Raw genomic sequence first — 57,671 nt, forward strand, 5'->3', positions numbered from 1 at the left:
TTTCGTTGGGAACCTATATAAAACTAGCGAAAACGTTATCATTTAAAAAGTGAGAGAAACTTGTTGACAATTTTCTGATAATTCGGTATATTCTTAACATGTAATTTAAATTGAACCTTAAAAGGAGATAAACATGAAGAAAAAATTTGCATTGTCACTTGTAGCTCTTGCAAGTACAGCTCTTTTAGCAGCTTGTGGGGAAGTGAAGTCAGGAGCTTCAAACACAACAGGTAATCCAATTGATGAAAAAGTTGTAAAAATTGGTTTCAACTTCGAAGAAACTGGTGCTGCAGCATCTTACGGTACATCTGAGCAAAAGGGTGCTCAACTTGCAGTTGATCAAATCAATGCTGCAGGTGGTATCGATGGAAAACAAATCGAAGTAGTGGACAAAGATAACAAATCTGAAACTGCTGAAGCTGCTTCTATTTCAACAAACCTTGTTACTCAATCTAAAGTAGCTGCTATCGTAGGACCTGCGACTTCAGGTGCAACTGCAGCAGCAGTAGCAAATGCTACACAAGCTGGGGTTCCATTGATTTCTCCAAGTGCCACTCAAGATGGTTTGACTAAAGGTCAAGATTTCCTTTTCATCGGAACATTCCAAGATAGTTTCCAAGGAAAAATCATCTCAAACTACGTTTCAAACAAATTGAACGCTAAGAAAGTGGTCTTGTATACAGATAACTCAAGCGACTACGCTAAAGGTATTGCAAAATCATTCCGTGATTCATTCTCAGGCGAAATCGTAGCAGATGAAACGTTCGTAGCAGGTGATACAGACTTCCAAGCAGCTTTGACAAAAATCAAAGATAAAGACTTTGATGCAATCGTATTGCCAGGTTACTACACAGAAGCCGGTAAAATTGTAAACCAAGCTCGTGGTATGGGAATTGATAAACCAATCGTTGGTGCTGATGGGCTTAATGGTGCAGAGTTTGTTCAACAAGCAACTGCTGAAAGAGCAACAAACATCTACTTCATCTCAGGATTCTCAACTACTGTTGATGTTTCAGATAAAGCAAAAGCCTTCCTTGAAGCTTATCGTGCAAAATACAACGAAGATCCTTCAACATTTGCGGCTCTTGCTTATGATTCAGTTTACCTTGTAGCTAACGCAGCAAAAGGTGCAAAAACTTCAGTTGATATCAAGAACAATCTTGCTAAAACACAAAACTTCGAAGGTGTTACAGGTCAAACAAGCTTTGATGCAGATCACAACACTGTGAAAACAGCCTACATGATGACCATGAATAATGGTAAAGTAGAAGCGGCAGAAGTCGCTAAACCATAATTATAGATATTGGAAATGGGGAATGAGCTTTTACTCACTCCCTGTTTCGGTGTTTATAAAGGGATTATTTTTTTATAAAATCCTAAAAATAAAACTTAGAAAGAGTGAACCATATGCTTCAACAACTTGTCAATGGTTTAATCTTGGGTAGTGTCTATGCTTTGCTAGCCCTGGGTTATACTATGGTTTATGGAATTATCAAGCTTATTAACTTTGCCCATGGCGATATCTATATGATGGGTGCTTTCATGGGTTATTTCTTGATTAATGCCCTCCATTTAAATTTCTTTTTAGCCTTAATTTTGTCCATGATTGGTTCAGCTATTCTCGGTGTTATCATCGAGTTTCTAGCCTACCGTCCACTCCGACATTCAACTCGTATCTCTGTATTGATTACTGCTATCGGGGTATCCTTCTTGCTTGAGTATGGAATGGTCTATCTAGTAGGTGCCAATACACGTGCCTTCCCTCAAGCAATCCAAACAGTTCGTTATGACTTGGGTCCAATCAGTCTAACAAATATTCAATTATTGATTTTGACAGTTTCGATTGTTTTGATGATTCTTTTGCAACTCATTGTGCAAAAAACAAAAATGGGGAAAGCCATGCGTGCCGTATCTGTAGATAGTGATGCAGCTCAGTTAATGGGGATCAACGTAAACCGTACAATCAGTTTCACCTTTGCCTTAGGTTCAGCTCTGGCTGGTGCAGCAGGTGTCTTGATTGCCCTTTACTACAACTCTCTTGAACCATTGATGGGAATGACTCCGGGTATTAAATCATTCGTGGCTGCCGTTTTAGGTGGAATCGGTATTATTCCTGGTGCAGCTCTTGGAGGTTTTGTAATCGGACTATTGGAAACTTTTGCAACAGCCTTCGGAATGTCAGATTTCCGTGATGCTATCGTGTACGGAATCTTGCTCTTGATCTTGATTGTTCGTCCAGCTGGTATCCTTGGTAAGAATGTGAAAGAGAAGGTGTAAACAATGAAAGAAAATTTAAAAGTTAATATTCTCTGGTTGCTCCTTTTGTTGCTTGGATATGGTGTGATTAGCTTATTAGTTTCGTTTGGTATTTTAAACCTTTTCCATATTCAGATTCTAGAACAAATCGGTATCAATATTATTCTTGCAGTAGGACTTAACCTTATCGTTGGTTTTTCTGGTCAATTTTCTCTTGGACATGCTGGGTTCATGGCTATCGGTGCCTATGCAGCAGCTATTATTGGATCAAAATCTCCAACTTATGCTGCCTTTTTTGGAGCTATGTTGCTCGGTGCTATCATTGCTGGTTTGGTTGCCTTGGTCGTTGGAATTCCTACCCTTCGTTTGAAGGGGGACTACCTTGCAGTTGCGACACTTGGGGTTGCTGAAATTATCCGTATCCTAATCGTCAATGGTGGTGATTTAACAAACGGAGCTGCTGGTATCCTTGGTATTCCAAACTTTACTAATTGGCAAATGGTATACATTTTTGCCGTAATTACGACAATTGCAACGCTTAATTTCCTTCGTAGTCCAATCGGTCGTTTAACCTTGTCTGTTCGTGAAGATGAAATTGCAGCTGAATCTGTCGGGGTCAATACAACAAAAATCAAAATTATCGCATTTGTCTTTGGAGCTATGACTGCAAGTATTGCAGGTTCCCTTCAAGCAGGATTTATCGGTTCTGTTGTGCCTAAGGATTATAGCTTTATCAATTCTATCAACGTTTTAATTATCGTTGTATTTGGTGGCTTGGGATCAATTACAGGAGCAATTGTCGCTGCGATTGTTCTTGGTATTTTGAATATGTTCCTTCAAGACGTAGCTAGCGTTCGTATGATTATCTATGCTTTGGCCTTGGTACTTGTTATGATCTTCAGACCAGGAGGCCTTCTAGGAACATGGGAATTGAGCCTATCAAGACTCTTTAAAAAAGGTAAGAAGGAGGGACAAAACTAATGGCATTACTTGAAGTAAAACAGTTAACCAAGCATTTTGGTGGTCTGACTGCTGTTGGAGATGTAACTCTAGAATTGAACGAAGGTGAACTTGTTGGCTTGATTGGACCGAATGGTGCTGGGAAAACAACTCTTTTCAACTTGCTGACAGGAGTTTATGAACCAAGCGAAGGAACAGTAACCTTGGATGGTCACTTGTTAAATGGCAAGCAACCCTATAAAATTGCTGCTCTTGGTTTAGGGCGTACCTTCCAAAACATCCGCCTCTTTAAAGACTTGACAGTTTTGGATAACGTTCTTATTGCATTTAGTAACCATCATAAACAACATGTTTTTGCAAGTTTCTTGCGCTTACCAGCTTTTTATAAGAATGAAAAAGAATTAAAAGCCAAAGCCTTAGAATTACTAAAAATCTTTGATTTAGATGGTGATGCTGAAACCTTAGCTAAAAACTTAGCCTATGGCCAACAACGTCGTTTGGAAATTGTTCGTGCCCTTGCTACAGAACCTAAAATCCTCTTCTTGGATGAGCCTGCAGCAGGTATGAACCCACAAGAAACTGCAGAATTGACTGAGTTGATCCGTCGCATCAAGGATGAATTCAAGATTACCATCATGCTGATTGAACATGATATGAACTTGGTCATGGAAGTCACTGAACGTATCTACGTACTTGAGTACGGTCGTTTGATTGCTCATGGGACACCAGATGAAATCAAGAACAATAAACGTGTTATCGAAGCTTATCTTGGGGGTGAAGCCTAATGTCTATGTTAAAAGTTGAAAACCTCTCAGTTCACTACGGTATGATTCAAGCTGTACGTGATGTGAGCTTTGAAGTTAATGAAGGAGAAGTTGTTTCACTTATCGGTGCTAACGGTGCTGGTAAAACAACTATCCTTCGTACCCTATCAGGTCTTGTGCGCCCAAGTTCTGGTCGAATTGAATTTTTGGGACAAGAAATCCAAAAGATGCCTGCACAAAAAATTGTGGCATCAGGTCTTTCACAAGTTCCAGAAGGACGTCATGTTTTCTCTGGTTTGACTGTTATGGAAAACTTGGAGATGGGAGCCTTTCTTAAGAAAAATCGTGAAGAGAATCAAGCAAATTTGAAGAAAGTCTTCGCTCGTTTCCCTCGTTTGGAAGAACGTAAAAATCAAGATGCGGCTACTCTATCTGGTGGTGAACAGCAGATGCTTGCCATGGGACGTGCCCTCATGTCAACGCCTAAACTTCTTTTATTAGATGAACCATCAATGGGGCTTGCGCCAATCTTTATCCAAGAAATTTTTGATATCATCCAAGATATTCAAAAACAAGGAACAACCGTTCTCTTAATTGAGCAAAATGCCAATAAAGCACTTGCCATCGCTGACCGAGGATATGTTCTTGAAACAGGAAAGGTTGTCCTATCAGGAACAGGAAAAGAACTAGCAGCATCAGACGAAGTCAGAAAAGCATATCTAGGTGGCTAAAAAGGTCCGGGGGACCTTTTTAGTCGGCGGATAAAAATTGCGGCAGCAATTAACATCTAGTCTGGGGGATTGTTTTAATCTGCGGATAAAGATTGTAAAGCAATCATACAATCTACATAAGTATAAGATTAAGGGCTCTAAGTTGAGCTCTTTTTCGTAAAGTCCTTCAGATTTTTCTGAATCTTGAAAAAGAAATGAAAGCGTTTGATAGCTTTCCGTAAAAAGTGTATAATAAAACTATAAACATAAAGGAGATTTCCTATGGCAGTTAAAGATTTTATGACACGCAAGGTCGTTTATATCAGTCCTGATACAACTGTTGCACACGCAGCAGATTTGATGCGCGAACAAGGCTTGCACCGTCTCCCTGTTATTGAGAATGATAAATTAGTAGGCTTGGTAACAGAAGGAACAATCGCTGAAGCTAGTCCTTCAAAAGCGACTAGTCTTTCAATCTTCGAGATGAATTATCTGCTTAATAAGACAAAAGTAAAAGACGTCATGATTCGAGATGTTGTAACTGTCTCAGGCTATGCAAGTTTAGAAGATGCAACTTATCTCATGCTTAAAAATAAGATTGGTATTTTGCCAGTTGTTGACAATGGACAATTGTATGGAGTCATTACAGATCGTGATGTATTCAGTGCCTTTCTTGAAATCGCTGGTTATGGTGAAGAGGGTGTTCGTGTTCGTTTTATCACAGAAAATGAAGTTGGGGTCTTAGGTAAGATTATTTCTTTAATTGTTGAAGAAAATCTTAATATCTCTCACACTGTTAACATTCCACGTAAAGATGGTAAAATTGTTATTGAAGTTCAAATTGAGGGAAGCATTGATCTTTCATCATTGAAAAAGAAATTCGAGGATGAAAATATTCTCGTAGATGAAATTACAAAAACTTCTGCAAAAAAACTCTAAAAAGAAAAATATAACTTACTTTAAGCTTGCGAAAAAAACTTTTTTCTAGTATAATAGTTTATTGTGAGCAAACCTCACTTACCCCTTGCAAGGGCTTGGGGTCATTAGACCAAAAGGAGGAACATATCAATGGCTAAATACGAAATTCTTTATATCATTCGTCCAAACATTGAAGAAGAAGCGAAAAACGCTTTGGTAGCACGTTTTGACTCTATCTTGACTGACAACGGTGCAACTGTTGTTGAATCAAAAGATTGGGAAAAACGTCGTCTTGCATACGAAATCCAAGATTTCCGTGAAGGACTTTACCACATCGTTAACGTTGAAGCAAACGATGACGCAGCTCTTAAAGAGTTTGACCGTCTTTCAAAAATCAACGCTGACATTCTTCGTCACATGATCGTCAAACTTGACGCGTAAGAAGGTAGATTATGATTAACAATGTTGTACTTGTAGGGCGTATGACACGTGACGCTGAGTTACGTTATACCCCATCAAATGTAGCAGTTGCGACTTTTACTCTTGCAGTAAACCGTACATTCAAGAGTCAAAATGGCGAACGTGAGGCTGATTTTATCAATGTCGTTATGTGGCGCCAACAGGCTGAAAATCTTGCTAACTGGGCTAAAAAAGGCTCTCTTGTCGGGATTACAGGTCGTATTCAGACTCGTAGTTACGATAACCAGCAAGGACAACGTGTCTACGTGACAGAAGTCGTAGCTGAGAATTTCCAAATGTTGGAAAGCCGTAGTGCTCGTGAAGGACAAAGTGGTGGAGCTTATTCTGCACCAACTGCCAGTCATGCAGCACCTACAAATTCAGTACCTGACTTTTCACGTGATGAAAATCCATTTGGATCAACCAATCCTTTGGATATTTCAGATGATGATTTACCATTCTAATGGACAATTAATACTATAAAGGAGAAAAAACATGGCTCAACAACGTCGTGGCGGATTCAAACGCCGTAAAAAAGTTGATTACATCGCAGCAAACAAAATTGAATATGTTGATTACAAAGATACTGAGCTTCTTAGCCGTTTCGTTTCAGAACGTGGGAAAATCCTTCCACGTCGTGTAACTGGAACTTCAGCTAAAAACCAACGTAAAGTAACAACAGCTATCAAACGCGCTCGCGTAATGGCTTTGATGCCTTTCGTAAACGAAGATTAAAGAAAAGACCCTTACGGGTCTTTTTTTCACGAGCATTGAAATGTGAGAGCGAGTTGGGGTCCGGGTGACCTCTTTTTCATGAGCATTGAAATGTGAGAGCGAGTTGAGGTCCAGTGGACCTCTTTTTCATGAGATAGTTTTTTTTGACCTTGGCGTGCTATAATGGTAATAGAAAGAGTAAAGGTGGGTAAGTCAAAGATGAATTGTACGATTGGAAATGAATGCAACTAGCCAAAATAATGATGATTTGGTTTTGTATCTAGTAAAGGAATTCGGATAAGAGACAAGGATTTTATTGGGGATGTGGGATTTCTCTACTTTATGGTATAATGGAAGGAGTGAATTGAAGGAGGTATTATAATGGATGTCAAGTTAAGATACAAGGCTAAGAAGATTAAGATTATCTTTTTTGATATAGATGATACTTTACGAAATTCAAAGACTGGCTTTATTCCAAGCACTATTCCAACAGCCTTTAAACAATTACGTGATAAAGGAATTTTGACAGGAATTGCGACTGGTCGAGGTATTTTTGGTGTCGTCCCAGAGATTAAAGCCCTCAAACCTGATTTCTTTGTAACCTTGAATGGTGCTTATATTGAGGACAAAAAGGGCAATGTCATTTATAGTAACAAAATTGCTAAAGATAAGGTTGAAGAGTATATTACTTGGACCAAAGAAGTTGGGATTGATTATGGTTTGGTGGGAAGTCATGCTACTAAACTATCAAGGCGAACAGAGATGATTAGCCAGGCGATTGACCCGATTTATCCTGATTTAGAGGTGGACCCTGATTTTTACCAAAAAGAAGATATTTATCAGATGTGGACATTTGAAGACCAGGGAGATGATCTGAAATTGCCTGATACTTTGGCATCGACCTTACGTATGGTTCGTTGGCATCGTAACTCATCTGATGTAGTACCTTTAAATGGTTCTAAGGCAGCTGGGGTAGCAAAAGTTGTAGAACATTTAGGTCTTAAACCTGAGAACGTCATGGTTTTTGGGGATGGACTTAACGATTTGGAGCTCTTTGATTATGCAGGCATTAGTGTTGCTATGGGCATTTCTCATGACAAAATCAAAGAAAAAGCAGATTATATTACAAAAACACTAGAAGAGGATGGCATTTTTAATGCCTTAGAAGGATTCGGTATGGTAGAAAAAGAATTACATTTTCCACAAGTTAACATTGAAACAGTAGAAGGTCCAATTGTGACTATTAAGACAAATCATGGGGATATGCGTATCAAACTTTTCCCTGATCACGCACCAAAAACAGTAGCCAACTTTATTGCTCTGTCAAAAGATGGATACTATGACGGTGTGATTTTCCACCGTATTATTAAAGATTTTATGATTCAAGGTGGAGACCCAACTGGAACCGGTATGGGTGGTGAATCTATCTATGGTGAGTCATTTGAGGATGAGTTTTCAGAAGAACTTTACAATGTCCGTGGAGCCCTTTCTATGGCCAATGCTGGACCAAATACAAATGGTAGCCAGTTCTTTATCGTGCAGAATCAACACTTGCCATATTCTAAGAAAGAAATTGCTCGTGGTGGTTGGCCAGAGCCAATTGCGGAGATTTATGCAGAACAAGGTGGAACTCCTCACCTAGACCGTCGTCATACTGTATTCGGTCAACTTGCGGATGAAGCTTCTTATGAAGTTCTGGATGCAATTGCAGGTGTCGAAACAGGTGCAATGGACAAGCCAGTTGAAGATGTCGTAATTGAAACTATTGAAATTGAGGACTAAAATGAAAATCGGTGATAAGCTAAATGGCCGTATTACTGGGATTCAGCCCTATGGAGCTTTTGTTGAGTTAGAAACAGGAGTGACAGGACTGATTCATATTTCGGAGATTCGGACAGGATTTATCGAAAATATTTACGAGGTTTTAAAAATCGGTGATGAAGTCCAGGTACAAGTAGTAGATTTTGACGAATATACAGGGAAGGCTAGTCTTTCCATTCGTACCTTGGAAGAAGAAAAACATCAACTTCCTAGACGGAGACGTTTTTCGAATGATCGCATCAAACATGGATTCGCGCCGCTTGGTCGCATGATGCCTGTTTGGACACGAGAAGCCTTGGAACATTTAAAGAAAAACAGTAATTGATATCCTCTCAAATTATTGTGATGTTATTATATTTTGTTATAATAGAAGTATGAACGAAGAACAATTATTAAAATCAGGAGAGCGCATTAACCAACTCTTCTCTACAGATATCAAGATTATTCAAAATAGAGAGGTTTTCAGCTATTCGGTGGATAGTGTACTTTTGTCACGCTTTCCTCGTTTCCCTAAAAATGGGTTAATTGTGGATTTTTGTGCGGGCAATGGAGCTGTTGGACTGTTTGCCAGTAGCCGGACCAAGGCTAAAATTCTATCTGTTGAAATCCAAGAACGCTTGGCAGATATGGCTGAACGCTCAGTGCGTTTAAATGGGCTGGACGGACAGATGCAGGTCATCTGTGATGATTTGAAGAATATGCCTAGTCACATTCAGGGGAGCAAGGTTGATTTGATTTTATGCAATCCGCCTTATTTTAAAGTGGATCCAAATTCTAATCTGAACGAAAGTGAGCATTACCTTTTAGCTCGGCATGAAATTACAACCAATCTTAAGGAAATCTGTCGTAGTGCCCAGAGTATTCTCAAATCAAATGGGCGTTTGGCAATGGTTCATCGACCTGATCGATTATTAGATATCTTAGATACGCTCCAACAGCATAATCTGGCTCCAAAACGTCTGCAATTTGTTTATCCTAAACGGGAGAAGGAAGCTAATATACTTTTGATTGAGGCTATTAAAGACGGCTCCACTAGTGGTTTTAAGGTTTTACCACCACTCATTGTTCATAATAGTGATGGTACTTATACACCAGAAATTCAAGAGATTTACTATGGATCATAAGGCTTATATGTATGTGGTAGAGTGTCGTGATGGTTCCTACTATACAGGCTATACAACAGATGTGAAGAAACGGATTGCCGTTCACAATAGCGGTAAAGGTGCAAAATATACACGCGCTCGATTGCCGGTAAAACTCATCTTTGCAGAAGGTTTTGACAGCAAGGAAGAAGCCATGTCTGCTGAAGCTCTTTTCAAGCGCAAGACTCGCATGCAAAAAGAACATTATCTCAAAGAGTGTCAAAATAAGAATTTAGTAGATACTTTTGAAATGTAATGAGGAGTCCTTTGGCTCCTCTTATTTTTGTCAAAAATTGAAAAAAATGCTACAATAAAGAGAATAAAGAAACGAGGTATTATCATGTCTAAGATTCTAGTATTTGGTCACCAAAATCCAGACTCAGATGCTATTGGTTCATCTGTAGCTTTTGCTTATCTTGCAAAAGAAGCATACGGTTTGGACACAGAAGCGGTGGCTCTTGGAACTCCAAATGAAGAAACAGCTTTCGTCTTGAACTATTTTGGTGTAGACGCACCGCGCGTGATCACATCTGCTAAAGCAGAAGGTGCAGAACAAGTCATCTTAACAGACCACAATGAATTCCAACAATCTGTTTCAGATATCGCTGAAGTAGAAGTTTACGGTGTGGTGGACCACCACCGTGTGGCTAACTTTGAAACTGCAAGCCCACTTTACATGCGTTTGGAACCAGTTGGATCAGCATCATCTATCGTTTACCGCATGTTCAAAGAGCATGGCGTAGCTGTTCCAAAAGAAATCGCAGGTTTGATGCTATCAGGTTTGATTTCAGATACTCTTCTTTTGAAATCTCCAACAACCCACCCATCTGATAAGGTGATTGCGCCTGAATTGGCTGAATTGGCTGGTGTGAACTTGGAAGAATACGGTCTTGCCATGCTCAAGGCTGGTACAAACTTGGCAAGCAAATCTGCTGAAGAATTGATTGATATCGATGCTAAGACATTTGAACTTAATGGAAACAATGTCCGTGTGGCTCAGGTCAATACAGTTGATATTGCTGAAGTCTTGGAACGCCAAGCTGAAATCGAAGCAGCCATCCAAGCCGCAAATGCAGCTAACGGCTACTCTGACTTTGTCTTGATGATTACAGACATCGTCAACTCAAACTCAGAAATTTTGGCTCTTGGTGCTAATATGGACAAGGTAGAAGCAGCTTTCAACTTCAAACTTGAAAACAACCACGCTTTCCTTCCAGGTGCTGTTTCACGTAAGAAACAAGTGGTACCACAATTGACTGAAAGCTTTAATGCATAATCATAGATGGGAAAGCCCATTGTTAAAAAGGAGTTTCGGCTCCTTTTTTGCTAGGAGAGAAGTATGTTAGAAAATGGCGATTTGATTTTTGTGAAAGATGATTCGAATATAGGACAGGCCATCCAGGAATCTACTGGTCACTATAGCCATGTGGCCATCTTTTTGGACGGACAGGTCTATCATGCCACGGTAGAAGGTGGTGTCCTTGCTCAGTCTCCTGAGGAATTCTTTGAAGCTGGAAAAGTCTATGACCTTTATCACTATGAGCAGATTGATGGTGCAGAGGTCAAAAAGCGAGCAGAGAGTCTCTTAGGGGCTCCCTACAATGCGTCCTTTTACCCAGATGGAGATGGTTTCTATTGTTCCCAGTTTGTAGCAGAAATTCTTCCTATTTTTGAGACCATTCCCATGAAGTTTGGAGATGATACACAGGAAATCAGTGATTTCTGGAGAGAATATTATCGAGAGCTGGGGCTTCCTGTACCACTGAATCAGCCGGGGACAAATCCAAGTCAATTAGCAGTATCTCCTCTTTTAGTTTGTAAAGAAAGGAATCTTTATGATTCATATTTTTAATCCATCTCGCTTAACGCGACAGCCATTCTTTAAGGATTTAATTGATTTTCTAGACCAGCATGACGATGTTATCCTCCGTGAAATCAAGGCTCAGTTTCCAGAGATACCAGTTGATAAGTTTTTGGAGGAATACATTAAAGCGGGTTTGATTTTGAGAGAAAACAAACGCTATTATCTCAATCTTCCCTTTCTAGAATCTACAGAATCTCTTGTACTAGACCAGGAAGTCTTTGTGAGAGATAATAGTCCTGTTTATCAAGAAATCCTGGAGAAAGATTTTCAGACAGAATTGCGCAATCAAACAAATGCAGCTATCCTAGAAGAGCACACCGATTTTGCAAGGGAAAAGATGACCTTGTCCAATTACTTCTACAGGGTCAAGTTCCAGTATCCACTGACGGAAGAGCAGCAGAGACTGTATGAAATTTTAGGGGATGTCAATCCTGAGTATGCTCTCAAGTATATGACTACTTTTTTGCTCAAGTTTCTTAAAAAAAATCAACTGATACAGAAACGACGTGATATCTTTGTTGATAGTCTAGTCTTATTAGGCTACATCGTTCAAAACGAAGATGGGAAATATGAGTTGGCTGTAGAATTTGATAAAGAACGATTCGTCTTTAGAAAAAAATAGAAGAAGGCTAGGAATTTTCCTAGCCTTTCTATTGTTTGATTAAAGATAACGTTCAGCGATGGCGGCATCACCTGGATATTCTTCTTTTACACCATTGACGATTTGGTAGCAGTCAGCTCCTTTTCCAGCGATAATAACAGCATCCAGTTCTTGACTTGTAACAGACATCGCAGTCTTGATGGCTTGCTCACGGTCAGCAATCTTTTCAACAGGACGACGGATGTAGCTACTAATTTCATCAGCAATGGCCATTGGATCTTCATAGTTTGGATCGTCAGCCGTTAGAAATACTTGAATTTCAGGATGTTGATCGAGGAGAAGTCCAAAGTCCTTACGACGGCTTTCTCCCTTATTTCCAGTAGAACCAAGAACTAGAGCAATTTTTCCAGTCTGATGTGTTTCAACGACTGAGATTAGTTTTTTAAGACTGTCACCATTGTGGGCGTAGTCGATGAAAACTTTAGCGCCATTTTTCTGAGTGAGAACCTCCATGCGGCCAGGAACGCGTGTTGCAGCAATCCCTTTTTTAATGTCTTCAAGACTAGCACCTAAACGAAGGCAAGCAAGTCCAGCAGCGACAGCATTTTCTTGGTTAAAATATCCAATCAACTGGATATCATAATCTCCAGCTAATTTACCAGTAGCTGAGAAGCTAAAGGCTTTGGAGTTTTCGATTTGGTTATCAGATTGGCTACCGTAGAAGTCATGCTCTTGGTTCTCAACTTGTTCTTTTAGAATAGAGAAGTGGTCCATATCGCTATTAATGACAACTGCTCGGCTATTTTTCATCAAGAGACGCTTGTGGTAGAAGTAGTCTTCAAAGGTTGGATGCTCAATAGGACCAATATGGTCAGGACTGATATTTAGGAACACTCCTACATCAAAAGTGAGGCCGTAGACTCGCTTCACCAAGTAGGCTTGACTAGAAACTTCCATAACAAGGTGGCTTCTTCCATTATCAACTGCCTGCGCCATCATATCAAAGAGGTCGATGCTTTCAGGTGTTGTCAGAGCAGACTTGAAGAAAGTTTTTCCGTCCAAAGTCGTATTCATAGTTGATAACATAGCAGGACGATGTTGCTGATTTAAGATATTGTAGGCGAAGTATGCCGCTGTTGTTTTTCCTTTGGTACCAGTGAAAGCGAGAAGTTTTAGTTTTTCCTGCGGATTGCCATAAAATTCCATGGCAATCAAACTCATAGCCTTCTTAATATCGCTAACAACGATGACAGGAATGCCTACTTCATAATCCTGCTCCGCTACATACCAACCGAGTCCTTGTGAGATTGCCGAAAGAAGAAATTCCTTCTTAAAAGCAGCTCCTTTTACAAAAAAGAGGCTATTATCTTTTGCTTTTCGGCTATCGTAGCAGATGCTATCAAAAGTTACATCATTAAAATAATAGTGGTAATGTCCTTGGTCGATAATCTCACGGAAGAGATCGTCTTTCTTTAAAATATCTAATACGGTTTCAATCTTTATCATACTTTCTATTGTAAACTGAAAGTCTGAATTTTACAAGTAACAAGGAAAAGTTTATAATGGAAGATAAGGAACATTTCCTAGTTATTAAAATTGAATGAGGAAGTTATGTCTAACGAAAATAATCATCAGCAGGCCCAGATGTTACGCGGGACTGCCTGGCTTACAGCTAGTAACTTTATCAGTCGCCTGCTCGGGGCTATTTACATTATCCCTTGGTATATTTGGATGGGCACATATGCTGCTAAGGCTAATGGTCTCTTTACTATGGGTTATAATATCTACGCCTGGTTCTTGTTGATTTCGACAGCAGGTATCCCAGTGGCGGTCGCTAAGCAGGTCGCTAAATACAATACCATGCATGAGGAAGAGCATAGTTTTGCCCTGATTCGAAGCTTCTTAAGCTTTATGACTGTATTGGGACTTGCCTTTGCTTTGATCTTATATCTCTTTGCACCTTGGTTGGCTGATCTTTCCGGTGTCGGTAAGGATTTGATTCCCATTATGCAGAGTCTAGCTTGGGCTGTCTTGATTTTCCCGTCTATGAGTGTTATCCGTGGATTTTTCCAAGGGATGAATAATCTTAAACCTTATGCCATGAGTCAAATTGCTGAGCAGGTTATCCGTGTGATTTGGATGCTCTTAGCAACCTTTATCATCATGAAGCTCGGTTCAAAAGATTATCTATCGGCAGTTACTCAATCTACTTTTGCTGCTTTTGTGGGAATGGTAGCTAGTTTTGCAGTCTTGCTTTATTTCCTTTATAAGGAAGGATTGCTTCAAAAAGTATTTGAAACTCGAGATAAGATTGATAGTAAGAGTCTACTGGTTGATACGATTAAGGAAGCTATTCCCTTTATTATAACAGGTTCAGCTATTCAACTTTTCCAAATCTTGGACCAAATGACCTTTATCAATAGCATGAAGTGGTTTACCAACTATAGTAATGAAGATTTGGTTGTCATGTTTTCTTATTTCTCTGCCAATCCTAATAAAATCACTATGATTTTGATTTCCGTAGGAGTATCAATCGGTAGCGTTGGATTGCCTCTCTTGACTGAGAACTATGTAAAGGGTGATTTACAAGCAGCTTCTCGCTTGGTACAAGATAGTATTACTATGCTCTTCCTATTCCTCTTACCTGCAACGGTTGGAGTAGTCATGGTAGGAGAGCCCCTCTATACAGTCTTTTACGGTAAACCTGATAGTTTGGCTTTGGGGTTGTTTGTCTTTGCAGTCTTGCAGTCAACTATCCTCGGTTTATACATGGTTTTATCACCAATGCTTCAGGCTATGTTCCGTAACCGCAAGGCAGTACTATATTTTGTCTATGGTTCGCTTGCTAAGCTCCTTTTACAACTACCATCAATAGCGATTTTCCATAGCTATGGTCCTCTCATTTCAACGACCATCGGTCTTATCATTCCAATTGTTTTAATGTACCGTGAAATCTGTCAGATTACAGGTGTTCGCCGAAAGATTATCTTGAAGAGAACAATCTTAGTTTCTATTTTGACTCTAGTTATGTTTATTCTAGTAGGACTCTTGCAATGGATTATTGGATTTGTCTTCCAACCAACTGGACGTTTCTGGAGTTTCCTATATGTCGCCTTAATTGGTACAATCGGTGGCGGGCTTTACGGAGTTATGTGTCTCTATACTCGACTTTTGGATAAGGTTATTGGGCAGGAAAAAGCAAATCAGTTACGAGCACGATTAAAATTATCATAATAGTTTATAAATAAAACGAACAATTTGAACTTTTTACGTAAAAAAAGTCTAAATTGTTCTTTTTTTCTTGAAAAAATACAAAAAAATATAAAAAATGTAGAAAAATATAAATTTTAGAGCATAATCACTTGACTAAAAAAAACAATAGCTGTATAATGATACAAATATTTAAATTTGGAGGTTCTGTTTATGAAAAAGTCTAAGGCAAAATATCTGACGCTGGCAGGCGTTGCCCTAAGTGCAGGTCTGCTATTGGCGGCTTGTAGCAACTCAGCTAGCTCTACAAAGACATACAACTATGTCTATTCTAGCGATCCGTCTAGTTTGAACTATCTTGCAGAAAACCGTGCAACAACCAATGACATCGTTACCAATTTGGTAGATGGGTTGATGGAAAATGACCAATACGGTAACTACGTTCCATCCTTAGCAGAGGACTGGAGTGTTTCTCAGGACGGTTTGACATACACTTATAAACTTCGTAAAGATGCTAAGTGGTATACCTCTGAAGGTGAAGAATATGCTCCAGTAACTGCCCAAGATTTTGTAACTGGTTTGAAATATGCGGCTGATAAAAAATCCGAAGCTTTGTACCTAGTTCAAGATTCTGTAGCAGGTTTGGATGACTATATCAACGGGAAAACAACTGACTTTTCAACTGTCGGTGTTAAGGCGATTGACGACCAAACAGTTCAGTACACTTTGACACGACCCGAATCTTATTGGAACTCTAAAACAACATCAACCATTCTCTTCCCTGTCAATGCAGACTTCCTGAAATCAAAAGGGGATGATTTTGGTAAGGTGGATCCTTCTAGCATTTTGTACAATGGACCTTTCTTGATGAAATCCTTTGTTTCAAAATCTGTCATCGAATTCAAGAAAAATCCGAACTACTGGGATGAAAAAAATGTCTTTGTAGATGATGTGAAATTAGCCTATTATGATGGTAGTGACCAAGATGCACTGGCTCGTAACTTTGTAGAAGGAGTCTACAGCTACGCACGTCTCTATCCAAATAGCTCAAGCTTTGAAGGAATTAAAGAGAAGAACAAAGATAACATCATTTATAGTATGCAAACCGCAACTTCTTATTATTTGAACTTCAACTTGGACAGAAAATCTTATAACTTCACGTCTAAATCCTCAGATATCGAAAAGAAATCAACTCAAGAAGCAGTTCTGAATAAAAACTTCCGTCAAGCCTTCAACTATGCTTATAACCGTACAGCCTATGGAGCTCAATCTCAAGGGGAAGACGGAGCAACGAAGATTATTCGTAACCTGGTTGTACCTCCTACATTTGTAACCATCAATGGGAAAGACTTTGGAGATGTTGTTTCAGAAAAGATGGTCAACTATGGCCAAGAATGGCAAGGAATCAACTTTGCAGATGCGCAAGACCCATACTACAATCCTGACAAGGCTAAGGCTAAATTTGCGGAAGCCAAGAAAGAATTGGAAGCTAAGGGTGTGCAATTCCCAATCCACTTGGATGTAACAGTTGACCAATCATCTAAAAAAGGTGTACTTGAAGCAAGCTCTTTGAAACAATCCATCGAATCTGTTCTAGGAGCTGAGAATGTGGTGATCGATATCCAACAATTATCAACAGACGATTACGATAATTCTGGCTACCTCGCTCAAACTGCAGCTCAAAAAGACTTTGATATCTATAATGGTGGTTGGAGTGCAGACTACTTAGATCCGTCAAGCTATCTTGATATCTTAAATGTCAATAACGGTGGTATGTTGCAAAACATTGGTCTAGAACCAGGTGAGGTCAATGACAAGGCTAAGGCAGTTGGACTCGATACTTACACTCAAATGTTAGAAGAAGCGAACAAGGAGCAAGATCCAGCGAAACGTTATGAAAAATATGCTGAAGTTCAAGCTTGGCTCGTCGATAGTGCCCTTGCAATTCCAAACGTTTCCCTCGGTGGAACACCGACCTTGAGAAAGACAGTTCCATTCTCATCGCCATTCTCACAAGCTGGAAATAAGGGTGTCGAATCATACAAGTACCTCAAGTTGCAAGATAAGACTGTATCGGCTGCTGAGTATGAAAAAGCTAAAGAAAAATGGCTGAAAGAAAAAGAAGAATCTAATAAAAAAGCCCAAGAAGAATTAGCAAAACACGTTAAATAATCAGTCTATTCAACAGGAAAAACGATAGTTTCTCAGGAAGCTATCGTTTTTGTATAGTTTGAAACTATAACTAGCTCTTGAAAACAAGAAAACGAAGGATACAAAATAAGTGGTACAATAGTTACTATAGATTTGGAGGTATTGTATGAGTAAATCATTTCACATCAACACAATTTTAGCACAAGCAGGGATCAAGTCTGATGAGGCAACAGGTGCTTTGGTTACACCTATTCACTTTTCAACGACTTATCAGCACCCAGAATTTGGTCAATCAACTGGATTTGACTATACCCGCACCAAAAACCCAACTCGTAGCAAGGCAGAGGAAGTTTTGGCAGCTATTGAATCCGCCAAGTATGCTTTGGCGACTAGTTCAGGTATGTCTGCGATTGTGTTAGCCTTTAGCGTTTTTCCAGTAGGAAGCAAGGTTTTGGCTGTCCGTGACCTTTACGGTGGTTCTTTCCGCTGGTTCAATCAAGTTGAGCAAGAAGGACGTTTCCACTTTACCTATGCCAACACAGAAGAAGAGCTGATTGCTGAGATAGAAAAGGATGTGGATGTACTTTATATCGAAACACCAACCAACCCTTTGATGTTGGAATTTGATATTGAAAAATTATCAAAGTTAGCTCATGCTAAGGGTGCTAAAGTTGTCGTCGATAATACCTTCTATAGCCCGATTTACCAACGTCCAATTGAAGATGGAGCAGATATTGTCCTTCATTCAGCGACAAAATACCTTGCAGGCCATAATGATGTTCTAGCTGGTGTAGTTGTGACAGATAATGCTGATTTGTACGAAAAACTCTTTTACAATCTCAACACGACAGGGGCTGTTTTGTCACCATTTGATAGTTATCAATTGATTCGTGGTCTTAAAACATTGTCACTTCGTATGGAGCGCTCAACAGCTAATGCTCAAGAAATCGTAGCCTTTTTGGAACAATCACCTGCAGTCAAAGAAGTTTTGTATACAGGTCGTGGGGGAATGATTTCCTTTAAAGTGGCGGATGAAAAACGAATCCCTCATATTTTGAATACCTTAAAAGTATTCTCTTTTGCTGAAAGCCTGGGTGGTGTTGAAAGTCTGATTACCTACCCAACCACTCAAACCCATGCAGACATTCCTGCAGAGGTTCGTCATTCTTATGGATTAACAGATGACCTCTTGCGCTTGTCTATTGGTATTGAGGATGCTAGGGATTTGATTGAAGATTTGCGTCAAGCCTTGGAAGGATAAGACTATGGGAAAATATGATTTTACGACTTTGCCCAATCGTTTTGGACATCATACCTACAAATGGAAAGAAGCAGAGACTGACCGTCAAGTATTGCCGGCCTGGATTGCTGATATGGACTTTGAAGTCTTACCTGAGATTCGTCAGACTGTCCATGACTATGCTGAGCAATTAGTCTATGGCTATACCTATGCTAGTGATGGCTTGATTGAAGCCGTTCAAAACTGGGAGGAAAAACACCATAGTTATCGCTTTGAAAAGGATGCTCTAGTCTTTATCGAAGGAGTAGTGCCAGCTATTTCAACAGCCATTCAAGCCTTTACCAAAGAAGGTGAAGCGGTTCTGATTAACACACCGGTTTATCCTCCTTTTGCTCGAAGCATTAAGCTCAACAATCGTCGACTAATCACCAACTCTCTAGTAGAAAAAGACGGACTTTTTGAGATTGACTTTGATCAATTGGAGAAAGACTTTGTCGAAGAAGATGTGAAACTCTACGTTCTCTGCAATCCTCATAATCCTGGTGGACGCGTTTGGGAAAAGGAAGTCTTAGAGAAGATTGGACAACTGTGTCAAAAACATGGAGTTTTGCTAGTATCTGATGAGATTCACCAAGATTTAGCTCTATTTGGAAACAAGCACCAGTCATTCAACACTGTAAATGAAGATTTTAAAGAATTTTCACTGATTTTAAGTAGTGCAACTAAGACCTTCAACATTGCTGGGACGAAAAATTCTTACGCTATTATCGAAAATCCTAAGTTGAGACTTGCTTTCCAAAAACGCCAGCTGGCTAATAATCAACATGAAATCTCAGGTCTGGGATATTTGGCAACAGAAACTGCCTATCTATATGGTGAAGATTGGTTGACAGAACTCAAAGAACTGATTGAGAAACACATTGATTATGTAGTGGATGTATTTGGTAGAGAAACCAAAATCAAGGTCATGAAACCTCAAGGGACCTATCTCATTTGGCTTGATTTTTCAGCCTATGATATTAGCGATGAAGAGCTAAGAAAACTCTTGAGAGACGAAGCCAAGGTTATCCTGAATAGGGGCTTGGACTTTGGTGAAGAAGGAGCTCTCCATGCTCGCTTAAATGTAGCTATGCCGACATCTGTCTTGGAAGAAGTTTGCCAACGAATCATTGCCACTTTTTCAAATTATTAAAAAACTAGCCTTTTAGGAGAAAGTACTCCTAGAAGGCTATTTTCATAGACAGAAATGTGGTATAATTAAGAGATAAAGTAAAGGGGACACTATGGCTAAATTGATTCCAGGAAAGCTTCGAATGGAGGGAGTGGAACTCTATGAAACTGGTCAGATTGAAATCATTAAAGAACAAGACCATCGCATCTATGCGCGTGTAGCAGATGAAGAGATTCGCTATAGTTTGGATGATGATTTGATTTTTTGTGCATGTGATTTTTTCAAAAAAAGAGGTTACTGTGTTCATTTGGCGGCATTGGAATATTATCTGAAAAATGACCAACTAGGGCAAGAAATCTTACTCAATCTAGAGGCTAATCAGAAAGAAAAGGAAACTGTTGAGACACAAGTGACTTTCGGAGGGAAATTCTTGGAGTCTATCCAAGCACCTAGTCAGTCTGACCTCTATCAGCTTTCTGCTCAAGGGCAGGTGGAAGCAGGAACCAATCGCATTATCTGGACTTTAAGAATTGGTCTTTCTCAGCAAGATAAGTTTTATGTGATTAGGGATATCCCTCTTTTCTTAAAAGTCATAGAGTTTTCCAAACCTTACATGATAGGAAAGCATTATGAGCCTTCATTAAGACTTGAACAATTTGATAAAGCTAGTCAAGAAGTCTTAAATTTCTTATTAGGTTTGGTTGAAGAGAAGATTGACTACAATATTTTTTTCCCAAATCAAGGACGACATCTCTATTTTCCTAAAACCTTTTTTGAGCAGGGGGCTAGTCTACTGATGGGATTAGTTGCCTTTCAATTTGACCATCAGCTTTCGACATATCATCATCTTCTCTTCCAAGACTTTGATGGCCAAGCAGGTTTGTTTTCATTTAGAATTGAAGAAAAATCCAACTATTTTGAAATGGAAGTCTTCGAACAGGCAGGGCTTAATTTCTTTTACAGGGGACAAGTATTATTCTACAAGGGGAATTTTTTCCTGATGACGAAAAAACAGGCTAGTTTATTAGATGCACTTAGAAAAGTTCCTTTAGACAATGGTGGCAGAAAGATCTTACAGTTTGATACTCGTGATCGAGACCTTTTAGCTTCGAACTTGTCGCAGTTTAAATGCCTAGGAAAAGTAGAAGCTCCTGATTCACTACAAATCCAATCCTTCCGTCCGTCTTTTTACATGGATCGTGAAGAGGATGGTTCTATTCGATTAGATATGCAATTTCAATATGAAACTTGCCTAGTAACCAATCGTAATGAACTAGAGAACCTCCCTTTTGCTAGTGATATTCAACTGGAAAAACAGATTTTTCAGTTGGCCTTATCTGCGGGGTTTGAAGCGGATTTTCGTTCATGGCGTCAAAGTTTGAAAGTTGAAGCAGTCCATACATTCTTTCAGGAAGTATTACCAGCCTTTGCAGCACTTGGAGAATTAAAGATTTCTGAGAGTTTGCAAGATCTTTATCAGGTTCAGAAACCTCAAATTCATATCTCATCCAAGGGAAGTCTTTTAGAAATTCAATTTGATTTTCAGGATATTGATCAAGAAGAAATCAATCGAGCAATGAAAGCTCTCGTTGCCAAGCAGGACTATTATATTAGCTCGTCTGATCAGGTCTATTATTTTGATGAACAGACAAAACGTATTCGACAAGATTTAGAGGAATTAGGAATTGATGAGATAGAGAGTACTGCTTTCCAGGCTCGCAAGTCTTTGGCTTATACCTTATCTCATCTGTTTAAGGACAAGGATCAAGTTACTTTTACTGATGAATTTCGTCATTTGGCGCATCATTTAACGCATCCTGAGGATTTTCCGATGAAGTCCCTAGATATTCGAGCCCAACTCAGGGATTATCAGAAAAAGGGGATTCAATGGCTTCAGATGTTAGACCATTATGGATTTGGTGGAATTTTAGCTGATGATATGGGACTTGGAAAAACCTTACAAGCCATCGCCTTTTTAAGTAGCCAACTTCAGGAGAATAGCCGTGTCTTGATTCTTGCTCCATCTGGCCTCATTTATAATTGGGCTGATGAATTTAAAAAATTTGCACCGAATTTGGATGTGGCTGTCGTACATGGATTGAAACCTTATCGCGAGACTATTTTAGCAGAAAAACATCAGGTCTATGTGACCAGTTATGCCACTTTCCGTCAGGATAGTGAAATCTATCGAAATTTATCTTTTGATTTTCTATTTCTAGATGAAGCCCAAGTGATGAAAAATGCCCAAACCAAAATTGCTAAGATTTTGAGAAAGTTTGTGGTTCCATCGGTTTTTGCTCTTTCCGGAACACCAATTGAAAATAGTTTAGGGGAATTATGGTCTATCTTTCAGATTGTATTGCCAGGACTTTTGCCAGCAAAAAAAGACTTTATGAAATTGCCTGCTGAGAGAGTGGCACAGTTTATCAAACCATTTGTCATGCGTCGAAAAAAAGAGGATGTTCTTACAGAGTTACCTGATCTGATAGAAGTCGTTTATAAAAATGAACTGGAGGACCAGCAAAAAGCTATCTATCTAGCTCAACTTCAACAGATGCAAGAGCGTTTGGGACAAGTGACCGATGCAGAATTTCAACGAAATCGAGTTGAAATTTTAACAGGACTCATGCGTCTTCGCCAGATTTGTGATACTCCAGCTCTATTTATGGAGGATTATAAGGGAGATAGCGGGAAGCTTGATAGTTTACGAGATCTGCTAAGTCAAATTGCTGAGGGAAATCATCGTGTACTCATCTTCTCTCAATTTAGGGGAATGCTTGATCGGATCGAAAAGGAGTTGCCTCAGCTTGGCTTAACTTCCTTTAAGATTACTGGCTCTACACCATCACAGGAGCGTCAAGAAATGACCAAGGCTTTTAACCAAGGTGAGCGCGATGTGTTTTTGATTTCTCTAAAAGCTGGTGGAGTTGGTCTCAATCTTACTGGTGCGGATACAGTTATTCTGGTAGATTTATGGTGGAATCCGGCAGTTGAATCGCAGGCTATTGGCCGGGCCCACCGTATGGGACAAGACCAAGCTGTTGAGGTTTATCGTCTGGTAACCAGAGGCACAATCGAGGAGAAGATTCAAGAGTTGCAGGAACAGAAAAGAAATCTGGTATCAGAAGTATTGGATGGAACAGAGTCTCGTGGAAGTCTCACACTTACTGAAATTCAAGAAATATTAGGAATTTCTGAAGCCAAGACTTGAAAAATCAAGACTTTACGCTATAATGGAGTATTGAAAGGAAATAAAAATGAAGCTAGAACGATTTCCAATAGTGTCAGATGATGAAATTATGCTGACAGAGATGCCATTTATGAATTTATATGATGAGTCGGATCTCATTAGTAATATTAAGGGAGACTACCAAGATAAAAACTACTTGGAATGGTCGCCAATTACTACTGAAAAAAAGTCATCGACTAAGGCGCCAGAGAAACTGACTGAAAATAAGGAAAAATCCTACGCTGAACTTGCTCGTGAGGAAGCTAGAGCTGATTTGAAACGAAAACGTTCAGCAAAGTATTTGACACAAGATGTTAGTTTTACAAAACGCAATAAATCTTCAAATAATGTAGTAAGACAGGCAAATCAGCCAACAGCTCCTTTCCAAAAGGAAAATCCTGGTGAGCTTGCCAAATATAGTGACAAATTAACTCAGAACCATTATATTTTGGCTGAAATAGCTCCACAGATGCAGGAGACAAGCAAAGAAGAGTATCTTGGACCAAAGAGAAATAATTATGATTTTTTAAAGAAAAGCCAGATTTATAACAAAAAAGAAAATCAATCAGAAAAAGTGCGTAAAATTGCTCAAGAGTTGAACTTGACAAATATGACAGAGTAAAGGGGAAAAAGATGGCAAAAACCTATCATTTTATCGGAATTAAAGGATCAGGGATGAGTGCCTTGGCCTTGATGTTGCACCAAATGGGGCATAAGGTCCAAGGATCTGATGTAGAGAAATACTACTTTACACAACGTGGCTTAGAGCAAGCAGGAATCAAAATTTTGCCTTTTGATGAGAACAATCTTCAAGGGGATATAGAAATTATCGCTGGGAATGCCTTTCGTCCAGATAACAATGTTGAAATTGCTTATGCAGACAAGAATGGACTAAGCTATAAACGTTATCATGAATTTCTTGGTAGCTTTATGCGTGACTTTATCAGCATGGGTGTTGCCGGAGCACACGGTAAGACTTCAACAACAGGTATGCTTTCTCACGTTTTGTCACACATCACTGATACAAGCTATCTAATTGGAGATGGTACAGGTCGTGGTTCTGAAAATGCCAAGTATTTTGTCTTCGAATCAGACGAGTACGAGCGTCATTTCATGCCATATCACCCAGAGTACTCTATTATTACTAATATCGACTTTGACCATCCTGACTATTTCACAAGCTTAGAGGATGTCTTCAACGCCTTCAATGATTATGCTAAACAAATCAGTAAAGGTTTGTTTGTCTATGGTGAAGATGCTGAGTTGCGTAAGATTACATCTGATGCTCCAATTTACTATTATGGTTTTGAAGCAGAAAACAATGACTTTGTAGCAAGTGACTTGCTTCGTTCTACTACTGGTTCAACCTTCACAGTTCACTTCCGTGGTCAAGAATTGGGTCAATTCCACATTCCAACTTTCGGACGCCACAATATCATGAATGCAACAGCAGTGATTGGTTTGCTTTATACTGCTGGCTTTGACTTGAATTTGGTGCGTGAACACTTGAAGACTTTTGGAGGAGTGAAACGTCGCTTTACAGAAAAGATTGTCAATGACACTGTCATCATCGATGATTTTGCGCATCACCCAACTGAAATTATCGCAACTCTAGATGCTGCACGTCAAAAGTACCCAAGCAAGGAAATCGTTGCTATTTTCCAACCGCATACTTTTACTCGTACAATTGCTTTGTTGGATGATTTTGCACAAGCTTTGAACCAGGCTGATGCAGTTTACTTAGCACAAATCTATGGATCTGCTCGTGAAGTTGATCATGGTGATGTTAAGGTTGAAGATTTAGCAGCCAAGATTGATAAAAAACATCAAGTTATCACAGTTGAAAATGTGTCTCCGCTCTTAGACCATGACAATGCTGTATACGTATTTATGGGAGCAGGTGACATTCAATCATATGAATACTCATTCGAACGTCTCTTGTCAAATTTGACAAGTAATGTTCAGTAAGGAACACCATGGAATTTCCAATTAAAATAAGGGAAGTTCAGCAATCTGATATCGAGCAGGTTTGCTTGATACAGGAGAGTACTCAAAACTTCCAAGAAACATTTAATAGAGAAATAATAGAAGAACGTATCCGTAATTTTGCGGATACGTTTCTCTTAGCTAGTTTAGATGATCAGGTGATTGCTTATATTTCAGCGATAGATTTTGCTACATCCTCAGTAAGTAGATGGATAGTAGAGATGGCAGATGGAGAAGCTATTAGTAATGAAAATCTTGTGATTGATGCTTTATCTGTTCATCCGAATTATCAAGGGCAAGGATTTGGAACCTTGTTGCTCGCAGCCATGAAACAAGTTGCTCTTCAACAAAATAGTCCAGCTATTTATCTGGTCTGTAAAGATGAATTGCTATCTTATTTTGAGATGAATGAATTTATAGAGCAAGGAATAGTAGATCTGGGAGTCGGAAATAAAGTTGATTTTCTCATGTGTTGGATGAATCCCTTTTATCAGGAGGAACTATGATTATTCGACAAGCTAGACTGAGTGATTTAGACCGTATTTTAGAGATTGAATTAGAGAATTTTTCAATTGAAGAAGCCATACCTCGATCTGTCTTTGAAGCACATTTAAAGGAAATAAAAACGAGCTTTCTAGTGGCTGAAAAAGAGGGGGAGATACTTGGTTATATCGAAGGACCAGTAGTCCCTCATCGTTATTTACAAGACCAGTCTTTCACTGAAGAAATAAAAGACCACAGTCATAAGGAAGGTGGTTATATATCTGTGACTTGTCTTTCGATAGCAAAAAAAGCTCAATCTCTAGGACTAGGGAAAAAACTCCTGACCGCATTGAAAGAAGTGGCTCTTAAGCACGAACGAGAGGGGATCAATCTGACCTGTCATGACTACCTTATTGAATACTATGAGAAGCATGGTTTTGTCAATGAAGGAAAGTCTAAGTCCCAATTTGCAGGAGAAGAATGGTATGATATGGTCTGGGAAAACAAGAATTAGTGAGTAGAAAGGCTTCTAAGGTTGCTTTTCTTTAGTTTTTAAGATATAATATTAAGGATTATCAACAAGGAGGTAAATACCTTTGAGCGAAAATTCAAATGAAGAAAAGTTGAGTTTTAAAGAGCAAATTTTGCGAGATTTAGAACGACTAAAAAAAGAGGCAAATGAAGTTGAACAAACGGATGATCTTTTTTCAACTTTAGCAAAATCTTCTGAAGCAACTTCAGAAAAAAAGGAACCAAGTATTTCGGAAGAGGAGTTGATTGCAAAATCAGTTGCAGCTGTTGATCAATTGATTGATAATGCCCCAACTGTTCCTGAGCGTCCTGTTCTTGTAGAAGAAGTTCCAGAAGAAGCTGCAGAGGAAGTACAAGAAGAAATTCCAGAAGCAGTACAAGAGGAAGTAGTTGAGTCATCTCAATCAATTCCGGAAAAAGAAGAAAATAATTCAATTCCAACTAGAGTTTCAGTTTCTTATCGTGCATTCGATACTGTTCCAGAAAAAGAAACAGTAAACCTTGCGTCACACAAGGAAGAATTGACAAGTCAAGAAGCTACTGAAGAAGCAGACCTTCCTAGAAGAAGTCGGAGAGAGTCTGCGAAACCAGCTAAGAAAAAGAAAAAATCCCACTTGAAAGGATTTTTAGTCACAGTATTGGTATTGCTGATCCTACTTGGTGCTGGTGGTTTCTTTGGACTTCGCTATGCTGAATCAGCCTTGCAACCAGTGGATCCAAGTTCTAAACAATATATGACTGTTCAGATTCCAGATGGATCTAATGCTCAAGAAATTGGTTCAACGTTGGAAAAATCTGGTGTCATTAAAAATGGTTTGATCTTTACACTTTATGTCAAGTATAAAAACTATAATGAATTAAAATCTGGTTATTATAATCTTCAAAAGAGTATGAGCGTTGAAGATATCATTAAAGAGTTGCAAAAGGGTGGTACACCTGAACCTCAAGAGGTTACACTTGCAAGCTTGACTATTCCAGAGGGATATACTTTAGAGCAAATTGCTCAAACTATTGGGCAACTTCAAGGCAACTTTAAGGAACCTTTGACAGCGGAAGCATTTTTGGCTAAAGTTCAAGATGAGACCTTTATTGCTCAAGAGGTTGCCAAATATCCAAACCTGCTTGCAAGCTTGCCAGCCAAAGATAGTGGTGTTCGTTACCGTTTAGAAGGTTATCTTTTCCCTGCGACTTTTACAATCAAAGAAAGTACAACTGTTGAAAGTTTAATTGATGAAATGCTAGCTGCAATGGATAAAAACCTATCTAGTCACTATGCTACAATCAAAGAAAAGAACTTAACAGTGAATGAACTCTTAACAATTGCCTCTCTTGTTGAGAAAGAAGGAGCAAAAACAGAGGATCGTAAGTTGATTGCTGGTGTATTCTATAATCGTTTGAACCAGGGTATGCCACTTCAAAGTAATATTGCCATCCTTTACGCAGAAGGTAAACTTGGTCAAAATATCAGTCTTGCTGATGATGCAGGTATTGATACAACAATCAATTCCCCATATAATGTTTATACAAACCTTGGCTTAATGCCTGGGCCAGTTGATAGCCCTAGCTTGGATGCTATCGAATCAAGTATCAATCAGACAAAGAGTGACTATCTCTACTTTGTAGCCAATGTTCAAGATGGTAAGGTTTACTATGCCACAACATTGGAAGATCATGACAAAAATGTTCAAGAACATATTAATGGTAAATTAAACAAATCAAATAGCACAAACTAAAATTATGTGGTTTTCCACATAATTTTGCTTTAAGAAAGTAAATTTTATTGAAACAATCAAAAGAAAGTTGAGAAAAATGGTAGAAAAAACTTATCCAATGACATTGGAAGAAAAGGAAAAACTCGAAAAAGAATTAGAAGAATTAAAATTAGTACGTCGTCCAGAAGTCGTAGAACGTATCAAGATTGCTCGTTCATACGGTGATTTGTCAGAAAATAGTGAGTATGAAGCAGCTAAGGATGAACAAGCCTTTGTTGAAGGACAAATATCAAGCTTGGAAACAAAAATCCGTTATGCAGAAATCGTTAATAGCGATGCAGTCGCTCAAGATGAAGTTGCCATTGGAAAAACTGTAACCATCCAAGAAGTTGGAGAAGACGAAGAGGAAGTATACATTATCGTTGGTTCAGCTGGTGCAGATGCTTTTGCAGGTAAAGTATCAAATGAAAGCCCAATTGGTCAAGCCTTGATTGGTAAGAAAACAGGTGATATTGCTACAATCGAAACACCTGCTGGAAGCTATGATGTTAAGATTTTAAAAGTTGAAAAAACAGTTTAATAGGATAGAGAAGAAGGAGTAGATATAGGGAAAACGCTTCCATCGCTCCTTTTCTTCATTTTAAAAACTTGAGGAGACTAGATGAATTCAGAAAATAAACATAAAAAGAAAAGTAAAATGGAGCGTGGATTAACAAACCGCCACGTTCAGGTTATGGCCATTGCGGGAACAATCGGGACTGGACTATTTTTGGGAGCTGGTCGGTCTATCAGTTTAACTGGACCTTCGATTGTCTTGGTATATATGATTACGGGTGGCTTTATGTATCTCATGATGCGTGCTATTGGAGAAATGTTGTACCAGGACCCAGAGCAACACACCTTTATCAATTTTATTACACGCTATCTTGGAAAGGGCTGGGGATATTTCTCGGTTTGGTCTTATTGGTTATCAGTAGTCTTTATTGGTATGGCTGAGATTACAGCAATCGCTCACTATGTTCAGTTTTGGTTTCCGTCTTGGCCATCTTGGTTGATTCAGGTTGTCTTTTTAACAATTTTAGGATTGGTCAATCTGATTGCAGTTAAAATATTTGGTGAAGTGGAATTTTGGTTTGCCATGATTAAAATTGTGGCCATCCTTGCCATGATTGCGACGGGTATTTTTATGGTCTTGACTGGCTTTGAAACTCCTTATGGATCAGCAAGCCTTGTCAATATCAGTGAGCAATTCTCCCTTTTCCCAAATGGAGGAATGAACTTTGTTATGGCCTTTCAAATGGTTTTCTTTGCTTACTTGATGATTGAGTTTATCGGCGTTACCACATCTGAAACCAAAGATCCTCGAAAAGTCTTGCCTAAGGCTGTTAAGGAAATTCCTTTGCGAATTATCTTCTTCTACGGTGGGGCTTTGCTTGCAATCATGTCTATTATTCCTTGGCGTGAGCTTTCTGCGACAGATTCACCATTTGTAACGGTATTTGAACTTGTTGGCCTTAAGTGGGCAGCAGCCTTGATTAACTTTGTTGTTTTGACTTCCGCTGCGTCAGCCTTGAATTCAACCCTTTACTCAACAGGTCGTCACTTGTACCAAATTGCCCATGATTCACAAAATCGTTTCTTGAAAGCTATTAAGGCAGATACACTTTCACGCCACAACGTTCCTCAGAATGCTATCATTGCTTCTGCGGTATTGATTGGTCTTGCAGCCTTTATCAATGTACTTCCTGGCGTATCAGATGCCTTTGCTTTGATTACGGCTTCTTCATCAGGTGTTTATATCGCCATCTACATCTTAATCATGGTGGCCCATCTTAAGTATCGCAAGTCAAAAGACTTTATGGCAGATGGCTATCTCATGCCCCAATATCGCTTGCTAAATCCTCTGACTATGCTCTTCTTCATCTTTGTATTCGGAACTCTCTTTTTACAAGAATCAACTGTAATGGGAGCCAGAGGTTCAGCTATCTGGATTGTTGCTTTTGGTATTTATAGCCAATGGAAATTTAGAAAATAAGTTATAAACTCATCAACTTAGGTTGATGAGTTTTCTAGTTTGACAGCTCTTGGTAATAAGACTATAATCAAGCTATAAGTATCTTCGAGGAGGTTTGGATGCAGGTAAGATTGGAAAATATAGAGTCTCAGAAATCGCAAATTATAGGAGACTTGATTCGCTCCTATAATCGTTCCAAAAGAGAAGTTGCTGAAAGCGAGCCACTTAATCTGTATATTGAAGATGAACATGGTGAGATCATGGCTGGATTAGTAGCAGAGACTTTCGGGAATTGGTTAGAAATTGAGTATTTGTTTGTGAAGGAGGACATACGAGGACAAGGAATCGGATCCCAACTATTGCACCAAGCAGAGAGTGAAGCTAAAAAGAGAAACTGTCGCTTTGCTTTTGTGAATACTTATCAGTTTCAAGCGCCAGCCTTTTATCAAAAGCAGGGCTACAAGGAAGTCTTTACCTTAAAAGATTATCCCTGCACTGGACAAAGGCACTATTATCAAAAAGATTTGTAAACAGAGAACTCTCTATCATGTAAGTGGTAGAGTTTTTTGTAAAAAAAATCCCACAAAATGACAGATATATATTTCATAATGTAAAATATATGATATAATAAAGGTGAAAAAAGAAGCGCGACTTTTAAAATTAAGGAGGAGGTAACAAGTGGCTAAGAATTTAAAATTAAAGTTAGCTCGAGTGGAGCTTGACATGACACAAGGTGATTTGGCAGAAGCTGTGGGTGTCACTAGGCAGACTATCGGTTTGATAGAAGCTGGAAAGTACAATCCTTCGCTTTCACTTTGCCAATCCATTTGCAGGTGTTTAGGTAAAACGCTGGATCAATTATTTTGGGAGGAAGAAGATGAAAAATAAATTTTATTATTATCAATTACTAGACGAAAGAGAAGAACAACTGATGAATAAAGCATGGGCAGAGAGTTTTCATATCTCTATCGGATTGTTGTTTCTAGCTTATATCATATCGGTGTTAGCACCAAGCCTTTTTACTCCCAGCATGCTTCTCGTAATTATCATCATAGGGAATTTTTACTTTTTCAACCGTGCTCGAAGTCTAGGTGTAACCTATTATAGTCGTTTTCATTTTACAATTTTAGGATGCCTATTATTAACTCTAGTGATTACAGCTAGCTTGATGCTACAAAACTATCAGTTCAATATCGAAATTTACCAGCACAACCCTTTACATTTTAAATACATTTATGCTTGGGTCATTACATATCTCCTTTATCTTCCTTGGGTCTTTATTGGCAATCTCGGCCTTAAGAGTTATGGAGAATGGGCTCAGAAAAAGTTTGAACAGGATATGGATGAACTTGAGAGTATGGAATAGCTTGTTAGCTTTTTCTCCATCTTGGTAAAATGTGTTATAATAGTACTAATTTATGAGAAAAGAAGAAATATTTTCTTCTTTTTACAAATAAGGAAGAAGGACAGTATATGTACCCAGATGACAGTTTAACATTGCACACAGATTTGTATCAGATTAACATGATGCAGGTTTACTTCGACCAAGGAATTCATAACAAGAAAGCAGTTTTTGAAGTTTATTTCCGCCAACAACCGTTTAAAAATGGTTATGCTGTTTTTGCAGGTTTGGAACGCATTGTGAACTACCTAGAAAACCTGCGCTTTTCTGATAGCGATATAGCTTATTTGGAGTCACTTGGTTATCATGGTGCCTTCCTGGAATATCTCCGTAATCTCAAGTTAGAGTTGACGGTGCGTTCTGCTCAAGAAGGGGACTTAGTATTTGCTAATGAACCGATTGTTCAAGTGGAAGGACCTTTAGCGCAGTGTCAATTGGTTGAAACAGCTCTTTTGAATATTGTTAATTTTCAAACCTTGATTGCGACCAAGGCAGCTCGTATTCGCTCGGTCATTGAAGATGAGCCTTTGATGGAGTTCGGTACACGTCGTGCGCAAGAGATGGATGCAGCTATCTGGGGAACACGTGCGGCTGTTATTGGTGGTGCCAATGGAACTAGTAATGTACGTGCAGGTAAGCTCTTTGGTATTCCGGTTTTAGGAACTCATGCTCATGCTTTAGTTCAAGTTTATGGCAATGACTATCAGGCTTTCAAGGCTTATGCCTCAACTCACAAAAACTGTGTCTTCCTAGTGGATACCTACGATACTCTTCGCATCGGTGTTCCAGCAGCAATTCAGGTTGCGCGTGAACTCGGTGACAAGATTAATTTCCTTGGTGTTCGTATTGACTCTGGTGATATCGCCTATATTTCTAAAAAGGTTCGTCAACAACTGGACGAGGCAGGATTTACTGATGCTAAGATTTATGCATCCAATGACCTTGATGAAAATACCATCCTTAACCTCAAGATGCAAAAAGCTAAGATTGATGTTTGGGGTGTAGGAACTAAGCTCATTACAGCCTATGACCAACCAGCTCTAGGAGCAGTTTATAAGGTTGTTGCCATTGAAGATGAAAATGGTCAGATGCGCAATACTATCAAACTCTCTAGCAATGCTGAAAAAGTTTCAACTCCAGGTAAGAAACAAGTTTGGCGCATTACCAGTCGTGAAAAAGGAAAATCTGAAGGTGATTATATTACCTATGACGGCGTTGATGTGTCAAGTATGACTGAACTCAAGATGTTCCACCCAACCTATACTTATATCAAGAAAACTGTCCGCAATTTTGATGCAGTTCCTCTCTTGGTGGATATTTTCAAGGATGGAAAACTAATCTATGATTCACCGAGTCTACCTGAAATTCAAGCTTATGCTCGCAAGGAATTTGATAAGCTTTGGGATGAATACAAACGTGTTCTTAACCCACAACATTATCCAGTAGACTTAGCGCATGATATTTGGCAAGATAAGATGGACTTGATTGACAAGATGCGTAAGGCAGCTCTAGGTGAAGGAGAAGAAGAATGAGTTTGCAAGAGACCATTATCCAGCAATTAGGGGTTAAACCTGTCATCGACCCTCAAGAAGAAATCCGTCGTTCCATTGACTTTCTAAAAAGATATTTGAAGAAACATCCCTTCCTTAAAAGTTATGTATTAGGAATTTCTGGTGGTCAAGACTCGACTTTAGCTGGTCGCCTTGCCCAACTAGCTATAGAAGAAATGCGAGCTGAAACCGGTGATGATTCTTATAAATTTATAGCAGTTCGCCTGCCTTATGGAATTCAAGCAGATGAGGATGATGCCCAAAAAGCACTAGATTTTATCCAGCCAGATGTGAGTTTGGTGGTCAATATCAAGGATTCTGTAGATGCAATGGCAGCGGCAGTAGAGGCTACTGGTAGTCCAATGTTAGACTTTAATAAAGGGAATATCAAGGCTAGAAGCCGGATGATTGCCCAATATGCACTCGCAGGAGCTCATAGCGGAGCTGTTATCGGGACAGACCATGCTGCGGAAAATATCACAGGTTTCTTTACCAAGTTTGGTGACGGTGGTGCAGATATTCTCCCACTCTATCGCCTCAATAAACGTCAAGGAAAACAACTATTGAAGGAGCTCGGAGCTGATCCTGCTCTCTATGAAAAAGTACCGATTGCCGATCTAGAAGAAGAGAAACCAGGATTGGCAGATGAAGTTGCACTCGGTGTAACCTACGCAGAGATTGATGACTATCTGGAAGGTAAACAAATCAGCCCAGAAGCCCAAGAAATCATTGAAAAATGGTGGTACAAAGGCCAACACAAACGCCACCTACCAATCACAGTGTTTGATACGTTTTGGGAGTAAAAACCTCCGGGGGAGGTTTTTACCCCGAGTCTAGAAACAGGAGAACGAGGCAGGTCGGTAACTCGAAGAGATCGATTTCGTAGTCTCACCCCCGCAAGCCAGACAGCTACTGCGTCATGAAATTAGAGGAAACTGTTGTTTTCTCAATGTTTATGAGTAAAGTGTTTTTACCCTGATCTTAGAAATACAAAAGCGAAGAAGGTCCGGAGAACCTTTTTCACTTTATAACTTGAAATAGGAGACTGAGATAGGTCAATGCAAGTTTGAGCCCATCCATAAAATAGAAAGAGAGTTAGCATCATGAAAGCACTAGGTACACAACCAATAGAAACTGAACGATTGATACTGAGGAGATTTGTGGAAGGTGATGCTCAAGCCATGTTTGAGAATTGGGCTTCTCGTCTAGATAATCTAACCTATGTGACTTGGAATCCACACCTGAATGTCGAACAGACTCGAAACTCTATTGGCAATTGGGTAGCATCCTATGACAATCCTAACTATTACAAATGGGCCATTTGTCTCAAAGAAAATCCAGACTATGTCATTGGAGATATTAGTCTGGTCAGTATGGATGAAGAAAAATCTAGCTGTGAGATTGGATATATCTTAGGGATGGACTACTGGGGACGAGGACTCATGACAGAAGCTTTGAAGGCAGTTTTATCATACTGTCTAGATGAGATTGGATTTAAAGAGGTTGATGCTTGCTATGCAAGTTTAAATCCAGTATCTGGTCGTGTTATGGAAAAGGCGGGTATGACTTTTTGGAAGACGATTCCAAATGCAGTTGAACGAAAAGGTTATATAGCTGATAAAATTTATTATCAAATCAAAAAATAAGATGGAAAAGAATAACTTTTCCATCTTATTTTTTATAATATACTTTTTAATCAAAATAAAGCAGATCTTTGCTGGTACTTGTAAAGAGGTCGAAGCCATCCTTCGTAACAACACCGCAGTCCTCGATGCGGACCCCGACTTTACCAGGGATGTAGATACCAGGCTCAACTGAGAAGCACATGCCTTCTTCGATAACCATGTCGTTTCCTTCCATGATTGAAGGGAATTCGTGGACATCCATACCGATACCGTGACCGAGACGGTGGTTGAAGTACTCACCGTAGCCAGCTTTTTCGATTACTTCACGAGCAGCTCGGTCTACTTCATGAGCAGTCACACCAGGTTTGATAAAGTCAAGGGCAGCTTGTTGAGCTTCTAGAGTCAAGTTGTAAATATCTTTCTTGAATTGGTCAGGTTTTCCAACAGCGACTGTACGAGTCATATCTGATGCATAACCATTCACCATCACACCGAGGTCAAAGAGGAGAAGTGCATTGTTTTCGACCTTGTTGGCTCCAGGAATACCATGTGGATTCGCAGCATTATCACCAGTCAAAACCATGGTGTCGAAGCTCATTTCATAGCCTTCACGTTTCATAGCAAAATCGATTTGCGCAATGATATCAGTTTCCGTATTATCAAGAGAGATATTGTCAAAACCAACTTTAACAGACTTGTCGGCGTAAACACCTGCAACCATCATCTTTTGCACTTCGTCAGCTGATTTAATCAAGCGCATACGTTGGATCAATGGAGTCAAGTTATCAAACTCAGCAGTTTCAAAGACAGTTTTCAAACCGTGGTATTTAGTCAAGATGAGATTGTCAAACTCAACTGCTACACGTTTGAAATCAAGCTGTGGAAGAGCATTTTGAATTTTCTTCCAAGGGTTTTCAGAGTCCACGTAGCCAACTACTGGGAAAGAGACAGTGCTAGTCGCACGTTCAACCTCAAGGGCTGGCACAAAGAGAAGTGGTTCTTGGTTTCCAAGGACAAAAAGGAACATTTGACGTTCGTGTGGATCACTGTAAAAACCAGTGAGGTAATTAATTGTGACGGGGTCAGATACGACAGCGACGTCTAGCTTTTCTGATTCAAGATAAGTTAAGATTTGTTGTAATTTAGACATATGCTACCTTCTTTCTACCCCTCTATTTTTGCAAAATTTAGGAGAAATTGCAAGGGAGAAGGGGAAAAGACTACAAAAAAATTCCAACAGCTAATAGCATGTTGGAATAGAAAGATTAGTTGAATTCTGCCTTACTTTTCACATCGCTGTATTCTTCAGCAATTTCTTGGCTAAGGATATCTTCATAAGCTGGAAGGACAATGTCCTGACCATATTTTTTCTTGAGGGCAGTAGTGACCAAACGGTAGGCTAGATTTGCATTACGGGATAAAATAGGTCCGTGGAAATAAGAACCGAAAACATTTTTATAGTGAACACCTTCACCGACCTTTTCTTCGTTGTTGCCATTTCCGTAAACAACCTGCCCTAATGGTTTTTGGTCATCTGAGAGGAAGGTGCGGCCTTGGTGGTTTTCAAAACCATAGTAGGTTTCATCGAATTCTTTGTTATGAATTTTAATGTCACCAATGAATCGGTTATTGGTTTGGTTGAGTGTGTAATGTCCCATGACACCGAGACCTTCGATGCGTCTTCCAGAAGCTTCAATATAGTATTGGCCTAATAGCTGGAAGCCACCACAGATAGCAAGAACGACACCATCATTTTGGATAAAGTTATCAATATTATCTTTTTTATCGGGTAGATCACCAGCAATGATACTTTGTTCAAAGTCTTGGCCACCACCGAAAAAGGCAATATCGTAGTGATGTTCATCGAACTCATCGTGGAGAGAAACGATATCAACTGTTACATGTGCCCCTAGCTTTTCAGCGACGTACTTGAGCATGAGGATATTCCCATTATCTCCGTAGGTGTTCATGAGATTCCCATAGAGGTGGGCAATATTTAGTTGGTAAGGATAATTGCCGTCTTTTGAGGAAAGTGAAGTATAAACCATTAGTTCATCTCCTTTCTAACAAGTTGACGATTGGCTAGCAATTCTCGGAATTCTAGCATAGCCGTATATGTCGCAAGGATATAGGCATGCTTGCAGTCTTGAGCTTCAATTGTTTTAAGAACTTGTTCCAGGCTACTTGTTTCAGTGATCTTGTCAGCTGGGTAGCCAGTAACACGTAGACGACGAGCAATTTCAGAATGACGAACTCCACCTGCATTGATTTCAGGAATGTCCATATCCGTAATTTGCTCAAAGTCAGCATCCCAAATCCAGCTGGTATCAATCCCATCAGCATAGTTAGCATTGAGGAGAACAGATAGACTAAATGGGTAAGGAGCTAGCTTGATCATTTCGATGGCCTGGGTAGCACCAACAGGATTTTTAATAAGAACCAGTGTGCATTCCTTGTCACCGATATGGAAGGTTTCTTGTCGTCCAAAGACAGCACGACTCTTATCAAATCCTTGTTTAATCAGTTGAGAATCAGCGCCTAGGTAACGGGCGATAGCAACTGCAGCCAGAGCATTGTAGATGTTGTAGAGACCACCTATTTGAATACCATATTCCTGACCGTCAATAACAAAACGAGAACGATTGTTAGTCAACTCAACCAATTCTGTCAAACGGTAGTCCAAGTCAGGACGTTTACATCCACAATTCTCACAGATATAAGCTCCCAAGTTGGCATATGTATTTAGCTCATATTTTAAAATACTTTGACATTCAGGGCAGAGAATACCTTCAGTATTGTAGTGAGCAAGTTGCGCTGGACCTTTTTCTAGATCAAAACCAAAATACTGAACAGGATTTGAAATTGCAGGCTTGTAAAAAAGCGGACTATCACCGTTCAGCAGGACAGTAGCAGTAGGAACTTTTCGAATAGCGTCCAAAATCATGTTGTAGGTCGTATAGATCTCACCGTATCGGTCCATCTGATCGCGGAAGATATTAGTGATAACGAAAAGACTAGGCTGGATATAGTCACAGATATGTGAGAGACTAGCTTCGTCGATTTCAAGTACTGCTATATTTTTTCCAGTTTTTGAAGATTTTGCAGTCAAGAAAGTAGTCGTGATTCCTGTTATCATGTTGGCACCACTAGGATTAGTTAAAACTTGACCATAAATTTCCTTTAGGATACCGACAGTGAGAGCGGTCGTCAAGGTTTTTCCATTGGTACCAGTTACCACAACAATCTCGTAGTTTTTCGCTAAATTTTGTAGAATATCTTTATCAAATTGAAGGGCGAGTTTTCCAGGCAGCGTACTTCCACGGCCAAGACGGCTCAAAATAAAGTGAGAAGAACGCCCAGCAAGAAGGCCCAAAGTAGTTTTTAATTTCATGTTTCTATTATATCATAAATGCTGGAAAAGACAGATTTGAGATTTTAGAAAAAGAAAAACAGCCCGCTATCGGACTGCTTTCTATAATTAAATCGCAAACAAGTCATTCAAGTTTTCAGCCAATGTTGGGTGAGTGAAGATTTGTTTTGTGAAGTAAGTGTATGGGATATTGTTGTCCATAGCAACAGTAATAATGTTGATGATTTCTTGTGATCCTTCTGAAAAGATAGTTGCACCTAGAATTTCTTTAGTTTCAGTGTTGACAACAGCTTTGAAGGCTCCACGAAGGTCTCCGTTTACGTGACCACGAGGCATAGCAGCGACAGGGATTTCCTTAACAGCATATGGAAGTTTCAAATCAGCTGCTTGGCTTTCAGTCAAACCAACTTGTGAAAGGGCAGGTGTGATGAACATGGTATTTGGCACATTGAGACGGTCTTCAAGTGTGTAACTGCCATCACCAGCAAGGTAGCTATAAACAACACGGAAGTCATCTAGTGAAATGTAGGTAAATTGAAGTCCACCGTTGACATCTCCAACTGCAAAGACACCAGGAACGTTTGTTTGACAATGTTTGTCCACCTTGATAGCACCACGTTCAGTTAGTTGAATATCCGTATTTTCAAGATGAAGTGGCTCTACATTTGGTTTACGTCCAGTTGCGTAGAGAAGGGCGTCAAAACGGTAGGTTTCATTCTCTGTCACGACAAGGACTTGGTCACCATCGTTTTTGATTTCAGTAGTATGGATATTTTGAAGGAGTTCAATGCCGTCTTCTTCCATGTATTGTTTAGCAAGAGCAGCAATGGAAGGTTCTGCGCGAGGTAGGAAAGTATCTAGAGCATCTAGGACTGTTACCTTGCTTCCAAGTTTATTGTAGAGACCAGCAAACTCAAGACCGATATTTCCACCACCAAGAATTCCAAGTTTCTCTGGTAATTGTTCCAAGTTTTGGATACCAGTTGAATCAAAGACATTCTTGCTAGTAGCTAGACCTGGAATTGGTAAAACGTTTGAAACAGCACCAGTGTTGATGACGATTGTTTCAGCAGTTAGTTCTTGTTTTTCATCACCGGCTTGAATTTCGATGACCTTGTTTGAAACAAAGTGGGCTTCGGCATCAATGATATCAACTCCAGTACCAGCGATAGTAGCATAGTTTTTACCATTGAGGCGGCTCGTAATTGTATTTTTTGTTGCCATAACCTCGTCAAATGACAAGTCCTTCTCTGCGGCAACTAACAAGGTTTTAGTTGGAATACAACCGATGTTGATACAAGTTCCACCGTACATTGCTTTGTTGCGTTCGATAAGGGCAACTTTTTTACCAGCTGAAGCTAGTTTGGCAGCAAGGGTCTTACCTGCCTTACCAAATCCAATGACAATTAAATCGTATGTTAACATTTTTAAATCCTCCTGTTTGATTTCATTCTAGCATAAGAAAAAAAATTTTTCACAATTCTGCTACGGGAAAAAATATTGGACTAATTTAGTCTCACGAAAGCTTTTGAGAATCAAGTTCAAAAATAGAAAAATCGTTTACATGATTTAATCAAGTGGTTAGACTATCTTTTGGCCCTGGTCTATGGTATACTAGATAGGTTGCAAAGAAAGCAGTACTTTTCTTTAGTGGAAAAGAAGCAACACGGTCTTTCATAAAAACTGAAAGTACGTCATGACAAGAAAAGTATAAACTAAGCGCTATAGGATGGCTTCGCACCATCTTTAGAAAGAAGAATAACGTGAAATTTAATGAATTTAATCTTTCTGCTGATTTGTTAGCAGAAATTGAAAAAGCAGGATTTGTAGAAGCAAGTCCTATCCAAGAGCAAACCATTCCTTTGGCTCTTGAGGGAAAAGATGTTATCGGTCAAGCACAGACTGGTACAGGGAAAACTGCAGCCTTTGGATTGCCAACCCTTGAAAAAATTCGTACAGAAGAAGCAACTATCCAAGCTTTGGTGATTGCCCCAACTCGTGAACTGGCTGTTCAAAGTCAGGAAGAACTCTTCCGCTTTGGTAGAAGCAAGGGTGTGAAAGTCCGTTCAGTATACGGTGGTTCAAGTATTGAAAAACAAATCAAGGCTCTTAAATCAGGTGCTCACATCGTTGTAGGAACACCAGGACGACTTCTTGACCTCATTAAACGCAAGGCTTTGAAATTACATGATATTGAAACCTTGATTTTAGATGAAGCAGATGAAATGCTGAACATGGGATTCCTTGAAGATATTGAAGATATCATCTCTCGTGTACCGGAAAATCGTCAAACCTTGCTCTTTTCAGCGACTATGCCAGATGCCATCAAACGTATTGGTGTTCAGTTCATGAAAGAGCCTGAGCATGTCAAGATTGCTGCTAAAGAATTAACAACAGAACTGGTAGACCAGTACTATATCCGTGTTAAAGAACAAGAAAAATTCGACACCATGACTCGTCTTATGGATGTTGATCAACCTGAGTTGTCAATCGTTTTTGGTCGTACCAAACGTCGTGTGGATGAGTTAACTCGTGGACTTAAAATCCGTGGTTTCCGTGCAGAAGGGATTCATGGAGATTTGGACCAAAACAAACGTCTTCGTGTCCTTCGTGATTTTAAAAATGGCAACCTTGATGTCTTAGTTGCAACAGACGTTGCTGCTCGTGGTTTGGATATTTCAGGTGTGACTCATGTCTACAACTATGATATCCCACAAGATCCTGAGAGTTATGTTCACCGTATTGGTCGTACAGGACGTGCAGGTAAGTCAGGTCAGTCTATTACCTTCGTTTCACCTAATGAAATGGGTTATCTCCAAATCATTGAGAACTTGACTAAGAAACGTATGAAAGGTCTCAAACCTGCAAGTGCAGAAGAAGCCTTCCAAGCTAAGAAGCAAGTAGCTCTTAAGAAAATTGAACGTGATTTTGCGAATGAGGAGATTCGTAGTAACTTTGAAAAGTTTGGCAAGGATGCTCGTCAATTGGCCTCAGAATTCAGCCCAGAAGAATTGGCCATGTATATCCTCAGCTTAACTGTTCAAGACCCAGATAGTCTTCCTGAGGTTGAGATTGCCCGTGAAAAACCTTTACCATTTAAACCATCTGGTGGTGGCTTCGGTGGCAAAGGCAAGGGTGGTCGAGGAGGCCGTCGTGGAGATGACCGTCGAGACCGTGATCGCCGTGGCAATGGACGTCGTGATGACTATCGTAAAGGTGGACGTTCAAAGGATCGTTTTGATAAAGAGAAGCGTTACCGCAAGGACACTAAAAAACCACGCAATACTTCAAGCGAGAAGAAAACAGGCTTTGTTATTCGTAACAAAGGAGATAAATAACAAAAAAGCGGTTCACTGAGGTGGATCGCTTTTATATATAAGGAGACCGAGAGTCATATGAAAAAGTAATACGAGAAGTTTGTATTTATAAATTTGTTATCTTGTAATATTATTCTATCAAAAATTCAGGAAGCTGTCAATAAGAAAATTATAAAAAATAGGAAAAATTTTCGAATTCACTTGAATTGCAATTCAATAAACAATTTTCAGATAATTGTTGAAAAAGTCAGAATTTTATGATATAATGAAAGCGATTATATGCGAGGTAAAAAATGGCACATTTATTAGAAAAAACAAGAAAAATCACATCAATTTTAAAGCGTTCGGAGGAGCAATTACAAGATGAGCTTCCTTATAATGCCATTACACGTCAATTAGCAGATATTATTGACTGTAACGCTTGTATTGTGAATAGCAAGGGTCGTTTGTTGGGCTACTTTATGCGCTACAAAACTAATAATGACCGAGTAGAGCAATTCTTCCAATCAAAGACTTTCCCAGAAGATTATGTGCAAGGTGCGAACATGATCTACGATACGGAGGCCAATCTTCCAGTAGAGCATGATTTGACAATTTTCCCAACTGAGAGTCGTTCTGATTTCCCAGATGGTTTGACAACAATTGCTCCAATCCATGTCTCAGGGATTCGCTTGGGTTCATTGATTATATGGCGTAATGATAAAAAGTTTGAAGATGAAGATTTGATTCTGGTTGAGATTGCAAGCACTGTAGTAGGAATTCAACTCTTGAACTTCCAACGTGAAGAAGATGAGAAAAATATTCGTCGTCGTACGGCTGTAACTATGGCGGTCAATACACTTTCTTACTCTGAACTTAGAGCAGTATCGGCTATTCTAGCTGAATTAAATGGTAATGAAGGTCAATTAACAGCTTCAGTCATTGCTGACCGTATCGGTATCACTCGTTCTGTAATTGTTAATGCCCTTCGTAAACTCGAATCGGCAGGGATTATTGAGAGTCGTTCTCTTGGTATGAAAGGAACTTATCTCAAAGTTCTCATTCCAGATATTTTTGAAGAAGTGAAAAAGAGGGACTATTAATGGCTAAGGCACTAATTTCTATTGACTATACAGAAGATTTTGTAGCGGATCATGGGAAACTGACTGCGGGCACTCCAGCTCAAGCAATATCTGATGATATATATGGGGTGACCCAAAAGGCGTTTGAACGTGGAGATTATATCTTTTTTACCATCGATGCTCATGAGGAAAATGATGTCTTTCATCCTGAAAGTAAACTATTCCCTCCACATAATATTATTGGGACTAGTGGACGCAATCTGTATGGCAAACTAGCTGAGTTCTATCAGGAATATGCTGATGATAGTCGTGTTTTCTGGATGGACAAACGTCACTATTCTGCTTTTTCTGGAACAGATTTGGATATCCGTCTCAGAGAGCGTAGGGTAGATACAGTCATTTTGACAGGAGTTCTTACAGATATCTGTGTCTTGCATACGGCGATTGATGCCTATAATCTTGGTTACCAGATAGAAGTTGTGAAACCAGCAGTAGCATCCATTTGGCCTGAGAATCATGCCTTTGCACTTGGTCATTTCAAGAATACACTTGGTGCGAAATTGGTTGATGAAAATTTGCTTGAAATTACAGAATAATACATTTCAAGATGAAAAAATCTGAAAAAAGTCTTGACAATTTTTTTCAAAGTTGATATACTAGTAAAGTAATCGACGCGGGGATGGCGGAATTGGCAGACGCGCAGGACTAAGGATCCTGTGACCGCTTTAGGTCGTGAGGGTTCAAGTCCCTCTCTCCGCATAGGAAAATAGTTAGCTTTGGCTAGCTTTTTATTTTTCATCAAAAAGAGCAAAAATATTTTTGCTCTTTTTTTGGTATTTCATAAACATTTCATATTTGAATATTATAATGGTTTTACAAATATGGAGGTGCTATATGAATCCCACTCAAAGAGCTTGGGCTTACGTCAGCAGAAAACGACTGAGAAGTCTCATATTATTCTTGATTTTATTTGTATTATTGGCTGGAATATCGGCTTGTTTGACGCTCATGAAGTCTAACAAAACAGTAGAAAATAATCTCTATCGCTCATTGAATACATCTTTTTCTATTAAAAGAATAGAAGCAGATCAGACTTTTCAACTGTCTCAACTAGATGACCTTAAAAAGATAAAGGGGCTTGAGAAGATTTCACCTGAGCTAGAAACAATAGCCAAGTTAACTGACAAAGAAGTCGTTACTGGAGAACAAAGTATCCAAAGGGATGATTTGACAGAAGCTGAAAAAAATCTCATCACTTTAATTGCATTAGAAGATTCTTCCAAGGATGTTTCTTTTACAAGTTCCGCCTTTACCCTTAAAGAAGGAAGACATCTACAAAAAGGAGATAACCAGAAAATATTAGTCCACGAGGAATTGGCTAAGAAGAATAACCTAAAACTTGGGGATAAGATTAACTTAAATTCTGGACCAGTAGAAGATAGTAGTGGACAAAATCAAGACTATGAAATCGTAGGTATTTTCTCAGGTAAGAAGCAAGAGAAATTCACTGGTCTTAGCTCAGATTTTAGTGAAAACACGGTCTATACAGACTTCGAAAGTAGCCAAACTCTTCTTGGAAATAAGGAAGCTCAAGTTACTGCCGCTCGTTTCTATCTAGAAAATCCAAAAGATATGGATAGTATCATTCAAGAGGTTGAAAAGTTATCTCTTGAAAATCAAGGGTTCCAAGTGGAAAAGGAAAATAAGGCCTTTGAACAAATCAAGGATTCCGTTTCGACCTTCCAAACCTTCCTACAGATTTTCCTCTATGGTATTATGATTGCTGGTGTAGGAGCCCTGATCTTGGTCTTGTCACTTTGGTTACGAGAGCGAGTTTACGAGGTTGGTATTTTATTGGCACTAGGTAAAGGGAAAATAGCAATCTTTAGCCAATTCTGCCTGGAAGTCATCCTAGTTTCATTGGCATCTATTCTGCCTGCATTTGTGGCTGGGAATGCCATTACTTCCTATCTCTTGAAGACTGTTCTAGCAAGTGGCGACCAAGCTGCATTACAAGATACTCTAGCAAAAACAACGAATCTTTCAACAAGTCTTCTATCATTTGGAGAATCTTATATCTTCCTACTTATAATCAGCTGCTTGTCAGTTGCACTTTGTTTCCTATTTTTATTTAGAAAATCACCGAAAGAAATTTTATCATCCATCAGTTAATAAAGGAGAAATCATGACTTTACTACAATTACAAGATCTTACTTATCGTTATAAAAACACTGCAGAAGCAGTATTATATAAAATCAATTACGATTTTGAACCTGGTAAGTTTTATAGTATTATCGGAGAATCAGGAGCTGGGAAGTCAACACTCTTATCTCTATTAGCAGGACTTGATAGCCCAGTCGAAGGAGCTATCTTATTCGAAGGCAAGGATATTCGTGAACAAGGTTATTCTTATCATCGCATGCACCACATCTCGCTAGTTTTCCAAAACTATAACTTGATTGATTATCTTTCTCCATTGGAAAATATCCGCTTGGTTAATAAAAAAGCTAGCAAGGATACCCTTCTTGAACTTGGTTTAGATGAAAGTCAAATCAAGAGGAATGTTCTCCAATTATCAGGAGGGCAGCAACAACGTGTTGCCATTGCTCGTAGCCTTGTATCGGAAGCACCAGTGATTTTAGCAGATGAACCAACAGGAAACTTGGATCCTAAGACTGCTGGGGATATCATCGATTTGCTCAAATCTCTCGCTGAGAAAACAGGCAAGTGTGTGATCGTTGTGACCCACAGCAAGGAAGTAGCACAGGCGTCAGATATTACACTTGAATTGAAGGATAAGAAACTGACTGAAACAAGAAAAAATAGTAACTAAAACATTTAAACATATTAAAAACTGAAGTAAATCTAGAAAGGAATCTTATGTTACACAACGCATTTGCCTATGTCACAAGAAAATTTTTTAAGTCGCTTGTGATCTTTCTTATCATTCTCTTGATGGCTAGTTTGAGTTTGGTCGGCTTGTCTATCAAGGGAGCGACAGCCAAGGCTTCTCAAGAAACCTTTAAAAATATCACCAATAGTTTCTCCATGCAAATCAACCGCAGGGTCAATCAAGGAACTCCACGTGGTGCGGGGAATATCAAGGGTGAAGATATCAAAAAAATTACTGAGAATAAGGCCATTGAATCCTACATCAAACGGATTAATGCTATCGGTGATTTGACAGGCTATGAACTGATTGAAACGCCTGAAACCAAGAAAAATCTAACTGCAGATCGAGCTCAACGTTTTGGAAGTAGCTTGATGATAACAGGGGTTAATGACTCTTCTAAAGAAGACAAGTTTGTGTCAGGCTCTTACAAACTAGTCGAAGGTGAGCATTTAACAAAAGATGACAAATACCAGATTCTCATGCACAAAGACTTGGCTGCTAAACATGGCTGGAAAGTTGGCGACAAGGTCAAACTGAACTCCAATATCTACGATGCAGATAATGAAAAAGGAGCCAAGGAAACAGTAGAAGTAACGATCAAAGGACTTTTTGATGGGCACAACAAATCTGCTGTAACCTATTCACAAGAACTCTATGAGAATACAGCTATCACAGATATTCACACAGCAGCCCAACTCTATGGTTATACAGAAGATACAGCTATTTATGGAGATGCTACCTTCTTTGTGGCTGGAGATAAGAACCTAGATACTGTCATGCAAGAATTAGGGTCTATCAACGGCATCAACTGGAAGATGTATAGCTTGATTAAGAGTTCATCTAACTATCCTGCCCTCGAACAATCTATCTCAGGCATGTACAAGATGGCTAATCTTCTCTTCTGGGGTAGCTTGAGCTTCTCAGTTCTTCTACTCGCTCTCTTACTCACCCTATGGATTAACGCTCGTCGTAAAGAGGTTGGAATTCTCCTTTCAATTGGTCTAAAACAAGCAAGTATTCTAGGACAATTTATCACAGAAGCAGTTATGATTGCAATTCCAGCACTAATTTCAGCTTACTTCTTGGCTAACTATACTGCTCGTGCCATTGGAAATACAGTTCTTGCAAATGTCACATCAGATGTGGCTAAGCAAGCTAGTAAGGCAGCCCAGGCCTCTAATCTTGGTGGTGGTGCAGAAGTTGATGGCTTTAGCAAGACTCTTTCAAGTTTGGATATTTCCATTCAACCTTCTGACTTTGCTATCATCTTTGTACTTGGCTTGGTTCTAGTAGTACTAGTTATGGCACTTGCTTCAAGTAATCTCCTCTTTAAACAACCAAAAGAACTTTTGATAGATAGTGAATAAAAAACATGCTACCTATTCTCATTCAAATGAGATATAATATAGGTAGCATTTTTGATAGAAAAGGATTTATATGAAAATTCTAATTGTAGAAGATGAAGACATGATCCGTGAGGGAATTAGTGATTATTTGACGGATTGTGGCTATGAAACCATTCAGGCAGCAGATGGCCTTGAGGCTTTAAAACAATTTTCCAATCACCAAGTTGCCTTGGTTCTCTTAGATATTCAAATGCCGAAACTCAATGGTTTAGAGGTTTTGTCAGAAATCCGTAAAAGCAGTCAAGTTCCGGTCTTGATGTTGACAGCCTTTCAGGACGAAGAATATAAGATGAGTGCCTTTGCTGCATTAGCAGATGGATATTTGGAAAAGCCTTTTTCCCTATCTTTATTAAAGGTACGAGTGGATGCCATCTTTAAGCGTTATTATGATACTGGTCGTATTTTTACCTATAGGGACACCCAGGTAGACTTTGACAGTTATAGCGCTAAAGTAGCAGGTCAAGAAGTTGCAGTGAATGCAAAAGAACTAGAAATTTTAGACTATCTGGTTAAAAATGAAGGTCGAGCCTTAACACGGTCGCAGATTATCGATGCTGTATGGAAGATGACAGATGAGGTTCCTTTTGACAGAGTGATCGATGTCTATATCAAGGAACTACGGAAAAAATTGGATTTAGACTGTATTCTTACCGTGCGCAATGTTGGTTATAAATTGGAGAGAAAATGAGACGTTCAGGTTTATTTAAAAAAATTTTTATCTATACCTTCTCGGTATTTTCTACCTTGGTCATTTGTTTGCATTTGGCCATCTATTTCCTCTTTCCTCCGACCTATCTCAGTCACCGTCAGGAGAGCATAGGGCAAAAGGCTACAGAAATTGCCCAGTCTCTCCAAGGCAAAGATAGTCAAGCTATTCAGGAAGTCCTTGAACTTTATTCTAAAAGCAGTGATATTAAGGGAGCTGTTAAGGGAGAGATGACTCAGGATAAGTTGGAAGTCAATGATAATCTTCCCATTGATAAACAACGACAGACGGCCTCCTTAGTTATTGAGGAAAGAGAAGTTCAAACTAAGGATGGTCAGACGATGACCTTGCAGTTTTTAGCTTCTATGGATTTGCAGAAAGAAGCAGAAGACATCAGTCTTCAATTTCTACCTTATACTTTATTAGCGTCTTTCATCATTTCGCTCCTCATCGCCTTTATCTATGCTAGAACCATTGTTGCTCCTATTTTGGAAATCAAACGAGTGACTCGACGGATGATGGATTTGGATGCAGAAGTGAGGTTGCGCGTGGATTCTAAGGATGAAATTGGAGATCTTAAAGAACAAATCAACAGCCTTTATCAGCATCTCTTGACTGTGATTGCAGATTTGCATGAGAAAAACGAGGCCATTCTCCAGCTGGAAAAGATGAAGGTTGAGTTTTTACGAGGAGCTTCCCACGAACTGAAAACGCCTCTAGCTAGTCTAAAGATTCTTCTGGAGAATATGAAAGCCAATATTGGACGCTATAAAGATCGGGACCATTATCTGGGAGTTTCTTTGGGGATTGTGGATGATTTGAGTCACCATGTCCAGCAAATCTTATCCCTTTCTTCAGTGCAAGAATTGCGAGATAAGAAAGAAGAAATCAACCTTTTTGAAATGACAGATTTTCTCTTAAAGGATTATGATTTATTAGCTAAAGAGAGGGAAATATCAGTTGTGAATCAACTGACTGACCAACAAACTTATCTAAATCCTTCGGTACTCAAGCTGATTCTTTCCAATCTTATCAGTAATGCTGTGAAACACTCTGTTCAAGGTGGTTATTTAAAAATTGGGACAGAAGATGGCTGGGTTTTCATTGAGAACGCCTGTACACCTGAGGAGCAAGATAAGTTTGAACAATCCTTTACAGTATCTAGTCGACAAAGTAAGGGAGCTGGTTTGGGACTATTTGTAGTTAAAAGTTTATTGGAAAACGAAGAAATTGACTATCGATTTGAACGCTATGAAGACCACTTAGCCTTTTATATGAACCTACCCAAAGACCTGTAAGATTAGGACTTTGAGGAGAGTTCCATATTTTTAGATAGAAGAAATTCAATCTAAACTACAGGAAAAACTAGATTTTTTTGTCAAAAAGTGATAAAATGAACAATGTAAATGGGATATCCCATAAAAATATACAGGAGGCCTGATAAAATGGCAATCGTTTCAGCAGAAAAATTTGTCCAAGCAGCTCGTGACAACGGTTATGCAGTTGGTGGATTTAACACAAACAACCTTGAGTGGACTCAAGCTATCTTGCGCGCAGCAGAAGCTAAAAAAGCTCCAGTTTTGATCCAAACTTCAATGGGTGCTGCTAAATACATGGGTGGTTACAAAGTTGCTCGCAACTTGATCGCTAACCTTGTAGAATCAATGGGTATCACTGTACCAGTAGCTATCCACCTTGACCACGGTCACTACGAAGATGCACTTGAGTGTATTCAAGTTGGTTATACTTCAGTTATGTTTGATGGTTCACACCTTCCAGTTGAAGAAAACCTTGAAAAAGCTCGTAAAGTTGTAGAATTTGCTCACGCAAATGGTGTATCAGTAGAAGCTGAAGTTGGTACTATCGGTGGTGAAGAAGACGGAATCATCGGTAAAGGTGAATTGGCTCCAATCGAAGACGCTAAAGCAATGGTTGCAACTGGTATTGACTTCTTAGCAGCTGGTATCGGTAACATCCACGGTCCTTACCCTTCAAACTGGGAAGGTCTTGACCTTGACCACTTGCAAAAATTGACAGAAGCTCTTCCAGGCTTCCCAATCGTATTGCACGGTGGATCAGGTATTCCTGATGACCAAATCCAAGCAGCTATCAAACTTGGTGTTGCTAAAGTTAACGTTAACACTGAATGCCAAATCGCATTCGCTAACGCAACTCGTAAATTTGCTCGTGACTACGAAGCAAACGAAGCAGAATACGACAAGAAGAAACTCTTCGACCCACGTAAATTCTTGGCTGACGGTGTAAAAGCTATCCAAGCATCAGTTGAAGAACGTATCGACGTATTCGGTTCAGAAGGTAAAGCTTAATCTAGCTGAACAATACAAAACGAAACCCGCCTGTGAAGGTGGGTTTTTTGTGTTTACAGAAAACTTCTTTTATCGCACATAAAAAAGCAAAAACAACTAGAAGTTTTTTGCTTTTTGTTTTAAGAACTAAATATTATTTCTTGTCATTTGAGTTCATTAAGGCTGCAACAACTGTTGCCCCAATAATTGGTGCAAGAGAACCAATTATTCTAGAAGCATTTTTAACAGTAGAAGTGGTTGCAATTAATGAAGATGCTTCACTAATTTGTTCAAAATCTACTGATTTATTCTCAGACACCGCATATTTTTCTGATTCATCAAAAAAATTTAGCAACAACTCTGCTCTATCAGCTCTGTCTTGATCAGTAGTTTTTAAATTTTCAATTTCAAAATCTATTACGGTACGTAATGCAATATAGTGGAGTTTTGTTAATCTACTTTTTTGAGTTTCAAGATTACTGATGGTTTGTTTAGTAACTCCTATAAGATTGCTGAGATCTGAACTTGTCCAATTCAAAATTTCTCGAATAGCTTTTAAGTTATTTTGTAGAATTGCTCTTGTATCTTCTGTTGATGGATATTTTTCTTTTAACATATCTTTTACCTATAATTTTCTACTTCTATTATAACAAAAATAAAATAAAATTTAAATAGTTGACTACTCAAAAATATTTTATTTGATAAAAAATAAAATATTTGTTAAAAATACTTGACAAGTATAATATTCTATATTATACTGTATCTAATAAAAGTAGAAGGGATTTAAATTATAAGATTGGTTATTACAAAGTATAAAATAAAGAGGAATTTATAATATTGTCTTCTTTATGATTAACAGTAAAACTATTTATAAAAAATAAAGAGGAGTTTTTTTATGGATATTCAATTGGCGTTTATCTTATTGTTAATTTCTTTGTGTTTCTTTCTATTGGTTAGAAAGAACATAATTACTAAAAAGTTTACGGAATTTTTGATAAAAAATAGATGTCCAGAACTGGACTTCTTAGAGTCTAGTGAATTCAGTGTTTTAGAATGTGCAAAAATATTGAACAAAAAATATAAAATTGGTTTGATTAATTCATATATTGTGGTTAATTCAATAAAAGTAGGTTAATATAAAATAAATGGGTAGTTATAATGGATGAACTTGTAAAAAAAATAGCAGCTTTTGGTTTACCTGGCGTAGTATTAATGATAGCAATGAGTGCGACAGGATTAGCAGGTGGGGCAGCATTGACAACAGCCTTAGCTGCACTTGGACCTTTTGGAATGATAGGAGGAATAGTTCTTTTAGCAACTATTGGTTTATTAGCCGATAAAATAGCGGAGTTAGGTTATGAAGAAGTTACAAAGCTTGTTCTTAAAGAACATCTTAAAACATCTTCTAAGGAAGAAGCTATTGAATTGGTTAAAAAATATCCTATTACAAAATCTATGAAATTAAAAATAATTGACTACATTGAAAATTTTAATGAAAATTAAAAAGAGGTAATATTATGGCAAAACTATACGAATGTAGAGAGTGCTTACAACAGTTTACAAAAAAGGAAATTGATTGGGAAGCTAGTGATGAAAGATATGAAGATTACTACTGTCATGACTGTTCAAGGTTTCTAGAACAATGTGGTATTGATGCGATGGATCCTGATGGATTTGGATACGATGATTATGGTAATTGGGATCAAGAACGTTTAGGTTTTTAGATTTTTTACTTACTACAATAGATATGTTTTTATCTTATTTAACAAACTAACCCGCCTGTGAAGGTGGGTTTTTTGGTTGCTTTTATAGAGAATATACTTAAGACTACTATATACTAAGTTGCTAAAAGAGTCTAATTTGTGTACAATAATGCTATGAAAATACTGAAAAAATGGTTTCTTGGCTTCCTTAGTCTTATGCTTTTGTTTTTAGGCGCTACATTTTTCTATCACAGAATCAGTTTACAAAAGGAAAATAAATTTTTAACACCTATGGGGCAAACAGTTCTTGTTAATGGGCACAAAATCAATGTTTACGTTGAGGGGGATGGTCCAGAGACAATAGTAGTTCTATCAGGTGCTGGTATTGCTTCACCTATATTAGACTTTAAGAATCTAACAGATTCCCTATCAAAAAAATATAAGGTAGTCATCGTGGAGCGGGCTGGCTATGGTTATAGCGAGGATAGCAATTATTCCAGAGATGTGATGGAAGTTTTGTCTGAGACACGTCAAGCTCTATCACAAGCAAATATATCAGGTCCTTTTATTATTCTGTCTCATTCAATGGCTAGTCTTGAAAGTCTGGCTTGGCAGGAGAAGTATCCTGATGAAGTGAAAGCCTTGGTTGGTCTGGATTGGGCCTTACCAGCTAGTTATGAGGATTTAAAGGATAATCAAGCCTTGCTTACTGTGGCTTATTGGAGCAGTAAGATTGGCTTATTACGCTATTTCCCTGAGTCCTTTTATATAAAAAATCCAACTCTGACTGAAACTGAACGACAACAATATAAATTACTAGCATATAAGCAATTGATGTCACAAGCCATGCTTCATGAATCCCGTTTGGTAAAGGAAAATGCCAAAAAAGTTCCCTCTAGCATCAATCCGAAAATTCCAGCCATACTCCTTGTTTCTAACGGTGAAGGCACGACCTTTAGCCAATCCGAATGGCAGCATTATGCAGAGAAATTTTCTAGTGACCAGTCTAATGTTCAAGTCATCTATATGGATGCGCCTCACGAACTTTATCATTATCAAAGTCATGAAATAGTCTCTCGAATTGAAGAATTTTTAGAGAATAATTGAGGGCTTAAAAATCCATTGAGACTGATGATAATAATTGAAAGGAATGACTTATGAATAATTCTTATATTTTACTTAGACATGCTCATTCAAGATTTTCAAGTGATGATTTTAATAGAACTTTGTCAGAAAAAGGATTTTCATCTCTTGAACAGTTGGAGTTTTTAAATGCTTGTAAAATAGATTACTTTATTTCAAGCCCTTATAAGCGAGCTTTTGAGACAGTAAATAGTTCTCCCGTTCAATTTGATAAGATAGTACTTGATAATCGTTTACGTGAAAGAAAATTATCCTCAAGATTTATTGAAGATACTGAGTTTGAAAAAACAATTCAATATTTATGGCAAAACCCAGATAAATCTCTCATTGGAGGCGAGTCCAATCGAGAAGCATTAAATAGAATTTTAGATTTATTTGCGGACTTGGAAGAAAGGTATTCAGATAAAACCATTTTACTGAGTTCTCATGGAAATTTGCTAGGAATCTTAATCAATCATTTTGATTCCAGTTTTGATTATGAAAAATGGGAGCAGATGACCTTTCCAGATTGTTTTCTAATTGATAGAAATGGGATTGTGAAAAGAATTATGAAAGATTAGTTCTTTGATTAAATAGTGATTCTTATTGATCAAAATAGTTTGCCTTTTTACAATTCGTAGCCTACCCCTAATGGCAGGTTTTTTGGTGTTTAAAGGAAACTAATAAACCAGAATTTCTGACTCAAAAGCATTATTTTAAGAGAGAAATATCTAATTTCATAATCTATAAGCAAACGCTTGCATTCCTTTATTTATTGGATTATAATAGGTTGGTATGAATCCTTCTGTAATAATATTGAGAAGGTGTAGAAAGTAAGGATTTAGAATATTTGTAGTCAAAAATACAATGTTGTTTCTTACGATAGGGAGATAGATATGGCAATGATAGAAGTGCAACATCTTCAGAAAAATTTTGTGAAGACAGTTAAGGAGCCGGGGTTAAAGGGAGCTTTGCGCTCCTTTGTTCATCCTGAAAAGCAGTCCTTTGAAGCGGTCAAAGATTTGACCTTTGAGGTTCCAAAAGGGCAGATTTTAGGATTTATAGGGGCAAATGGTGCTGGGAAGTCAACCACCATCAAAATGCTGACAGGGATTTTAAAACCGACATCTGGTTTTTGTCGGATTAACGGCAAGATTCCCCAGGACAATCGCCAAGATTATGTCAAGGATATTGGAGTCGTTTTCGGACAACGTACCCAGCTATGGTGGGATTTGGCACTGCAAGAGACCTACACGGTCTTGAAGGAGATTTACGATGTGCCAGACTCGCTTTTCCATAATCGCATGGACTTTTTGAATGAAGTTTTGGATTTGAAAGAATTTATCAAGGATCCTGTGCGGACTCTTTCATTGGGTCAACGGATGCGGGCGGATATTGCGGCCTCCTTGCTTCACAATCCCAAGGTTCTCTTTCTAGATGAGCCGACCATTGGCTTGGACGTTTCGGTCAAGGACAACATTCGACGTGCTATCACCCAGATCAATCAGGAGGAAGAAACAACTATTCTCTTGACCACTCACGATCTGAGTGACATTGAGCAACTCTGTGATCGGATTTTTATGATTGATAAGGGGCAGGAGATTTTTGATGGGACGGTTGGCCAGCTCAAGGAGACCTTTGGCAAGATGAAGACTCTTTCCTTTGAGCTGACGCCAGGTCAAAGTCAACTCGTCTCTCATTATGAAGGCTTGTCTGATATATCCATTGATAGACAAGGAAATAACCTAATAATTGAATTCAATAGTTCCCGCTACCAATCAGCTGATATTATCAAGCAAACCTTATCTGATTTTGAAGTCCGTGATTTGAAGATGGTAGATACGGATATTGAAGATATTATCCGTCGCTTCTATCGAAAGGAGCTCTAAGATGGTCAAATTGTGGAGACGTTATAAACCCTTTATCAATGCGGGGATTCAGGAGTTGATTACCTATCGAGTCAACTTTATTCTCTATCGGATTGGTGATGTCATGGGGGCTTTTGTGGCCTTTTATCTTTGGAAGGCAGTCTTTGATTCGTCGCAAGAGTCCTTGATTCAGGGCTTCAGTATGGCGGATATCACCCTCTACATCATCATGAGTTTTGTGACCAATCTTTTGACCAGGTCTGATAGCTCCTTTATGATTGGGGAGGAGGTCAAGGATGGTTCCATTATCATGCGTTTGTTGCGACCAGTGCATTTTGCGGCCTCTTATCTTTTCACCGAACTTGGCTCCAAGTGGTTGATTTTTATCTCTGTTGGACTGCCATTTTTAAGTGTCATTGTTTTGATGAAAATCTTATCTGGGCAAGGTATTGTAGAAGTGCTGGGATTAACTGTCCTTTATCTCTTTAGCTTAACTCTGGCTTATCTGATTAACTTTTTCTTTAATATCTGCTTTGGATTTTCAGCTTTTGTGTTTAAAAATCTATGGGGTTCCAACCTACTCAAGACTTCAATAGTGGCCTTTATGTCTGGAAGTTTAATTCCCTTGGCTTTCTTTCCGAAAATCGTTTCAGATATTCTATCCTTCTTGCCATTTTCATCCTTGATTTACACTCCGGTCATGATTATTGTTGGGAAATACGATACCAGTCAGATTCTTAAAGCACTTTTGCTTCAGTTTTTCTGGCTTATAGTGATGGTGGGCTTGTCTCAGTTGATCTGGAAACGAGTCCAGTCATTTATCACCATTCAGGGAGGTTAGGATGAAAAAATATCAGCGCATGCATCTGATTTTTATTAGACAATACATCAAGCAAATCATGGAATACAAGGTGGATTTTGTGGTAGGTGTCTTGGGAGTCTTTCTAACTCAAGGCCTAAACCTCTTGTTTCTCAATGTCATTTTTCAACACATCCCCTCGCTAGAAGGTTGGACCTTTCAAGAGATTGCCTTTATCTATGGATTTTCCTTAATTCCAAAGGGATTAGATCATCTCTTTTTTGACAATCTCTGGGCTTTAGGTCAACGACTAGTTCGAAAAGGGGAGTTTGACAAGTATCTGACTCGTCCTATCAATCCTCTCTTTCACATCCTTGTTGAGACCTTTCAGATTGATGCATTGGGTGAACTTTTGGTCGGTGGAATCTTACTAGCGACAACGGCGACTAGCATTGCTTGGACTCTTCCCAAATTCCTGATTTTCCTAGTTTGTATTCCTTTTGCGACCTTGATTTATACTTCCTTGAAAATTGCGACAGCCAGCATCGCTTTTTGGACCAAGCAGTCAGGTGCCATGATTTACATTTTCTATATGTTTAATGATTTTGCCAAATACCCGATTTCCATTTACAATTCGCTCCTTCGTTGGTTAATTAGCTTTATTGTGCCTTTCGCCTTTACGGCCTACTATCCTGCCAGCTATTTCTTGCAGGATAAGGATGTCTTCTTTAATATTGGTGGTTTGATTCTGATTTCCCTTGTTTTTTTTGTTATTTCCCTCAAACTTTGGGACAGGGGATTGGATGCCTACGAAAGTGCGGGTTCTTAAAAATAAATAAAGCCTTGTCTCAGGACAGGATTCTTTTTCCTTTTTATTAAATTCTGACCACATAGTCTATCATGACTACCACATAGGCAAAACCTATTGTTTGCGATTTTTATTTCTGTTATAGTAGTAATTGTCAAAGGGAGATTAAGCTTCCTAACAAAATAGAAAATGAGGTTATATCATGAAAAAAGTATTAGGTATCGGATTTATAGTCGTTGCAGCAGCAGTTTTGTATTTTGGTTTAGTTGGATGGCCAAGTTTGGATGTTAACATCTGGGCACTTTTTCCAGTAGGTCTATTCTTATTCTTTACTCTTGAGAATTTGGTTAAAAAAGATTATAAAGCTAGTCTCATGTGCTTGATTATTGCTTTTATTATTGCAAATGCTATTCTTGATATTTTGCCACTTTCAAGTGGGTTGGTAATCGGTGCTGGTGTTCTGGCTTGTGTGGGGATTGGATTTCTATTTCCAGAAAAAAATATTAAAGCAAGGTAATTTAACCTGAATATGAAAAAATAATATCACTAAAGTAAAAGCCAAAATTATGAAAAAGTTAAACATTTTTCAAAAAAAGAAAAAGGAGAAAACCAACTTGGTTTTCTCCTATATTTATTTAACTTATTTAAAAGTTAAATAAAATGATAAATTCCTTAGATTATTTTGAAAAACCTGCACCAAAGCGAGTGTTATCTCCAAGTTCACGAGTTGAATCATTCAAAGGTTTACCATCTGTTCCTTCAATTGGAGCAGATGTATTATAAGTTTCAGCACCTGATACACTGTAAGCATCTTTATATTGTGGTGAAACAGCATAACCAAAACGGTTGTTGTGGTTGTTAGCAGCATTTGCTTCAGTAACAATTTCTGTAGTTGGACGTGTTACACCTGGAATTGCTTTTGGATCTGGCTTAGCTGGAGTAGCTGGAGTAGCTGGCTTAGCTGGAGTAGCTGGAGTAGCTGGCTTAGCTGGAGTAGCTGGCTTAGCTGGAGTAGCTGGCTTAGCTGGAGTAGCTGGCTTAGCTGGAGTAGCTGGAGTAGCTGGAGTAGCTGATTTAGTAGCGTTAAAACCTGCACCAAAGCGAGTGTTGTGTCCAAACTCACGAGTTGAATCATTCAAAGGTTTGCCGTCTGTTCCTGGATATGGTTTAGCTGGATAAGTCTTAGCACCTGCAAAATTAATAGCTTTTTCTTTTCTTAATGGAGAAATAGCATAACCAAAACGGTTGTTATGGTTATTCTTAGCATTTGCTACTGTAACTGTCCCAGCAGTTGAAGCAGTTACTCCTGGGATAGAAGGAACTTCAGTAGCTGCATAAGAAACGCTAGCAATCGCTGATAATCCCAATACACTTGTTAATAAAACTTTTTTCATTGTTTTATCTCCTCTTTAATTTTTCATTATTTTTCTAAGGCGAACCTTATTGTCTATATTGTATCATATATGTATATATTGTCAAGTATTTATAATTTTTAAAAAAATATTTTCATTCAGAATTCTTATACACAAAAAGTCTCGAGCTTTCTCGAGACTTTTACTTTATTTACCTGCGTAATATTTTTGAATACCTTTGACAATCCCTGCTACCAATCTATTTTGGTAAGCATCACTACGAACTTGTTGGTTTTCATTGAAATTGTCAATATATCCCAATTCCAATAGAACGGCTGGTTTATCAGTTTCTCGAAGGACCGCAAAACTACTTTGTAGGAGTCCTGCATCTTTAGCACCAGTTTCAGCTAATAGGGAAGAGTGGATATCTGCAGCTAGGCGATTGCT

At 38.7% G+C, this 57,671-nt stretch carries 61 protein-coding genes, 1 tRNA gene and 1 pseudogene (2 of these 63 cut by a window edge); 55 read left to right on the forward strand and 8 right to left on the reverse strand.

What is annotated here, in order from left to right:
* The 18 genes and pseudogenes from NML75_RS05905 to NML75_RS05990 form a co-directional block, all read left to right on the forward strand.
* On the forward strand, positions 1–46 hold the 3' end of the coding sequence (locus NML75_RS05905) for a YlbG family protein (protein WP_004252368.1). Its footprint begins 224 nt before the window's first position; only the last 46 of its 270 coding nucleotides appear in the window; its start codon lies beyond the left edge, outside the window; its stop codon occupies positions 44–46.
* A gap of 87 nt (positions 47–133) precedes the next feature.
* A complete protein-coding gene (locus NML75_RS05910) occupies positions 134–1,294 on the forward strand; it encodes an ABC transporter substrate-binding protein (protein ID WP_254733532.1) in 1,161 nt (386 codons plus the stop codon).
* Between the two features lie 113 nt (positions 1,295–1,407).
* Entirely contained in the window at positions 1,408–2,277 is an 870-nt protein-coding gene (locus tag NML75_RS05915) for a branched-chain amino acid ABC transporter permease (RefSeq protein WP_004252371.1), read from the forward strand.
* A 3-nt stretch (positions 2,278–2,280) separates the two neighbouring features.
* Positions 2,281–3,237, forward strand: coding sequence for a branched-chain amino acid ABC transporter permease (locus tag NML75_RS05920; protein WP_254733531.1), 957 nt, complete (start codon positions 2,281–2,283; stop codon positions 3,235–3,237).
* Positions 3,237–4,001 (forward strand): ABC transporter ATP-binding protein, encoded by a 765-nt coding sequence (locus tag NML75_RS05925; protein ID WP_006151788.1) that lies wholly within the window; start codon positions 3,237–3,239, stop codon positions 3,999–4,001. The genes NML75_RS05920 and NML75_RS05925 overlap by 1 nt, the downstream gene beginning before the upstream one ends.
* Positions 4,001–4,711: an ABC transporter ATP-binding protein gene (locus NML75_RS05930; protein WP_254733530.1), complete on the forward strand. Its 711-nt coding sequence runs from the start codon at positions 4,001–4,003 to the stop codon at positions 4,709–4,711. Before NML75_RS05925 ends, NML75_RS05930 begins: the two co-directional genes overlap by 1 nt.
* Before the next feature lie 261 nt (positions 4,712–4,972).
* The gene (locus NML75_RS05935; RefSeq protein WP_254733529.1) at positions 4,973–5,629 is read left to right on the forward strand and encodes a CBS domain-containing protein; all 657 of its coding nucleotides are present in this window, start codon (positions 4,973–4,975) and stop codon (positions 5,627–5,629) included.
* A gap of 129 nt (positions 5,630–5,758) precedes the next feature.
* Entirely contained in the window at positions 5,759–6,049 is a 291-nt protein-coding gene (gene rpsF, locus NML75_RS05940) for a 30S ribosomal protein S6 (protein WP_002896497.1), read from the forward strand.
* 11 nt (positions 6,050–6,060) lie between these two features.
* The gene (locus NML75_RS05945; RefSeq protein ID WP_036755226.1) at positions 6,061–6,531 is read left to right on the forward strand and encodes a single-stranded DNA-binding protein; all 471 of its coding nucleotides are present in this window, start codon (positions 6,061–6,063) and stop codon (positions 6,529–6,531) included.
* A gap of 31 nt (positions 6,532–6,562) precedes the next feature.
* On the forward strand, positions 6,563–6,802 hold the full coding sequence (rpsR, locus tag NML75_RS05950; protein WP_000068664.1) for a 30S ribosomal protein S18: 240 nt from the start codon (positions 6,563–6,565) through the stop codon (positions 6,800–6,802).
* Positions 6,803–7,013: 211 nt separating this feature from the next.
* Positions 7,014–7,082, forward strand: a pseudogene (locus NML75_RS05955) (GNAT family N-acetyltransferase); the annotation flags it as partial.
* Positions 7,083–7,162: 80 nt separating this feature from the next.
* Complete coding sequence (locus NML75_RS05960; protein WP_254733528.1) at positions 7,163–8,563, forward strand: bifunctional Cof-type HAD-IIB family hydrolase/peptidylprolyl isomerase; 1,401 nt, start codon at positions 7,163–7,165, stop codon at positions 8,561–8,563.
* Position 8,564: 1 nt separating this feature from the next.
* The gene (locus tag NML75_RS05965; RefSeq protein ID WP_004252382.1) at positions 8,565–8,927 is read left to right on the forward strand and encodes a S1 RNA-binding domain-containing protein; all 363 of its coding nucleotides are present in this window, start codon (positions 8,565–8,567) and stop codon (positions 8,925–8,927) included.
* Positions 8,928–8,976: 49 nt separating this feature from the next.
* Positions 8,977–9,726 carry a tRNA1(Val) (adenine(37)-N6)-methyltransferase gene (locus tag NML75_RS05970; protein WP_254733527.1) on the forward strand — a complete coding sequence of 250 codons (750 nt, stop codon included), beginning with the start codon at positions 8,977–8,979 and terminating at the stop codon, positions 9,724–9,726.
* Entirely contained in the window at positions 9,716–10,000 is a 285-nt protein-coding gene (locus NML75_RS05975; RefSeq protein WP_195184158.1) for a GIY-YIG nuclease family protein, read from the forward strand. Before NML75_RS05970 ends, NML75_RS05975 begins: the two co-directional genes overlap by 11 nt.
* 84 nt (positions 10,001–10,084) lie before the next feature.
* On the forward strand, positions 10,085–11,020 hold the full coding sequence (locus NML75_RS05980; protein WP_254733526.1) for a manganese-dependent inorganic pyrophosphatase: 936 nt from the start codon (positions 10,085–10,087) through the stop codon (positions 11,018–11,020).
* Between the two features lie 63 nt (positions 11,021–11,083).
* On the forward strand, positions 11,084–11,596 hold the full coding sequence (locus NML75_RS05985; RefSeq protein WP_254733525.1) for a YiiX/YebB-like N1pC/P60 family cysteine hydrolase: 513 nt from the start codon (positions 11,084–11,086) through the stop codon (positions 11,594–11,596).
* Positions 11,580–12,230, forward strand: coding sequence for a DUF1803 domain-containing protein (locus tag NML75_RS05990; protein ID WP_254733524.1), 651 nt, complete (start codon positions 11,580–11,582; stop codon positions 12,228–12,230). Before NML75_RS05985 ends, NML75_RS05990 begins: the two co-directional genes overlap by 17 nt.
* Positions 12,231–12,269: 39 nt before the next feature.
* Here NML75_RS05990 and NML75_RS05995 read toward each other — a convergent pair whose 3' ends face one another.
* The gene (locus NML75_RS05995) at positions 12,270–13,715 is read right to left on the reverse strand and encodes a UDP-N-acetylmuramoyl-L-alanyl-D-glutamate--L-lysine ligase (protein ID WP_254733523.1); all 1,446 of its coding nucleotides are present in this window, start codon (positions 13,713–13,715) and stop codon (positions 12,270–12,272) included.
* 105 nt (positions 13,716–13,820) lie between these two features.
* On the opposite strand from NML75_RS05995, the gene NML75_RS06000 reads away from it, so the two are divergent.
* The 18 genes from NML75_RS06000 to NML75_RS06085 all read left to right on the forward strand — a co-directional run bounded on the left by NML75_RS06000 (position 13,821) and on the right by NML75_RS06085 (position 34,534).
* Positions 13,821–15,443, forward strand: a complete 1,623-nt coding sequence (locus tag NML75_RS06000) for a putative polysaccharide biosynthesis protein (RefSeq protein WP_254733522.1) — start codon at positions 13,821–13,823, stop codon at positions 15,441–15,443.
* 189 nt (positions 15,444–15,632) lie between these two features.
* Positions 15,633–17,591 carry a peptide ABC transporter substrate-binding protein gene (locus tag NML75_RS06005; protein ID WP_049495703.1) on the forward strand — a complete coding sequence of 653 codons (1,959 nt, stop codon included), beginning with the start codon at positions 15,633–15,635 and terminating at the stop codon, positions 17,589–17,591.
* 145 nt (positions 17,592–17,736) lie between these two features.
* Positions 17,737–18,831, forward strand: coding sequence for a cystathionine gamma-synthase (locus tag NML75_RS06010; RefSeq protein ID WP_070677955.1), 1,095 nt, complete (start codon positions 17,737–17,739; stop codon positions 18,829–18,831).
* Between the two features lie 4 nt (positions 18,832–18,835).
* Positions 18,836–20,002 carry a MalY/PatB family protein gene (locus tag NML75_RS06015; RefSeq protein WP_070677953.1) on the forward strand — a complete coding sequence of 389 codons (1,167 nt, stop codon included), beginning with the start codon at positions 18,836–18,838 and terminating at the stop codon, positions 20,000–20,002.
* A gap of 91 nt (positions 20,003–20,093) precedes the next feature.
* On the forward strand, positions 20,094–23,192 hold the full coding sequence (locus NML75_RS06020; RefSeq protein WP_254733521.1) for a DEAD/DEAH box helicase: 3,099 nt from the start codon (positions 20,094–20,096) through the stop codon (positions 23,190–23,192).
* Between the two features lie 46 nt (positions 23,193–23,238).
* Positions 23,239–23,832 carry a cystathionine gamma-synthase gene (locus NML75_RS06025; RefSeq protein ID WP_254733520.1) on the forward strand — a complete coding sequence of 198 codons (594 nt, stop codon included), beginning with the start codon at positions 23,239–23,241 and terminating at the stop codon, positions 23,830–23,832.
* Between the two features lie 11 nt (positions 23,833–23,843).
* Positions 23,844–25,178: a UDP-N-acetylmuramate--L-alanine ligase gene (murC, locus tag NML75_RS06030; protein WP_070677946.1), complete on the forward strand. Its 1,335-nt coding sequence runs from the start codon at positions 23,844–23,846 to the stop codon at positions 25,176–25,178.
* Positions 25,179–25,186: 8 nt separating this feature from the next.
* Entirely contained in the window at positions 25,187–25,702 is a 516-nt protein-coding gene (locus tag NML75_RS06035) for a GNAT family N-acetyltransferase (protein WP_070677944.1), read from the forward strand.
* Entirely contained in the window at positions 25,699–26,193 is a 495-nt protein-coding gene (locus tag NML75_RS06040) for a GNAT family N-acetyltransferase (RefSeq protein WP_036753537.1), read from the forward strand. The genes NML75_RS06035 and NML75_RS06040 overlap by 4 nt, the downstream gene beginning before the upstream one ends.
* Positions 26,194–26,275: 82 nt before the next feature.
* A complete protein-coding gene (gene mltG / locus NML75_RS06045; RefSeq protein WP_004252405.1) occupies positions 26,276–27,943 on the forward strand; it encodes an endolytic transglycosylase MltG in 1,668 nt (555 codons plus the stop codon).
* A gap of 76 nt (positions 27,944–28,019) precedes the next feature.
* A complete protein-coding gene (greA, locus tag NML75_RS06050; protein ID WP_004252406.1) occupies positions 28,020–28,502 on the forward strand; it encodes a transcription elongation factor GreA in 483 nt (160 codons plus the stop codon).
* An 81-nt stretch (positions 28,503–28,583) separates the two neighbouring features.
* Positions 28,584–29,957: an amino acid permease gene (locus NML75_RS06055; protein ID WP_070677942.1), complete on the forward strand. Its 1,374-nt coding sequence runs from the start codon at positions 28,584–28,586 to the stop codon at positions 29,955–29,957.
* Positions 29,958–30,055: 98 nt separating this feature from the next.
* Entirely contained in the window at positions 30,056–30,466 is a 411-nt protein-coding gene (locus tag NML75_RS06060) for a GNAT family N-acetyltransferase (RefSeq protein ID WP_070677940.1), read from the forward strand.
* Between the two features lie 148 nt (positions 30,467–30,614).
* Positions 30,615–30,824, forward strand: coding sequence for a helix-turn-helix transcriptional regulator (locus NML75_RS06065; protein WP_001107501.1), 210 nt, complete (start codon positions 30,615–30,617; stop codon positions 30,822–30,824).
* Positions 30,814–31,302: a DUF6773 family protein gene (locus NML75_RS06070; RefSeq protein ID WP_070677938.1), complete on the forward strand. Its 489-nt coding sequence runs from the start codon at positions 30,814–30,816 to the stop codon at positions 31,300–31,302. The genes NML75_RS06065 and NML75_RS06070 overlap by 11 nt, the downstream gene beginning before the upstream one ends.
* Before the next feature lie 107 nt (positions 31,303–31,409).
* Positions 31,410–32,870: a nicotinate phosphoribosyltransferase gene (locus NML75_RS06075; protein ID WP_070677936.1), complete on the forward strand. Its 1,461-nt coding sequence runs from the start codon at positions 31,410–31,412 to the stop codon at positions 32,868–32,870.
* Complete coding sequence (gene nadE / locus NML75_RS06080; protein WP_254733519.1) at positions 32,867–33,691, forward strand: ammonia-dependent NAD(+) synthetase; 825 nt, start codon at positions 32,867–32,869, stop codon at positions 33,689–33,691. Before NML75_RS06075 ends, nadE begins: the two co-directional genes overlap by 4 nt.
* A 300-nt stretch (positions 33,692–33,991) precedes the next feature.
* Entirely contained in the window at positions 33,992–34,534 is a 543-nt protein-coding gene (locus NML75_RS06085; protein ID WP_254733518.1) for a GNAT family N-acetyltransferase, read from the forward strand.
* A gap of 46 nt (positions 34,535–34,580) precedes the next feature.
* On the opposite strand, the gene NML75_RS06090 is transcribed toward NML75_RS06085, so the two are convergent.
* The 4 genes from NML75_RS06090 to NML75_RS06105 form a co-directional block, all read right to left on the reverse strand.
* Complete coding sequence (locus NML75_RS06090; RefSeq protein WP_061862860.1) at positions 34,581–35,663, reverse strand: M24 family metallopeptidase; 1,083 nt, start codon at positions 35,661–35,663, stop codon at positions 34,581–34,583.
* 115 nt (positions 35,664–35,778) lie between these two features.
* A complete protein-coding gene (gene gatD / locus NML75_RS06095; RefSeq protein ID WP_061862861.1) occupies positions 35,779–36,561 on the reverse strand; it encodes a lipid II isoglutaminyl synthase subunit GatD in 783 nt (260 codons plus the stop codon).
* Positions 36,561–37,904: a lipid II isoglutaminyl synthase subunit MurT gene (gene murT / locus NML75_RS06100; RefSeq protein ID WP_074324624.1), complete on the reverse strand. Its 1,344-nt coding sequence runs from the start codon at positions 37,902–37,904 to the stop codon at positions 36,561–36,563. The genes gatD and murT overlap by 1 nt, the downstream gene beginning before the upstream one ends.
* A gap of 87 nt (positions 37,905–37,991) precedes the next feature.
* Positions 37,992–39,308 carry an FAD-containing oxidoreductase gene (locus NML75_RS06105; RefSeq protein WP_254733517.1) on the reverse strand — a complete coding sequence of 439 codons (1,317 nt, stop codon included), beginning with the start codon at positions 39,306–39,308 and terminating at the stop codon, positions 37,992–37,994.
* A gap of 338 nt (positions 39,309–39,646) precedes the next feature.
* On the opposite strand from NML75_RS06105, the gene NML75_RS06110 reads away from it, so the two are divergent.
* From NML75_RS06110 to NML75_RS06155, 10 genes are all read left to right on the forward strand, one after another.
* Positions 39,647–41,221, forward strand: a complete 1,575-nt coding sequence (locus tag NML75_RS06110; RefSeq protein WP_074324622.1) for a DEAD/DEAH box helicase — start codon at positions 39,647–39,649, stop codon at positions 41,219–41,221.
* Positions 41,222–41,493: 272 nt separating this feature from the next.
* The gene (gene codY / locus NML75_RS06115; protein WP_006150201.1) at positions 41,494–42,282 is read left to right on the forward strand and encodes a GTP-sensing pleiotropic transcriptional regulator CodY; all 789 of its coding nucleotides are present in this window, start codon (positions 41,494–41,496) and stop codon (positions 42,280–42,282) included.
* The gene (locus NML75_RS06120; protein WP_254733516.1) at positions 42,282–42,857 is read left to right on the forward strand and encodes a cysteine hydrolase family protein; all 576 of its coding nucleotides are present in this window, start codon (positions 42,282–42,284) and stop codon (positions 42,855–42,857) included. Before codY ends, NML75_RS06120 begins: the two co-directional genes overlap by 1 nt.
* Positions 42,858–42,934: 77 nt before the next feature.
* Positions 42,935–43,020: transfer RNA gene (locus NML75_RS06125), tRNA-Leu, on the forward strand.
* A 135-nt stretch (positions 43,021–43,155) separates the two neighbouring features.
* Positions 43,156–44,433, forward strand: a complete 1,278-nt coding sequence (locus NML75_RS06130) for an ABC transporter permease (protein WP_004252437.1) — start codon at positions 43,156–43,158, stop codon at positions 44,431–44,433.
* A gap of 13 nt (positions 44,434–44,446) precedes the next feature.
* A complete protein-coding gene (gene vex2, locus NML75_RS06135) occupies positions 44,447–45,094 on the forward strand; it encodes an ABC transporter ATP-binding subunit Vex2 (RefSeq protein ID WP_004252438.1) in 648 nt (215 codons plus the stop codon).
* A 47-nt stretch (positions 45,095–45,141) separates the two neighbouring features.
* Positions 45,142–46,521 carry an ABC transporter permease subunit Vex3 gene (vex3, locus tag NML75_RS06140; protein WP_006148162.1) on the forward strand — a complete coding sequence of 460 codons (1,380 nt, stop codon included), beginning with the start codon at positions 45,142–45,144 and terminating at the stop codon, positions 46,519–46,521.
* Between the two features lie 70 nt (positions 46,522–46,591).
* Positions 46,592–47,248 (forward strand): response regulator transcription factor VncR, encoded by a 657-nt coding sequence (vncR, locus tag NML75_RS06145; protein ID WP_006148163.1) that lies wholly within the window; start codon positions 46,592–46,594, stop codon positions 47,246–47,248.
* Positions 47,245–48,564, forward strand: a complete 1,320-nt coding sequence (gene vncS, locus NML75_RS06150; protein ID WP_004252445.1) for a sensor histidine kinase VncS — start codon at positions 47,245–47,247, stop codon at positions 48,562–48,564. The genes vncR and vncS overlap by 4 nt, the downstream gene beginning before the upstream one ends.
* A 147-nt stretch (positions 48,565–48,711) precedes the next feature.
* The gene (locus NML75_RS06155; protein WP_254733515.1) at positions 48,712–49,593 is read left to right on the forward strand and encodes a class II fructose-bisphosphate aldolase; all 882 of its coding nucleotides are present in this window, start codon (positions 48,712–48,714) and stop codon (positions 49,591–49,593) included.
* A gap of 133 nt (positions 49,594–49,726) precedes the next feature.
* Here the strand turns inward: NML75_RS06155 and NML75_RS06160 are convergent, their stop codons facing one another.
* Positions 49,727–50,188: a helix-turn-helix transcriptional regulator gene (locus tag NML75_RS06160; protein WP_006148165.1), complete on the reverse strand. Its 462-nt coding sequence runs from the start codon at positions 50,186–50,188 to the stop codon at positions 49,727–49,729.
* A 279-nt stretch (positions 50,189–50,467) separates the two neighbouring features.
* On the opposite strand from NML75_RS06160, the gene NML75_RS06165 reads away from it, so the two are divergent.
* The 9 genes from NML75_RS06165 (at position 50,468) to NML75_RS06205 (ending at position 56,389) form a co-directional block, all read left to right on the forward strand.
* Positions 50,468–50,707, forward strand: coding sequence for a hypothetical protein (locus NML75_RS06165; RefSeq protein ID WP_006148166.1), 240 nt, complete (start codon positions 50,468–50,470; stop codon positions 50,705–50,707).
* Between the two features lie 23 nt (positions 50,708–50,730).
* Positions 50,731–51,075, forward strand: coding sequence for a hypothetical protein (locus NML75_RS06170; RefSeq protein ID WP_004252453.1), 345 nt, complete (start codon positions 50,731–50,733; stop codon positions 51,073–51,075).
* Positions 51,076–51,089: 14 nt separating this feature from the next.
* A complete protein-coding gene (locus tag NML75_RS06175; RefSeq protein WP_004252454.1) occupies positions 51,090–51,296 on the forward strand; it encodes a hypothetical protein in 207 nt (68 codons plus the stop codon).
* A 153-nt stretch (positions 51,297–51,449) separates the two neighbouring features.
* The gene (locus NML75_RS06180) at positions 51,450–52,382 is read left to right on the forward strand and encodes an alpha/beta fold hydrolase (protein WP_006148168.1); all 933 of its coding nucleotides are present in this window, start codon (positions 51,450–51,452) and stop codon (positions 52,380–52,382) included.
* A 50-nt stretch (positions 52,383–52,432) separates the two neighbouring features.
* Positions 52,433–52,978: a histidine phosphatase family protein gene (locus NML75_RS06185; protein WP_006148169.1), complete on the forward strand. Its 546-nt coding sequence runs from the start codon at positions 52,433–52,435 to the stop codon at positions 52,976–52,978.
* Positions 52,979–53,293: 315 nt separating this feature from the next.
* Positions 53,294–54,286, forward strand: a complete 993-nt coding sequence (locus tag NML75_RS06190) for an ABC transporter ATP-binding protein (RefSeq protein ID WP_254733514.1) — start codon at positions 53,294–53,296, stop codon at positions 54,284–54,286.
* Between the two features lies 1 nt (position 54,287).
* On the forward strand, positions 54,288–55,106 hold the full coding sequence (locus tag NML75_RS06195) for an ABC transporter permease (RefSeq protein WP_004252458.1): 819 nt from the start codon (positions 54,288–54,290) through the stop codon (positions 55,104–55,106).
* Position 55,107: 1 nt separating this feature from the next.
* Positions 55,108–55,893 carry an ABC transporter permease gene (locus NML75_RS06200; RefSeq protein ID WP_004252460.1) on the forward strand — a complete coding sequence of 262 codons (786 nt, stop codon included), beginning with the start codon at positions 55,108–55,110 and terminating at the stop codon, positions 55,891–55,893.
* A 181-nt stretch (positions 55,894–56,074) separates the two neighbouring features.
* Complete coding sequence (locus NML75_RS06205; RefSeq protein WP_004252462.1) at positions 56,075–56,389, forward strand: hypothetical protein; 315 nt, start codon at positions 56,075–56,077, stop codon at positions 56,387–56,389.
* Between the two features lie 160 nt (positions 56,390–56,549).
* On the opposite strand, the gene NML75_RS06210 is transcribed toward NML75_RS06205, so the two are convergent.
* Together NML75_RS06210 and NML75_RS06215 are read right to left on the reverse strand one after the other, a co-directional pair.
* Entirely contained in the window at positions 56,550–57,266 is a 717-nt protein-coding gene (locus NML75_RS06210) for a hypothetical protein (RefSeq protein WP_254733513.1), read from the reverse strand.
* Positions 57,267–57,431: 165 nt separating this feature from the next.
* Positions 57,432–57,671 carry the 3' portion of an N-acetylmuramoyl-L-alanine amidase gene (locus NML75_RS06215; RefSeq protein WP_254733512.1) on the reverse strand. 1,431 nt of this gene lie beyond the right edge of the window, so 240 of the gene's 1,671 nt are visible here — the last part of the coding sequence; its start codon lies beyond the right edge, outside the window; it ends in the stop codon at positions 57,432–57,434.

It is taken from the genome of Streptococcus sp. CF4-3 (assembly GCF_024295385.1).
GTDB lineage: Bacteria > Bacillota > Bacilli > Lactobacillales > Streptococcaceae > Streptococcus > Streptococcus infantis_I.

Bases quoted from the DNA above. Each gene is read 5' to 3' on its own strand.
- NML75_RS06170 (WP_004252453.1), top strand. From the start codon at position 50,731: ATGGATGAACTTGTAAAAAAAATAGCAGCTTTTGGTTTACCTGGCGTA.
- NML75_RS05925 (WP_006151788.1), top strand. From the start codon at position 3,237: ATGGCATTACTTGAAGTAAAACAGTTAACCAAGCATTTTGGTGGTCTG.
- NML75_RS06120 (WP_254733516.1), top strand. From the start codon at position 42,282: ATGGCTAAGGCACTAATTTCTATTGACTATACAGAAGATTTTGTAGCG.
- codY (WP_006150201.1), top strand. From the start codon at position 41,494: ATGGCACATTTATTAGAAAAAACAAGAAAAATCACATCAATTTTAAAG.
- vncR (WP_006148163.1), top strand. From the start codon at position 46,592: ATGAAAATTCTAATTGTAGAAGATGAAGACATGATCCGTGAGGGAATT.
- NML75_RS06210 (WP_254733513.1), bottom strand. From the start codon at position 57,266: ATGAAAAAAGTTTTATTAACAAGTGTATTGGGATTATCAGCGATTGCT.
- NML75_RS05985 (WP_254733525.1), top strand. From the start codon at position 11,084: ATGTTAGAAAATGGCGATTTGATTTTTGTGAAAGATGATTCGAATATA.
- NML75_RS06180 (WP_006148168.1), top strand. From the start codon at position 51,450: ATGAAAATACTGAAAAAATGGTTTCTTGGCTTCCTTAGTCTTATGCTT.
- NML75_RS05995 (WP_254733523.1), bottom strand. From the start codon at position 13,715: ATGATAAAGATTGAAACCGTATTAGATATTTTAAAGAAAGACGATCTC.
- NML75_RS05965 (WP_004252382.1), top strand. From the start codon at position 8,565: ATGAAAATCGGTGATAAGCTAAATGGCCGTATTACTGGGATTCAGCCC.
- NML75_RS06010 (WP_070677955.1), top strand. From the start codon at position 17,737: ATGAGTAAATCATTTCACATCAACACAATTTTAGCACAAGCAGGGATC.
- NML75_RS06060 (WP_070677940.1), top strand. From the start codon at position 30,056: ATGCAGGTAAGATTGGAAAATATAGAGTCTCAGAAATCGCAAATTATA.
- rpsF (WP_002896497.1), top strand. From the start codon at position 5,759: ATGGCTAAATACGAAATTCTTTATATCATTCGTCCAAACATTGAAGAA.
- NML75_RS06090 (WP_061862860.1), bottom strand. From the start codon at position 35,663: ATGTCTAAATTACAACAAATCTTAACTTATCTTGAATCAGAAAAGCTA.
- NML75_RS05975 (WP_195184158.1), top strand. From the start codon at position 9,716: ATGGATCATAAGGCTTATATGTATGTGGTAGAGTGTCGTGATGGTTCC.
- NML75_RS06085 (WP_254733518.1), top strand. From the start codon at position 33,992: ATGAAAGCACTAGGTACACAACCAATAGAAACTGAACGATTGATACTG.
- murC (WP_070677946.1), top strand. From the start codon at position 23,844: ATGGCAAAAACCTATCATTTTATCGGAATTAAAGGATCAGGGATGAGT.
- greA (WP_004252406.1), top strand. From the start codon at position 28,020: ATGGTAGAAAAAACTTATCCAATGACATTGGAAGAAAAGGAAAAACTC.
- NML75_RS06205 (WP_004252462.1), top strand. From the start codon at position 56,075: ATGAAAAAAGTATTAGGTATCGGATTTATAGTCGTTGCAGCAGCAGTT.
- NML75_RS05990 (WP_254733524.1), top strand. From the start codon at position 11,580: ATGATTCATATTTTTAATCCATCTCGCTTAACGCGACAGCCATTCTTT.
- NML75_RS06035 (WP_070677944.1), top strand. From the start codon at position 25,187: ATGGAATTTCCAATTAAAATAAGGGAAGTTCAGCAATCTGATATCGAG.
- NML75_RS06040 (WP_036753537.1), top strand. From the start codon at position 25,699: ATGATTATTCGACAAGCTAGACTGAGTGATTTAGACCGTATTTTAGAG.
- NML75_RS06000 (WP_254733522.1), top strand. From the start codon at position 13,821: ATGTCTAACGAAAATAATCATCAGCAGGCCCAGATGTTACGCGGGACT.
- NML75_RS06160 (WP_006148165.1), bottom strand. From the start codon at position 50,188: ATGTTAAAAGAAAAATATCCATCAACAGAAGATACAAGAGCAATTCTA.
- nadE (WP_254733519.1), top strand. From the start codon at position 32,867: ATGAGTTTGCAAGAGACCATTATCCAGCAATTAGGGGTTAAACCTGTC.
- NML75_RS06015 (WP_070677953.1), top strand. From the start codon at position 18,836: ATGGGAAAATATGATTTTACGACTTTGCCCAATCGTTTTGGACATCAT.
- NML75_RS05960 (WP_254733528.1), top strand. From the start codon at position 7,163: ATGGATGTCAAGTTAAGATACAAGGCTAAGAAGATTAAGATTATCTTT.
- NML75_RS06105 (WP_254733517.1), bottom strand. From the start codon at position 39,308: ATGTTAACATACGATTTAATTGTCATTGGATTTGGTAAGGCAGGTAAG.
- NML75_RS06175 (WP_004252454.1), top strand. From the start codon at position 51,090: ATGGCAAAACTATACGAATGTAGAGAGTGCTTACAACAGTTTACAAAA.
- rpsR (WP_000068664.1), top strand. From the start codon at position 6,563: ATGGCTCAACAACGTCGTGGCGGATTCAAACGCCGTAAAAAAGTTGAT.
- NML75_RS06005 (WP_049495703.1), top strand. From the start codon at position 15,633: ATGAAAAAGTCTAAGGCAAAATATCTGACGCTGGCAGGCGTTGCCCTA.
- NML75_RS05970 (WP_254733527.1), top strand. From the start codon at position 8,977: ATGAACGAAGAACAATTATTAAAATCAGGAGAGCGCATTAACCAACTC.
- NML75_RS05920 (WP_254733531.1), top strand. From the start codon at position 2,281: ATGAAAGAAAATTTAAAAGTTAATATTCTCTGGTTGCTCCTTTTGTTG.
- NML75_RS05910 (WP_254733532.1), top strand. From the start codon at position 134: ATGAAGAAAAAATTTGCATTGTCACTTGTAGCTCTTGCAAGTACAGCT.
- NML75_RS05915 (WP_004252371.1), top strand. From the start codon at position 1,408: ATGCTTCAACAACTTGTCAATGGTTTAATCTTGGGTAGTGTCTATGCT.
- NML75_RS05945 (WP_036755226.1), top strand. From the start codon at position 6,061: ATGATTAACAATGTTGTACTTGTAGGGCGTATGACACGTGACGCTGAG.
- NML75_RS06130 (WP_004252437.1), top strand. From the start codon at position 43,156: ATGAATCCCACTCAAAGAGCTTGGGCTTACGTCAGCAGAAAACGACTG.
- murT (WP_074324624.1), bottom strand. From the start codon at position 37,904: ATGAAATTAAAAACTACTTTGGGCCTTCTTGCTGGGCGTTCTTCTCAC.
- NML75_RS06200 (WP_004252460.1), top strand. From the start codon at position 55,108: ATGAAAAAATATCAGCGCATGCATCTGATTTTTATTAGACAATACATC.
- NML75_RS06195 (WP_004252458.1), top strand. From the start codon at position 54,288: ATGGTCAAATTGTGGAGACGTTATAAACCCTTTATCAATGCGGGGATT.
- NML75_RS06020 (WP_254733521.1), top strand. From the start codon at position 20,094: ATGGCTAAATTGATTCCAGGAAAGCTTCGAATGGAGGGAGTGGAACTC.
- NML75_RS06190 (WP_254733514.1), top strand. From the start codon at position 53,294: ATGGCAATGATAGAAGTGCAACATCTTCAGAAAAATTTTGTGAAGACA.
- NML75_RS06025 (WP_254733520.1), top strand. From the start codon at position 23,239: ATGAAGCTAGAACGATTTCCAATAGTGTCAGATGATGAAATTATGCTG.
- vncS (WP_004252445.1), top strand. From the start codon at position 47,245: ATGAGACGTTCAGGTTTATTTAAAAAAATTTTTATCTATACCTTCTCG.
- NML75_RS06155 (WP_254733515.1), top strand. From the start codon at position 48,712: ATGGCAATCGTTTCAGCAGAAAAATTTGTCCAAGCAGCTCGTGACAAC.
- NML75_RS06185 (WP_006148169.1), top strand. From the start codon at position 52,433: ATGAATAATTCTTATATTTTACTTAGACATGCTCATTCAAGATTTTCA.
- NML75_RS05930 (WP_254733530.1), top strand. From the start codon at position 4,001: ATGTCTATGTTAAAAGTTGAAAACCTCTCAGTTCACTACGGTATGATT.
- NML75_RS05935 (WP_254733529.1), top strand. From the start codon at position 4,973: ATGGCAGTTAAAGATTTTATGACACGCAAGGTCGTTTATATCAGTCCT.
- gatD (WP_061862861.1), bottom strand. From the start codon at position 36,561: ATGGTTTATACTTCACTTTCCTCAAAAGACGGCAATTATCCTTACCAA.
- NML75_RS06165 (WP_006148166.1), top strand. From the start codon at position 50,468: ATGGATATTCAATTGGCGTTTATCTTATTGTTAATTTCTTTGTGTTTC.
- NML75_RS06075 (WP_070677936.1), top strand. From the start codon at position 31,410: ATGTACCCAGATGACAGTTTAACATTGCACACAGATTTGTATCAGATT.
- vex3 (WP_006148162.1), top strand. From the start codon at position 45,142: ATGTTACACAACGCATTTGCCTATGTCACAAGAAAATTTTTTAAGTCG.
- NML75_RS06070 (WP_070677938.1), top strand. From the start codon at position 30,814: ATGAAAAATAAATTTTATTATTATCAATTACTAGACGAAAGAGAAGAA.
- NML75_RS05980 (WP_254733526.1), top strand. From the start codon at position 10,085: ATGTCTAAGATTCTAGTATTTGGTCACCAAAATCCAGACTCAGATGCT.
- NML75_RS06055 (WP_070677942.1), top strand. From the start codon at position 28,584: ATGAATTCAGAAAATAAACATAAAAAGAAAAGTAAAATGGAGCGTGGA.
- vex2 (WP_004252438.1), top strand. From the start codon at position 44,447: ATGACTTTACTACAATTACAAGATCTTACTTATCGTTATAAAAACACT.